This window comes from Capnocytophaga genosp. AHN8471, from assembly GCF_016806945.1.
Taxonomy (GTDB): domain Bacteria; phylum Bacteroidota; class Bacteroidia; order Flavobacteriales; family Flavobacteriaceae; genus Capnocytophaga; species Capnocytophaga periodontitidis.
Genome location: NZ_JAESPJ010000008.1, coordinates 57,672 through 113,240, shown reverse-complemented (window position 1 = coordinate 113,240; position 55,569 = coordinate 57,672). Strand labels below are relative to the sequence as shown.

The 55,569-nt window shown below is 39.1% G+C and carries 44 protein-coding genes (1 of these 44 cut by a window edge); 26 read left to right on the top strand and 18 right to left on the bottom strand.

Features of this window, described 5'->3' with window-relative positions; genetic code table 11:
* The coding region (locus JMN12_RS04440) for a SprB repeat-containing protein (protein ID WP_203137465.1) at positions 1-7,091 on the bottom strand (7,091 nt) is incomplete at its 3' end.
* Positions 7,092-7,498: 407 nt separating this feature from the next.
* On the opposite strand from JMN12_RS04440, the gene JMN12_RS04435 reads away from it, so the two are divergent.
* On the top strand, positions 7,499-7,987 hold the full coding sequence (locus JMN12_RS04435) for a thioredoxin family protein (protein ID WP_088594773.1): 489 nt from the start codon (positions 7,499-7,501) through the stop codon (positions 7,985-7,987).
* A 1-nt stretch (position 7,988) separates the two neighbouring features.
* On the opposite strand, the gene JMN12_RS04430 is transcribed toward JMN12_RS04435, so the two are convergent.
* The 3 genes from JMN12_RS04430 to sprA are packed head-to-tail and all read right to left on the bottom strand — an operon-like array spanning position 7,989 to position 16,743.
* Positions 7,989-8,996, bottom strand: coding sequence for a Gfo/Idh/MocA family oxidoreductase (locus JMN12_RS04430; protein ID WP_203137463.1), 1,008 nt, complete (start codon positions 8,994-8,996; stop codon positions 7,989-7,991).
* A gap of 46 nt (positions 8,997-9,042) precedes the next feature.
* Positions 9,043-9,645 carry an IMPACT family protein gene (locus tag JMN12_RS04425; RefSeq protein WP_203137461.1) on the bottom strand — a complete coding sequence of 201 codons (603 nt, stop codon included), beginning with the start codon at positions 9,643-9,645 and terminating at the stop codon, positions 9,043-9,045.
* Between the two features lie 24 nt (positions 9,646-9,669).
* Positions 9,670-16,743 (bottom strand): cell surface protein SprA, encoded by a 7,074-nt coding sequence (gene sprA / locus JMN12_RS04420; RefSeq protein ID WP_203137459.1) that lies wholly within the window; start codon positions 16,741-16,743, stop codon positions 9,670-9,672.
* A 503-nt stretch (positions 16,744-17,246) separates the two neighbouring features.
* Between sprA and ctlX the strand changes: the two genes are divergently transcribed.
* The 15 genes from ctlX to rpmF all read left to right on the top strand — a co-directional run bounded on the left by ctlX (position 17,247) and on the right by rpmF (position 30,349).
* A complete protein-coding gene (gene ctlX / locus JMN12_RS04415) occupies positions 17,247-18,188 on the top strand; it encodes a citrulline utilization hydrolase CtlX (protein WP_203137457.1) in 942 nt (313 codons plus the stop codon).
* A gap of 8 nt (positions 18,189-18,196) precedes the next feature.
* Positions 18,197-18,715 carry an adenine phosphoribosyltransferase gene (locus tag JMN12_RS04410; RefSeq protein ID WP_203137455.1) on the top strand — a complete coding sequence of 173 codons (519 nt, stop codon included), beginning with the start codon at positions 18,197-18,199 and terminating at the stop codon, positions 18,713-18,715.
* Between the two features lie 145 nt (positions 18,716-18,860).
* On the top strand, positions 18,861-19,928 hold the full coding sequence (gene atpB / locus JMN12_RS04405; RefSeq protein ID WP_088594778.1) for a F0F1 ATP synthase subunit A: 1,068 nt from the start codon (positions 18,861-18,863) through the stop codon (positions 19,926-19,928).
* A gap of 41 nt (positions 19,929-19,969) precedes the next feature.
* The gene (atpE, locus tag JMN12_RS04400; protein ID WP_009413286.1) at positions 19,970-20,173 is read left to right on the top strand and encodes an ATP synthase F0 subunit C; all 204 of its coding nucleotides are present in this window, start codon (positions 19,970-19,972) and stop codon (positions 20,171-20,173) included.
* Positions 20,174-20,254: 81 nt separating this feature from the next.
* Complete coding sequence (locus JMN12_RS04395) at positions 20,255-20,746, top strand: F0F1 ATP synthase subunit B (protein WP_009413287.1); 492 nt, start codon at positions 20,255-20,257, stop codon at positions 20,744-20,746.
* A 7-nt stretch (positions 20,747-20,753) separates the two neighbouring features.
* A complete protein-coding gene (atpH, locus tag JMN12_RS04390; RefSeq protein WP_203137452.1) occupies positions 20,754-21,302 on the top strand; it encodes an ATP synthase F1 subunit delta in 549 nt (182 codons plus the stop codon).
* Positions 21,303-21,382: 80 nt separating this feature from the next.
* Positions 21,383-22,963 carry a F0F1 ATP synthase subunit alpha gene (gene atpA / locus JMN12_RS04385; protein ID WP_203137450.1) on the top strand — a complete coding sequence of 527 codons (1,581 nt, stop codon included), beginning with the start codon at positions 21,383-21,385 and terminating at the stop codon, positions 22,961-22,963.
* 29 nt (positions 22,964-22,992) lie between these two features.
* Positions 22,993-23,706, top strand: a complete 714-nt coding sequence (locus JMN12_RS04380) for a DUF1266 domain-containing protein (RefSeq protein WP_203137448.1) — start codon at positions 22,993-22,995, stop codon at positions 23,704-23,706.
* A gap of 97 nt (positions 23,707-23,803) precedes the next feature.
* Positions 23,804-24,670, top strand: a complete 867-nt coding sequence (gene atpG / locus JMN12_RS04375) for an ATP synthase F1 subunit gamma (RefSeq protein WP_203137446.1) — start codon at positions 23,804-23,806, stop codon at positions 24,668-24,670.
* A 77-nt stretch (positions 24,671-24,747) separates the two neighbouring features.
* On the top strand, positions 24,748-25,938 hold the full coding sequence (locus tag JMN12_RS04370; RefSeq protein ID WP_203137444.1) for a pseudouridine synthase: 1,191 nt from the start codon (positions 24,748-24,750) through the stop codon (positions 25,936-25,938).
* A 24-nt stretch (positions 25,939-25,962) separates the two neighbouring features.
* Positions 25,963-26,988, top strand: coding sequence for a Holliday junction branch migration DNA helicase RuvB (gene ruvB / locus JMN12_RS04365; protein WP_009413295.1), 1,026 nt, complete (start codon positions 25,963-25,965; stop codon positions 26,986-26,988).
* A 183-nt stretch (positions 26,989-27,171) separates the two neighbouring features.
* The gene (locus tag JMN12_RS04360; protein ID WP_203137442.1) at positions 27,172-28,719 is read left to right on the top strand and encodes a sensor histidine kinase; all 1,548 of its coding nucleotides are present in this window, start codon (positions 27,172-27,174) and stop codon (positions 28,717-28,719) included.
* 45 nt (positions 28,720-28,764) lie between these two features.
* Positions 28,765-29,520 (top strand): response regulator transcription factor, encoded by a 756-nt coding sequence (locus tag JMN12_RS04355; protein ID WP_009413297.1) that lies wholly within the window; start codon positions 28,765-28,767, stop codon positions 29,518-29,520.
* Positions 29,521-29,610: 90 nt separating this feature from the next.
* Complete coding sequence (locus tag JMN12_RS04350) at positions 29,611-30,144, top strand: YceD family protein (RefSeq protein ID WP_198475594.1); 534 nt, start codon at positions 29,611-29,613, stop codon at positions 30,142-30,144.
* 10 nt (positions 30,145-30,154) lie between these two features.
* Complete coding sequence (gene rpmF, locus JMN12_RS04345) at positions 30,155-30,349, top strand: 50S ribosomal protein L32 (RefSeq protein ID WP_009413299.1); 195 nt, start codon at positions 30,155-30,157, stop codon at positions 30,347-30,349.
* An 85-nt stretch (positions 30,350-30,434) separates the two neighbouring features.
* Here the strand turns inward: rpmF and JMN12_RS04340 are convergent, their stop codons facing one another.
* Positions 30,435-30,851, bottom strand: coding sequence for a DUF5606 domain-containing protein (locus JMN12_RS04340; RefSeq protein WP_203137440.1), 417 nt, complete (start codon positions 30,849-30,851; stop codon positions 30,435-30,437).
* Positions 30,852-30,875: 24 nt separating this feature from the next.
* Positions 30,876-31,457: a peptide deformylase gene (gene def, locus JMN12_RS04335; RefSeq protein WP_203137438.1), complete on the bottom strand. Its 582-nt coding sequence runs from the start codon at positions 31,455-31,457 to the stop codon at positions 30,876-30,878.
* Positions 31,458-31,595: 138 nt separating this feature from the next.
* Here def and JMN12_RS04330 point away from each other — a divergent pair, with 138 nt between their 5' ends.
* The 3 genes from JMN12_RS04330 (at position 31,596) to JMN12_RS04320 (ending at position 34,563) form a co-directional block, all read left to right on the top strand.
* Complete coding sequence (locus tag JMN12_RS04330) at positions 31,596-32,303, top strand: metal-dependent hydrolase (protein ID WP_203137435.1); 708 nt, start codon at positions 31,596-31,598, stop codon at positions 32,301-32,303.
* Positions 32,304-32,465: 162 nt separating this feature from the next.
* Positions 32,466-34,178: a M23 family metallopeptidase gene (locus JMN12_RS04325; RefSeq protein ID WP_203137434.1), complete on the top strand. Its 1,713-nt coding sequence runs from the start codon at positions 32,466-32,468 to the stop codon at positions 34,176-34,178.
* A 7-nt stretch (positions 34,179-34,185) separates the two neighbouring features.
* Positions 34,186-34,563: a RidA family protein gene (locus JMN12_RS04320; protein ID WP_009413305.1), complete on the top strand. Its 378-nt coding sequence runs from the start codon at positions 34,186-34,188 to the stop codon at positions 34,561-34,563.
* 265 nt (positions 34,564-34,828) lie between these two features.
* Here the strand turns inward: JMN12_RS04320 and JMN12_RS04315 are convergent, their stop codons facing one another.
* Both JMN12_RS04315 and JMN12_RS04310 read right to left on the bottom strand, forming a co-directional pair.
* The gene (locus tag JMN12_RS04315) at positions 34,829-35,056 is read right to left on the bottom strand and encodes a hypothetical protein (protein ID WP_034555649.1); all 228 of its coding nucleotides are present in this window, start codon (positions 35,054-35,056) and stop codon (positions 34,829-34,831) included.
* Positions 35,057-35,122: 66 nt separating this feature from the next.
* Positions 35,123-36,304, bottom strand: a complete 1,182-nt coding sequence (locus tag JMN12_RS04310; RefSeq protein WP_203137426.1) for an aminopeptidase C — start codon at positions 36,302-36,304, stop codon at positions 35,123-35,125.
* Positions 36,305-36,403: 99 nt separating this feature from the next.
* Between JMN12_RS04310 and JMN12_RS04305 the strand changes: the two genes are divergently transcribed.
* The gene (locus JMN12_RS04305; protein WP_203093079.1) at positions 36,404-37,048 is read left to right on the top strand and encodes a hypothetical protein; all 645 of its coding nucleotides are present in this window, start codon (positions 36,404-36,406) and stop codon (positions 37,046-37,048) included.
* Between the two features lie 91 nt (positions 37,049-37,139).
* On the opposite strand, the gene JMN12_RS04300 is transcribed toward JMN12_RS04305, so the two are convergent.
* On the bottom strand, positions 37,140-37,922 hold the full coding sequence (locus tag JMN12_RS04300) for a class I SAM-dependent methyltransferase (RefSeq protein WP_088594793.1): 783 nt from the start codon (positions 37,920-37,922) through the stop codon (positions 37,140-37,142).
* A 78-nt stretch (positions 37,923-38,000) separates the two neighbouring features.
* Positions 38,001-39,017, bottom strand: coding sequence for a tRNA (adenosine(37)-N6)-threonylcarbamoyltransferase complex transferase subunit TsaD (gene tsaD / locus JMN12_RS04295; RefSeq protein WP_095897948.1), 1,017 nt, complete (start codon positions 39,015-39,017; stop codon positions 38,001-38,003).
* Between the two features lie 141 nt (positions 39,018-39,158).
* Between tsaD and sucC the strand changes: the two genes are divergently transcribed.
* From sucC to JMN12_RS04270, 5 genes are all read left to right on the top strand, one after another.
* Positions 39,159-40,352 carry an ADP-forming succinate--CoA ligase subunit beta gene (sucC, locus tag JMN12_RS04290; RefSeq protein WP_198475577.1) on the top strand — a complete coding sequence of 398 codons (1,194 nt, stop codon included), beginning with the start codon at positions 39,159-39,161 and terminating at the stop codon, positions 40,350-40,352.
* A 118-nt stretch (positions 40,353-40,470) separates the two neighbouring features.
* Positions 40,471-42,177, top strand: coding sequence for a gamma-glutamyltransferase (ggt, locus tag JMN12_RS04285; RefSeq protein WP_203137424.1), 1,707 nt, complete (start codon positions 40,471-40,473; stop codon positions 42,175-42,177).
* A 271-nt stretch (positions 42,178-42,448) separates the two neighbouring features.
* Positions 42,449-45,394, top strand: coding sequence for a TonB-dependent receptor (locus JMN12_RS04280; protein WP_203137422.1), 2,946 nt, complete (start codon positions 42,449-42,451; stop codon positions 45,392-45,394).
* A gap of 92 nt (positions 45,395-45,486) precedes the next feature.
* A complete protein-coding gene (metE, locus tag JMN12_RS04275; protein WP_203137420.1) occupies positions 45,487-47,787 on the top strand; it encodes a 5-methyltetrahydropteroyltriglutamate--homocysteine S-methyltransferase in 2,301 nt (766 codons plus the stop codon).
* A 660-nt stretch (positions 47,788-48,447) separates the two neighbouring features.
* Complete coding sequence (locus JMN12_RS04270; protein WP_203137418.1) at positions 48,448-48,921, top strand: lipocalin family protein; 474 nt, start codon at positions 48,448-48,450, stop codon at positions 48,919-48,921.
* Between the two features lie 205 nt (positions 48,922-49,126).
* Here the strand turns inward: JMN12_RS04270 and JMN12_RS04265 are convergent, their stop codons facing one another.
* The 4 genes from JMN12_RS04265 to JMN12_RS04250 all read right to left on the bottom strand — a co-directional run bounded on the left by JMN12_RS04265 (position 49,127) and on the right by JMN12_RS04250 (position 51,249).
* Entirely contained in the window at positions 49,127-49,582 is a 456-nt protein-coding gene (locus JMN12_RS04265) for an SMI1/KNR4 family protein (RefSeq protein ID WP_198475567.1), read from the bottom strand.
* The gene (locus tag JMN12_RS04260) at positions 49,551-50,129 is read right to left on the bottom strand and encodes a hypothetical protein (RefSeq protein ID WP_198475565.1); all 579 of its coding nucleotides are present in this window, start codon (positions 50,127-50,129) and stop codon (positions 49,551-49,553) included. Before JMN12_RS04260 ends, JMN12_RS04265 begins: the two co-directional genes overlap by 32 nt.
* Positions 50,130-50,230: 101 nt before the next feature.
* On the bottom strand, positions 50,231-50,440 hold the full coding sequence (gene yidD / locus JMN12_RS04255; protein ID WP_002680684.1) for a membrane protein insertion efficiency factor YidD: 210 nt from the start codon (positions 50,438-50,440) through the stop codon (positions 50,231-50,233).
* A complete protein-coding gene (locus JMN12_RS04250) occupies positions 50,440-51,249 on the bottom strand; it encodes an enoyl-ACP reductase (protein ID WP_198475563.1) in 810 nt (269 codons plus the stop codon). The genes yidD and JMN12_RS04250 overlap by 1 nt, the downstream gene beginning before the upstream one ends.
* 150 nt (positions 51,250-51,399) lie before the next feature.
* On the opposite strand from JMN12_RS04250, the gene JMN12_RS04245 reads away from it, so the two are divergent.
* Complete coding sequence (locus JMN12_RS04245; RefSeq protein ID WP_009413323.1) at positions 51,400-51,834, top strand: hypothetical protein; 435 nt, start codon at positions 51,400-51,402, stop codon at positions 51,832-51,834.
* Positions 51,835-51,916: 82 nt separating this feature from the next.
* On the opposite strand, the gene rocD is transcribed toward JMN12_RS04245, so the two are convergent.
* The 4 genes from rocD to JMN12_RS04225 all read right to left on the bottom strand — a co-directional run.
* Entirely contained in the window at positions 51,917-53,161 is a 1,245-nt protein-coding gene (rocD, locus tag JMN12_RS04240) for an ornithine--oxo-acid transaminase (RefSeq protein WP_203137416.1), read from the bottom strand.
* Positions 53,162-53,280: 119 nt separating this feature from the next.
* Positions 53,281-53,694, bottom strand: a complete 414-nt coding sequence (locus JMN12_RS04235) for a hypothetical protein (protein WP_009413325.1) — start codon at positions 53,692-53,694, stop codon at positions 53,281-53,283.
* Positions 53,695-54,003: 309 nt separating this feature from the next.
* Positions 54,004-54,414 carry a hypothetical protein gene (locus JMN12_RS04230; RefSeq protein ID WP_198474954.1) on the bottom strand — a complete coding sequence of 137 codons (411 nt, stop codon included), beginning with the start codon at positions 54,412-54,414 and terminating at the stop codon, positions 54,004-54,006.
* A gap of 116 nt (positions 54,415-54,530) precedes the next feature.
* Positions 54,531-55,569, bottom strand: partial view of a sulfate adenylyltransferase subunit 1 gene (locus JMN12_RS04225; protein WP_203137414.1) — the 3' portion only. The gene runs 203 nt beyond the window's last position; the window shows 1,039 of its 1,242 coding nt (coding positions 204-1,242); its start codon lies beyond the right edge, outside the window; it ends in the stop codon at positions 54,531-54,533.

Below are 55,569 nucleotides of genomic sequence, written 5' to 3'. Positions count from 1 at the left end.
TAGATATAAGTATACGGTGGTGTTCCGCCACCTGCTGTAAGCGTTACTCGTGCTTTGTTGTTGTTTGAACACATCGCTGGCTCGCTAATGGTTGCCGTAAGGGTAAGCGCATTGGGCTCGGTGATGGTTACTGTACGGGTAAGCAAACAGTTACCGTTATGACTAAAGGTAATGGTATGAACTCCTGCATTGAGTCCATCGACCTCAAAAGTCGATGCTGTTGTAGGAATTGTATATCCTATTCCTGAACGAGTTGTTCCATCTACTGATACTCGGTAGCTACCTCCGTGTAGGTTCTCCATCTTGAAGGTTACCTTACCGGTACTCAAACCTTTACAAGTTACACCGGTTTGACTTACTACACTCGCCTTAAACTCTTTGCCTGATGGAACTACTACTTGCTTGGTGATCTCTTGCTCGCAAGATTTTGCTTCTTGGTAAACAATTATATCATCGATAGCAAAGTCATTACCTCCGCTTCCTACTGTTAAATTTCTAAATTCTATACGGAAAGAAGTCGCTGTTCCTGGATTGAGCTCTCCTGAGAACTCTTGCCAATCTAAATCGTGTCGGTTATCGCGAAGAATTCCTGAGGTTGTGCTTGCTAATATATTATTGCTGGCATCTACCAAACTCACTTGTATATTAGGTCGTATGATAGGACTGTGGCATTCTTCTTTCTCTAAACTATACAAATATACTTTAAATTTAACTAGCTGATTAGGCACTACATCTTGTACATCTTTATAATAGAAACGCGTACCGCCTGGAGCTACTACTCCATTATTCATTACAAAGAATCTTCCTTGTGCATCAGTTCCATTGCTCGTATGGTCTTTTGGCATTCTCCAACACCAACCTGGACAAGGATATGCGCCTGCTTGATTGGCAATTGCATAAGTTCCTTCCTCTAAACAGCCTGTAAGTTTACAAGTCCAATTTGATGGTACTATTGACGCTAAACAAGTTGTAGGACCTGAACCAAAACTTTCTTCTATCAATATACTTGAAGCTGGAAGATTGGTATCTTTATATTTTATCGTTACAGTATAACTGCCTGGTGCTAAACCTGTAACAGTAGCGGTTGTACCTGTAGCAGTTTTGCCATCTATTTCATAAGTATAATCGTAAGAGGTTGGGGTACCTGTAAAGCGTACCGTAGCCTTACCATTACAATCATAACCTGTAATGGTGTAAGTCGTGCCTGTAGGTTCTGGAATTCTCGCTGTTACTGTTACTGTAAGTCCTAATTCACAACCTTTGGCATCTTTTATATACACTGTATGGGTGCCTGCTGGTAACCAAGCTGTTTTACTGTTGCCATAGTTGCCATCGAACTTATATTGATATGGTGGAGTGCCTCCACTTGGGTTGGTAATGCGTACCTCTGCCTTATCTTTATTGGCTCCCGTGCCACAACCTATAAGTTGTGATACTCCTGCAAAACCTTGTAATGGATTCGCCGGTTGGGTTATTGCAGCATTTTTAATGGTTTCGCAATTGTTGGCATCGACTACTTTTACAATATAGCTCTTAGCTGCTAAATTTGTAAATACTAGCTGACTACCTTTATTCACTCCATCTAAGAAAACTTTATAAGGTGCTTTGCCGCCTGAAATGGTTACTGATATAGTTCCATTGGTGGCTCCATAACAGCCTGCTCCTACAGTGGTTACCGTTACTGTAGGCGCTACAGCAGCTACTAATGTAGCCGTTCCTGTGATGATACAACCTTTGCTATCGGTAACTTCGATTGTATATGCTCCTGCTGTTGCTGTTTCATAAGTGGCCGTATTGCCTACTACATTTTGAAGACTTTGTACTAAAGCTCCGCCTTGTTTCACTACATAACGGTAAGGTGGATTTCCATCTTTTACCTTGAGTTCTATCTTCCCTTTATTGCCCGGAAATACGTTACAAGAGATGTCCTTCGATACTGTCGCTCCTGTTCCTCCATCGATAGAAAGCGGTTTCTTGATTTCGACAGTGTAGGTGGCTTTACAACTGTGTTTATCTATTACCGTAAAGGTGTGTGTGCCAGGGTCTAAATTATTATATATATAGGTAGTCGCATTTTGAGTAGCTACCGTTGTTCCATTGTGCTGGAATACATAAGGCGCTGTGTTTGTGTTGTTGGATGTGCGTACCTGTACCTCTACCTTGCCCTTAACACCGCCTTGCAAACAATAGTTGTTGTTCGCCGTATTAGTCGTAGCGGTCAAGGTGAGTGTTGGGGCATTTATCACGTTGATAGTGTTTGTCTTCTCACAACCATTAGCATCTCGTACGTATACTGTATATGTACCCGTTTGACTCACTGTAAAAACTGGTGTGTTTTGATAACCATACAATACCGTAGTCCCTTTTCTCAACGAGAATTGCTTAGTACCTGTACCACCGGTAGCTGTAGCTGTAATGCTTGTCGTTCCATTACAACCTATGATAACATCATCGGGAGTGATGAGAACTAAATTAGGTGGATTAGTAATGGTGAATGTACGGGTTACCTCGCAAGTAGGGTCATTAGGTAAATAACGGAATTTTACAGTATGAGTTCCCGCTGGAATATTGTTCCACACAATATCAAGTGAGTTAGAAGGCACAAAAGCACTTCCATCTTTACTTGTGTAAGAAACACTTAAATGTGCATTTTTGAGAGAAACTTTATAGGTACCTCCCTCTCCATTACATTTAGGTTGAATAATTTTCTCAGTATTTGGAATTATACCAAATGCTTTGTCGTTATCTATATTTACTGTGAGGGTATGGGTAAAACCACAGGCTTCGGGTTCTTGGTAGAGATAGATATCATCCATAGCCAAGTCGTTACCATTAGTTTCCAAACTATGTGAACGAATGACTGCTATGAGCTCGGTATTGTTACCTGGGTTAAGCGGGCGTTCAAATACAGTCCAATTATTACGATCTTTTGCTCCTCTAATACGAGGATTGATACGTACAGAAACAAGAGGTGTATTGTTATTAATAGCTGCTTGATTAGCATACAATTCTATAGAAAGGTCGGGGGCACCACTTGGATAACGCCAATCGTTGAATCCTAATAGGTTCATCAGTGCTACCGAGAATTTTATCTCTTTGTTAGCAATAATGTCCTTCATAGGTCGCTGATAAAGAATTGCTCCCTCGTGTCCTAATACATTACCGATGTTCACCAAGAACACACGCCCTTGAGGTAACCCTGAGTGATCGGTAGGTGCCCACCAAGCAGGGTTATTAGGATTTAGAGCTTGTGAGACAACATATTCACCATCGGCAAGACCAGTGCCTTCACGGTTGTATCCTGCCCAAGGAGTACCATAACCATTTTTAGGCATAGAACCATCTTGTAACTCTAAATAATAAGCCTTGTTGATATATTCATTACCTCCGTTACGCCCTGTACCAAAGTCTTCTAAGAAGAGTACATTCTTACTAGGAGGATTGGCATCAGCATATTTTATAGTAATGGTATGTGTACCTGGTGTAAGATTTGGAAAGACATTGCTACCCGCAGGATGACCATCTATTTCATAGGTATAGGTATAAGTACTTTTGTTGTTACCCACTGTAACTATTCCTTTTCCTAAGCAATCATAAGTAATAGAAGGAGTGAAAACAGGTTCTGTAATTTTTTTAGGAACAACAACCTTTAAATTAGTACGTGTACAACCTATCTTATCACGTACTGATAGGTTATAAGTCCCCGGTAGCAACCAACGTTGGTGAGTAGTTGTCCATACTCCATCACCAAAGTTATACTCATAAGGTTTTACACCTCCTTGTACATTAGAGAAACGCACCAAGGCTTTATCTTCATTAGCTCCTGTACCGCAACCTATTAATTTTTCTACTCCTGCAGAGGCAATGAGGTTACCACCAATAGCATTACCCATTGTGCGTGTAGAAGATATAGTACAAGAAGCAGTGCTACCATACTTATAACGCAAGGTAGGGGTATAAGTTTTACCTGGCACAAGATTGACAAATTCACGACCTGATTGGAAAGAAGTACCATCTACACTATATTCATAGGTATAGGTTACGGTGCTCTGAGGCTCACTGAAAGTAATTTTAGCTTTCGCTCCACAATCAATAAGGGCATCGGTAACTGTGAAAGTAGGTGCAGGTAAGGTTTGTATAGATTTTGTTGTTTGTGTTGAACAACCATTAGCATCTACTACTGTAAAGTTATAAGTACCTGCTGAAGTTACTTCAAAATCATAATAATCACCTGTGAAATTATTAAAATAAGTTACCCCATCACGTGTAAACTGATAAGTAGCACCTTTAGTACCACCACTTGCTGTTACACGTATTACTCCGGTTCCACACATTATAGGTGATAATACCGTAGCAGTGGCTTTGAGTTCAGGTATTTTTTTAATTTCTACTGTTTGGGTAACTGTACAACCATAAGTATTCTCTAAACTCACCTGATATCTACCATCGTTGAAATAGTTTTGGAAGTCTACTACATTCACAGGATTAGCTGTGGTAGCTGTTACTTTGGTTACTGTACTTCCGTTGTTACTCACTACTATATCATAAGGTGGATAGGGAGCATCGGTAAGTTCTATGCGCATACCCCCTTTGCTATTGGCACACGCCATAGGAGTTACTGTTACTTTGAGTTTAGGTTCGCGTTTTTTTACAAAGATATTATCGATCTCGAACACACAAGGTACTGTAGTAGTTTTAGTAACTGTTTGTTTGATAAGTACTCTATAGGTACCCTGATTATTAATTGGAAAATTAGGGGAGTTTTGATAATTTGTAATGGTACTTGTACCTTGTAGTAAAGCATATTGATAGCCCGTAGCTGGTACATCTTTGATAGTGATAAGTCCTTTAGTAGTACAAATAACATCCTTTACCTCAGCTTTAGGAGCTAAGTTATTTTTAGTAATTTTGAAATAATAGTACACTACACAATTACCACCTCCATTGCTATAAGTTACTACTAAACGATAGTCACCTTCTTGATTAAATGTATATTGGGTGGTAGTGCCGTTGTTAGTATGCACATTTGCCCAAGTACAATTATAGGATTCAAGGCTTGGAGGGCATTCTTTAAAGCGCTGCGCTTCTTTAGCATTACAGTTGCCTTTTTTCTGCCATACAAAGTTTGTAGCATTAGAAACATTTACTTTTAAATTCACAGAAGCATTAGCACCACACAAATACACTTGAGGATAATACTGACCTGTATCTGGACAAATATATAATTCCCCATTGATCTGTTTATTTTCAATCATCTTATGAATGGGGTGATCAGCTTCGGCAGGATTGGGTTTTACCTCGTAGATTTCGTACATAGTAGCACAACCAGCTTTAGTTTTTGTTACTTTATAAGTACCAGCTTCGGAAACGGTAAGGACGCGATTAGTACCTTTTTGACCTATATTACCTCCTGCTGTTTTTTCCCACTTATAGCTATCAAAGCCATCGGCAGCTGTAAGTACAGCATTGGCTTGACAGAGGGTAACGGTTTCTTTATAGGCACAATTGGTAAAATCGGTATTTACAGTGAAAAGGGTTGGAGCTGCTGTTCCTGAGTCGCAAGAACCCGCTTGGGGAAAACTTTTAGTTGTAAAACCATCGGAAGTAGGATTTTCTACTCCATTATAAGTAGCCGAAACACTATTTGCTATTTGATTGGCACAAGGGTCACGCCAATCGTTACAGTTATTAGCTACTTGTACACCAAAGGATATTTCTTGCCAAGTACTATTTCTTTTGACTAAATAATTAGCTACTGTAAATTTTATTTCACGAGTGTTAGTATTGTATGATGTAAATGTAACTCCTGAAGGTACATTGATACTAGTTACTTTGTTTTGTAAACTATTAGGAAGCACCTCTGTAATTACTAAATTTTTAGCATCGTCATTTCCAGTATTTCTGAAGCGGATTTTATAGCGAAGAGAAGCGCCAAAGGCTATATTGGTAGCATTGGTAACATCATTATTAGCTACATCGTATACGCGTTTTTCCATCACAATATGAGGGGCGATTACCTCCACATTGAAAGCGAAGAAGAATGGATAGTATGAATCTTGTACTGTATAAGGGCTGATTGTAGCTGTAGTAGCGTTGTTATGCAGAAGATTATTGCCATTATTAGGCAAATTGAAGATACCTGCATCGAAACCAAGCAGGTTAGTAGATTTAGGATTTCTATCGAGATTGGCTCCTGTTTCATTGGTGATACTACTATTGAAGAAGTTGTTTTGATTACGACCAGGAGCTGATATTTCAGTTCCATTGATGCGAAGTTTATCACCATAAATTCCTATTTCTCCTTCTAAAGCTGCAAAACCAATTCTAGCTTTTACTGGACCTGAAGGTACGGTTTTAAATCCTGATATACTAATATCTGGATAGCGACCGCTTCTCACTACTGAAAAACCGTCAAATAAAGTGATATTACGGCTCTCACGAGCCAAATCTTCGTACACTATTACTAAATTCCAACCTGCGGCATATCCTGCTCCTGAATCTTCAGTACCGAAAGGGGCTTGCATATCGGCAACAGTGTAAGTAGCTCCTATATTTGTAAGTAAATTAGTAACATCAGCACGATATACATACGCTCTCTGACCTTTGTTTTGATCCCAGCCTGTAGAGCTCACGATGTGATTACCATCATAGACTTTATGACCTACAAGATTGTGGTAAGCTCCATTACCTATTTTGAATTTTACCTGACCAAATTTTGATCTTTCCAAACGAGGATTACGCTGGTTGTCTACCCTTTCTTGTGTATAGGCGGCTGCCCAATACAAATAAGCTTTTATTACTCGCTTGTTACAAGTAGACACAGGCTCTTTTACATCAGCTGAACTGGAGTTAAAAGTACTTAAATCATTATCAACATCGGTATATTCCATATTGATACGAGAGTTGTCGTGATCTCCATTATATGGGGCATTGGCAGGGCGCGAATCTCCTTTATTGAGTATAGCATTACCCACTATAATCATATCCCCTTTCACCGTTTGTTGAAAAAGAGGGGTAAATGGTATATCTTGAGCAACCGTTGTAACAATTGTTGCTAAAAAGAAACATTGTAATAGTATAAACTTTTTCATATTGATATGAATGTATTTCTTAAAAATGCTAATTACTGAGAATGAAAATATGTGTAGAAATTGACACACTTAGGGTTTCACGCGCAAAAATACAGTATTATTTTTACATTCCAATGCTTTATCAAGACTTTAACATCATTTTAACACTTATGTAACGAATATTTTTTACCTAACTTACACATATATTGTATAAAAATAAAAATTAGAAAAGTTGTTTTTTTATGTTATATTAACAGTGCTAGATACGATAGCCTCTGATCTTCCGAAGAGTAAAAGCCTATGTAGGGCGTAAAGTGCAAGATTATAATAAGGCTGTAGGGAATGATGATATTTACAAAAAAAGGTAGTTTGTCGTTTCTCAATGGTATGAATTTTGTACTTTTGCTTCATCAAAAAAATATTACTTTATGAAGAAAATCATTTTTATAGCATTACTATGCTGGGCTGGGACTACTTTAAGTGCACAAAGTAGTGAAGAAATACAAAAAGAACGCACGGGCTATGAGCAACCTTATCATCCTGAAGAAGATGGGTATATGCGTATCAACCAGCTATTGCAACAGGCTAAAAAAGAAAACAAGAAAGTACTCGTACAAATTGGTGGTAACTGGTGTGTGTGGTGCTTGCGATTCAATCACTTAGTAACTACCAATCCTGAATTGAAGAAAATTCTCAACAAGAAATATATCTATTACCACTTAAATTTTTCACCTGAAAACGAGAATGAAAAGGCTTTTAAAAAGTATGGTAATCCTGGAGTACAATACGGTTATCCTGCATTCCTTATCCTGAGTTCTAAAGGCGAAGTGCTCTTCACTCAAAAAAGTGAAGATTTAGAAGATGGTAAAGGATACGATCCTAAAAAGGTTAAGAAATTTCTACAAGGAAGGTTATAAATTAGCTAATTTGGCGATTTGCCAATTCATCAATGATATTAATTACTTCTAAAGCCTCACTTGCAGGTACGGGGTTTTCTTTTTTTCCTATGAGAGCTTGATAGAAATCTTCGTAAAACTGTCCATAATTACCGTGTTGAGCTGTGGTGAGTGTGCGACTTTCAAGCGTATGCAAAATGCCATTAGGCTCTTGAATATTTGGTAACCAAGGTGTAGGAGCAGGAATAGTTCCTGCCACTAAAGCAGTTTCTTGTCCGTCAAAACGCTGTTGTAAAAAACTGCCTTTAGTGCCGTGTAACACGTATTCCCATTGGCGTTCTAAGGCAAAAGTAGAAGATTTGAGTCGTACGCGCAACTGATTGTCATAGAAGCATATCACTTCAAAATAATCGTCGGTTTGAGTACCTTTGCGGAGGTAACCCAAATCGGCGTATATTTTTATAGGTTTCCCAAAAAGTTGTAAGGCTTGGTCTATAAGGTGTGCCCCTAAATCATAAAGTGCTCCTCCCCCACTTTTAGCAGTTTCTTTATGGGCTTTGGCACTGATACTATCACGGAAACGATCAAATCGTATTTCTACTTCTTTAAGTTCGCCCAATACACCACTTTTTACTATTTCCTTTACTTTCAGATAATCACCATCATAACGACGATTTTGATAAACGGTGAGTAGCTTCCCTTTTTCTTTGGCTAAAGTATTGAGAGCACGAGCTTCTTCAGCAGTTACCGTAAAAGGTTTTTCAACTAATACGTGTTTTCCTGCTAAAAGAGCTTCTTTGGCGTACTCATAATGAGTTTGCACGGGAGTATTGACCACTACCACTTCTATGGCAGGGTCTTGTAGCATTTCAGCTACTGAACGATACAATTTGCTTTTGGGATATAATTCACGAGATTCCGAGCGATGGCGTTCTACCACCGCATAGAGGTTAAGATGAGGATGTTGAGCGATAAAAGGGGCGTGGAATACACGTCCGCTCATTCCAAAACTACAAAGTGCTATATTCATTTTTCAGGTAATAGGTAATAAGTAACAGGTTATGGGTAACAAAACGTTAATCTTTAACTATTAATACTCCATAGATATTCTCAAAAAGCTCTTGCATTCTTTGATAATCACTTTGCCGAATAGCAAGCTGTAACTCACAGTTCTCAGTGAGGTTTTGTTGGGTGATGGTGAGGTTTTGCTCCTTTACTACCCTCATTACTTTGTTCATCAATGGATAATCAAAACGGATACGCAACTCTTCAGTGATGAATTTTTCTTCAATTTCAGCCTCTTGTAGGGTAAGTTGGGCGGTAGTTTTATAGGCTTGTACTAATCCGCCTACACCTAACTTGATTCCTCCAAAATAACGCACGACAATTACCAATATATTAGTGAGTTCAAAGGACTGAATTTGTCCGTAAATAGGAATACCTGCCGTATTATTAGGCTCACCGTCGTCGTTGGCGCGATAACGTTGGGCAGTTCCATAACCCAATTGCCACGCATAACACCAATGTCGTGCCGAAAAATGAGCTTTTTTCACTTCTTCAAGATGTACCTTTATCTCCTCTTCGGAAGTAACAGGAAAAGCATAGCCGAGAAACTTGCTACTCTTTTCCTTAAAGATTACTTCTTCTATAGGGATTGCTATAGTTTTGTAAGTATCCATTATTCAGGGGTCAAGTTTCAGGGGTTATTGAAAGGTGTATTTCACTGAGAGTCCTGTACGGATTGTGGTCATTGGAAAGGCTGTAGAAATAGCCGATTTAGAGAAATTGTATTGGAAATAGTACGATGCTAAGAGGTTACGACTGAGGGCATACTCGGCGGTAAGATTACCCAACCACGAGGTTTGCCCAGCAGTTACTTGGTTGTTAAATATTTCCATATTGCGTATTACGGTGAACTCATTGAGGTAAGAAAGCGTACCTTTGAGTACTAAATCACTCTTCAGCGTAGTGAGATTACCATTCACACGGGTTACAAAGCTCAAGTTTTTAAAGCGATAACCTAATCCAAATTTGTATTCGCGCTTGAGAATTTCAGTAAGATAATCATTGTCTAAACTGATAGAAATGGTACGATCACGGTTGAACTCTGCCAAGAGACTCATAGAATTTTTAAGTTCCATATCGGCGCGAATAAGCGGATTGAACTGCTCGGCAAGGGTAACCGTAGAATACAATTTTTCATTGAGGAAGTCGCCTGCTACATTCGTTTTATTAGGATTAGCAGGTTCATACTCCAAGTTGGTACGGAACTCACTAAGTGAATAGCTCGCGCGATAGCCGTGGGCTAATGAGAAACGGCGGAAAGTATTCTTGATAAAATCGATACGCATCAAGCCTGTATAACGTATATTCCACTCAGGGATAGGAATATTTTTGAACGCATCAAGTGATACACCACTGGCACTACCGCCAGAATACGCTGCAAAGAACGCCGGTATCATCACCGCCTGACTTTTTTTGCTGTATCCTATAGGATACCCCTCGGCATCTACTGATGAAGGGTTCAACCCGCGAGCATCGGCTAAGCGGCGTGCGACGGTGAGCCGGTTATCTTTAAAGCGTTCAAAGGCAGCCGAGTTGTACTCGTCTATTTTGTTGAAAGCAGTTGCGATGAGGTTGGTAGAAATATTAAAGCTACCTACCTGATTGCCCACTAATTTGTTGTATACAAAATTGCGCACCTCAAAGGTTTCGGTATAATTTTCAGTATATTGTCTATTCCCTTTTAAATTGATTTGTAAATCAGGTATTGGTTGCAAATTAGCGGTGAGCAAGAGTTGTTTTTCTTGTGATTTGATATATTGGTCGTTGAAATCGGCAAATTCGGTAAGCTGACCGCGCTTAGCCATTTCGTAGCGCAAATCGGTTTGGTCGCCAAACATAAAGCCTGCCGAAGGTTTGAACGTACCCAAGAATCCTACTTGCTGGGTGTAGCCAGGGATGGTGCGAGCATTAGTAACTGAATAGTTCACACCAGCGGTTTTAATCATCGTTAAAAGCGTTTTTCCAACACTTGCTTTCTCACCTCTTGGGGTAGCTTTCACGCCTAAGTAGCGATAGAGCTGATCAAAAGTAAGGTTTGCGGTAAAGTTATGAGTGTTACCATTTTGCAAGGTATTCACCTCTTGGCGCGCCAATTGCAAGAGGGTTTGAGACCCACGTTGATAATCAAAATCACCTGAATATGTATAGTTGGCACGTAAGAACTCAAAGTAAGGGAACTTTGCAAATGGCAATTCGTAATTCACTTGGAATTTAGAGAAGAAGTGATCAGGAGTTCCTAAATCCCAGAAGTTATTCCATAACGATACCTCTCTATCTACTCCTGATATATCACCATTGGCATCATACCTATAGTAATTGCGAATGATACTATTGTTAGTTGCATTGAAATTGAGTCGCAATGATTTGGTGAGATTATAGTTGATAGCATATTGGTGATTCATCAAGTAATTGCGTTGTTGCAATTCTGGCAAAGCGCGTTGCTGACTTGCATTCACACCATCGAAATGCACATCGCGGAACAACTGCTTAGTAAACGAACGATTAACATCTGCAGTGAACATAATGCTTGTAGGCAAGATATTCAGATTCATATCAGCCAACCACTGCCAATAACGTTTGCCTACAAACTTGCTACTTTTTTTGAAAGGCTCTACCGTTGTAGGTTTAAACGTATAGTTGTACATAAAGCCTGCACGCACTTGTTGCTCATCTTCATAACTAAGCTCGTAATCGCGGTGGTTTTTCTCGTTATAAGCGTAGTTAAAAGTAAAGTTTTCGATGTTGTAGATATGGTTCTTTTGTCCTTCAGCTAAGTTTTTCTTCACCCCAATAAGGTTGATACCGCGTCGCAAGGTATAATCTTCGGCTTGTCGCTTGATAATTTCACGTTCATTTTCATTTTGGGCAACATCCAAGCGGTCTTGCAATCTGATATCTTGATATACAGGATCATACTCTGGTGTTGAGAGCTTTTGAGAGTGATTCAAACCTACGGGTATTTGCATATTCCACTTAGGAGGCAAGAGTTTCCCTGCATTGATATTCATCATCACGTCGTACTCACGGGTACTTTCGAGCGCACGTTGGTTAGGCGCTTGATCTACAGCTCCAAAGCCGACAGTGTGCATACGTCCTGTAGCCGAAATATTCAGTAATTCAGAAGCATTAGCATCCAATGAACCAACGGCAGCCCAGCCACCGCGATTTTCTAATTCGGCAACACGGAGTTCGTTGAACCAAAACTCACCACTGAGGTCGTGCCCCGATGCATTTTTAATTCCCAACATCACCGCACGCACGCTACCTAAGGATGGATTTCCTTTGATGACATAGCGGTTTTGCCCCGCGATATGAGGAGTAGTGTAAGGACTAGTAATTACATTAAAATTGTGATCGTAATACGTTTCATCACTCAGTCCTCCTACACTTCTAAGCTTGATAGCTTTGAGCTTAGTGAGCACTTCCATTGGGATATTCAGTTCGTTTTCTTTAGGCCATATTAGGTAATCGGCACTTGCTCCTGCAGGAGTTACCTGCAAGGGAACTTCTATTTGATAGTAGTTGTTATTGAAATCTGTACCTATTCGTATAAAAGCCACTGCCTGATTATCGGTTAAAGCATTGTTCTTATAGGCTTCGGCGTGTACAAACATCTTGATATATTTGTATTGTCGCAAGTCAAAACGCAAGGCTTTATACACTGCACGGCTATCCTGATCTCTAAGGTCGCGCACAATGTACGACAAGGCTTGTTCGTTTTGTTCTACCAAAGTATTATTGGTATTGATACGTTCGCGGTGCACCCCCGGTGGCATACGATAAGGAATAGGCTGACGGTTTTCGTTCTCGATAAGGTTAACGGAGTTGATTTCGACGGTAGTAGCTGAAGTAACGCCCAAACTTTCATTGAGTGGATAATTGTAGTAGCGCCAATCACCACGAATAAGGTCGAGTGTACCGAAGCGTAAGAGCATCTCGTTTTGGAAACCAGTGAGATACATACGCATGTGTGTCATCGAATTGATGATGTTAATTTGCTCAGTTTTAGAAACCGTTCCTACAGGGAAGCTATAGCCTTCACGCCATAATGCACCACTAGCAATTGGTATTTTGTACTGTATCCAGCGGGCAGACACCTGTTGTCCATTAGGTGCTTCTATTGAAACTGTACGAATATCGTTCACATAAGGGTCGGAAGTAGTAATATTAGGGTGCATACGCACGCGATATTCAAGGTAGTTATTGGCGGTATTCATCGTATAATCGCCATTGATATCCTCATGATCAGGTATGGTTGTAGAACCTCTATTGCTATCGGTATTATTTACGGGTGAGTTTCCTTGAGTACCATTGTAGTTGTAGTAACGATTAAGAATACTCCCGCTACGTGCCAAGAAATACTCATAGTTATCCATCGCAGGGTCATTAGGCGAGGTAGCGAGGTTGTTCGTATAGATATTTCTTTCATCGGCATCGGTAAGTCCGTCGAGCCCTATATCTTGCAAAGCGCGGTTAGAAGGATTCTCATCGAAAGCATAAACTAAGGATTGAGCGGCAGGCACTTTTCCCCAAGAGGTTTGGTTAGTGCTAGCGGTAGACGAAAGTCCTGGCAAGCCATTTTCATATTGCTTACGACCATCTTTGAGTACATCTTCAGAGATATTTCCTAAGTTGAACACCAACTCCCCATTACCACTGTATTCACCTGAATAGTAAGGATCCATTACCCAGAATTGTAGGAACTCTATATTGCTTTCTTGGAAATCAGAATAGCTCATACCACGCATAATCCCCCCCCATTTATTTTCGGTATTGAAAGAAGGGCTGTTGTTATAAGGGCCTTTTACATTAGGATAGTAAGCCAAATCCAAAGTAGTTTGTACAAGTGATTGTCCTTGCGCTAATTGCTGTTGTGGGAAGATTTCTTCTATAAAAATACGGCGAGTACTATTTTTAGAAATTTCATTACTGTTTATATCCGAAGGTTTTTGAGCTGAATAGAACACAGGATCAATAGTATACCACGCCAATTTAGCACGCCCAAAACCATTGCGCAAGTTATTAGCATCGGTAGGGTTGCTACCGTAAAGCGTACGTGAAGCTGTGCCACTACCTTGTCCAAACTCTAAAGGTGGACTCGCTAATTTCCAAGCCAGAGGTGAACGTATATCAATAGTTGCTTGAGCTGACTCAAAATCATCTAAATATACAGTAGTTTCACCGTTGAAATCATCGGCTTTCGGGGTGCCTGCTCTCAAATAAGCAAACTCACCACGCAGTGAGAGGTTAGAAGGAGCATCGCTTTTAATCGTAGGAATACGATTCACCCAACGAGTAAGGAAGGGCAACTCAGTAGAATAGGTAGCTCCTACCCCAAAGATAGTATTGTTCACACTCTCTTGTCCGTAGCTAGTTTTCTGAGTATAAGGACGTTCACGTAAATTTACAATAGCTCCATTTACGATGAACTTATCGCTGAACTTATGTTCCACATTCACACCCATATAGCGCGTGGTCTGTCCGCCAAAAATCAAGTTGTTTTCTACGGATACTTGTATAGGTAAATTAGAAGCTTCTAAACTTGCGTTGATAATTTCCACTGTACCCGATTGGTAATCCACCAAATAGTCGATACCCTCCACGAGTATACGTCCACCTGCCGTTACGGTTACCGAACCCCGCGGGACGTTGAAAGCCCCTAAGGATATGCCCCGACGTGAGGAAGCTTTGTAGCGACCTTTCATTACGAACTTGTTCTTATCACCGTCCATTTGGGCTTGTGACTTAGTGTTTTTATACAGTGAAGTATATACGTACTTTTTCTGATTGTTGTTATAAGAAAGAGGGTTGCCGTAATCTGTTCCTCCTCCTAAAGTGTTGTAGAGAAAACTACCAAAAGGTTCTACTTTAGTAAAGAAGATTTTGCCGTACTGTTCATCGATAGTAATGCCAGGTAGGTAATCGAAGAAACCATCACCTCCTGGTTGTGGGTCGTTGTATTTATTGAGGCGGTCGAAATTAAAAAGGTTGAGCAAAATACGATCGTCTAAGCTCGCAGGCCAACCTACATTATCCACCTTTTCTATATAGTTGATAGGCGACGGATTAGAATAGAAGATATTCATACGAAAATCTTCAGCTGAAAGTCGCGCTGTACCTACCGAATAAACGTTTTTCATCATCAAATCCCAAATAGGGTCATTCACGTTCAAACGGTTGCTTTTGAGCATCTTCAGTACTAAAAGGTTATTGGTAATAGCATTGTTTCCCCCACCGTAAATCTGGTTAGTAGTTGCCGAAATACCATCATTAGCAAATTCACCTACTTGGTACACTTGGCTACCATAGGTATATTGGTAGGCTACTGCGAGTACTTCATCACTGCTCAATGCTGTAACAAGTGAAATATAACCAAGTTTATTATCTACTTTATAATCAACTCCTTCTTCGAGTTTTCGCGCATTTTCAATGATAGCATAGTCATACCCCTGACTTACATACGAAGCATTTGTACCAAAACCTTGTTGTACTGTTGCCACATCGCGAATTGCCTCAGTAAGCACCGAATTAGGTGTACCTAACTTTGTAGGGTCGTATTTATTAGCACCATTGGCAGGCATATTGTTAGTAGTGGCATTGAAGAAAGCTGCACCTGCTTTATCTCCCAAACGGGTATTCACTTGTTTAGGTTCTCCTAAGTCCTGCAATGCCAAAATATTGCGAATATTACCCATACGGCTATTACGGTTGGTAACCCATACTTCCAATCGGGTGATTTGTACTTTACTATTGATAAAAGGATAGTTCTCTAAAGCGCGGTCATAATTATCGCGAAAGAATTGTGCTAAGAAGAAGTTGCGATTTTCATCGTAGTCTAAAGCCGAAAATTCAAATTCGGTAATGGTACCACCACCTTGTGCGCTCACCGTTTTGCGCTCAGATTTCTGTTCAGAAAATACTCCTGTGATAGTGGTACGCCCAAACTTTAGTTCAGTTTTCACCCCAAACAGACTTTGGGAGCCCGTAATCAGTGAGTTAGACATTGGCATTGAGATATTTCCTAACTCTACTTTCTGTACGATATCATCTTCATCGGGAGCGTACTCTAATTTGAAGACATTTTGAAAATCAAAAGAAGCTTGAGTGTCGTACTGAGCATTGAGTTTCAACCTTGTTCCTATTTTACCAGTAAGTCCTAAACTGATGCGTTGTTCAAAATCTAATCCCCACGAGCTTCGGTAACGCGGACTCACTATAGGGTTATCATTACGTGTGTAACGCACCCCTAAATCTACCCCTACACTCCCTTGCGGTGTGAGCTCTATATTGCGCCCCCCAAAGATACTCTCAAAAAAATCGGAATTTATGTACAACTCAGGCAATAAGTTTCGTTGTGCTTTTTTCTTATCGGTAGTACCTGTTGTCGTATCACCCAAAGTTGCGAGTTTCTCATCGTAATACGCTTTCATACGCTCACGCAGTACCAAGTTTTCGTATTCCTTTACGGTAAGAAACATAGGAGTTCTAAGGTCATACTTGCCGATTTTTTCAGTATACACATAGCGATCAAGGGTAGGGTTATATGTGTACTGCTGCACAATACTCTTAGGTTGCTCTAAGCCCACACGCCCAATGCCATTGCGCACTGTCGTCTCGGTTTGAGAACCTTCTGTAGTAGTGGGAGTTACTTGAGCTTGAGTTGTTAAAACACTGAAAAAAAGTAGTATGAATAGTGTATAAGTATATTTCATAATGGGGTACAGATACATTATAGGGAATATAAATCGGGGCAAAGATAAAAAACTATTGACAATTTGCAATTAATAATTAACATTTTTAACAATCGTTAATTACAGTGCAGAGTATTAGAGTTTTGACACAAAGGCTAAGTTTTAGGAAAATGTTTAGTGATGAATAAGTAATTTTGGCAATAGTTTTTAACTCTACTTTTCTATATCAAATAATATAGTAATCCAATTTATTTATTCTATCTTTGCCCTAAAAAGTTCCTGAATTTTAGTTTTTTCAAACACAAAATCATTTATAGAAAAAATTGACAAGCTCAATAACTTTTTTTAAACACAAATTTACTAAATGAAAGAAAATAACATTGAATTAGAAAAGATCGAGAAGTAATGAAAATCCTTTTTGTATAGATTTGTCATCCCTTTAAAAAAGAATTTATTAGTTGTTAATTGCTAATTGTTATTTTTGTTGTACTTTTGTGCCTTTGATTGCTAACCACTGTTTACTGATGAAAAAGCAAATTACCAATACTGTGTTAATGGTACGCCCTGTGCGCTTCCGTATGAATGAACAAACCGTTGTAAACAACTATTTCCAAGAGGAAATGGATTTGAAGAACGACGAAATAAACCTCAAAGCTCAGCAAGAATTCGACACTCTTGTGGATAAACTATGTGCTGTTGGAGTAAAAGTGATTGTTGTAAACGATGTTTATGAACAAAACACTCCAGATTCAGTATTCCCGAACAATTGGATTACCTTCCACCAAAACGGCGATGTGGCTATCTACCCTATGTTTGCCGAAAACCGCCGACGCGAACGCCGTGAGGATATTTTAGACAAAGTAGAAGCTGAAGGTTTTGATATTGAAAACGTATACGACTATACCGATGCCGAAAAAGAAAATATCTTCTTAGAAGGTACGGGCGCTATGGTACTTGATAGGGTAAACCGCAAAGCCTATTGTGCGCTCTCTCCTCGTGCCGATGAAGAGCTTTTTGTTGAGTTCTGCGAAGATTTTGAATATACTCCAGTGATTTTCAAAGCCTATCAGCAGGTAGGTAATGAGCAATTACCTATTTATCACACTAATGTAATGATGGCATTAGGTGTAGATTTCGCAGTAGTGTGCTTAGACACCATCACCGATAAAAGTGAGCGCAAAAATCTTTTACATCATCTCAAAGAAGACAAAAAAGAAGTAATTAACATTACCCCTAAACAAATGGAACAATACGCTGGCAATATGCTACAAGTACAAGGAAAAGAAAGCAATTACTTAGTAATGAGTGATGCTGCCTATAACAGTCTAACTCCCGAACAACGAAAAACTATAGAAAAGCATACCGCTATTATTCACAGCAATTTAGAAACCATTGAAACTTGTGGGGGTGGTAGTGCTCGTTGTATGCTTGCAGAAGTCTTTAACCCTCTAACATCTAAACACTAATAACTAAAATGGACAAAAAAGAATACATTCAAAGTAAAATACGCGACATTAAAGACTTCCCTAAGGAAGGTATTATATTTAAAGACATTACCCCTCTACTAATGGACGTAAAAGGGGTAGAATACGTAATAGACCTATTGGTAGAAAACCTACACGGTCAGAAAATCGACAAAGTGGTCGGAATGGAAAGCCGTGGATTTTTCTTTGGTATGCTCCTTGCTCAACGCTTAGGAACGGGTTTTGTACCCGTACGCAAAAAAGGAAAATTACCCTATAAAACTCTTTCACAGACTTACAATTTGGAATACGGGCAAGATATGCTCGAAATCCACGAAGATGCCATTGCAAAAGATGAAAAAGTACTAATTCACGACGATATCCTCGCTACAGGAGGTACTGCCGAAGCTGTAGTAAAACTTATAGAACGTCTCGGAGGGGATATCGTGCAGCTTGATTTCCTAATGGAACTACATTTTCTCAAGGGACGTGATAAACTAAAAAATTACAAAGTGTATAGCATTCTGTAAAAATCAGAGAATTGAAAATTACTTATTAGAAATGTTAAGACTTAAATATCAATTATTTAAACATTTCTAATTAAAAAAATATACCAAAAAATTTCGCTACTTAAATAAAAAATCCTACATTTGCGCGAATAAAAACAAACAAGTAATGAAAATAAAGAATTGCATTCTATATATCACTTTATTTGTAATCTCACTGTTACCTCTAAAAGGTTTTGCTACCGAAAATGAAGGAAGTGAGGAGTTTAATATCAATGAGTTAATAGATGAACACATCGGGGATTCTCACGATTTCCACTTATTTGATTACAATGGGCACACTTATTCATTGCCCTTACCTATAATCCTATGGACTGATAACGGATTGGTAACTTTTTTGTCAAGCGCTTTTCATCACGACAACAAAGGAACTGTTGTAGTTGAGAAAAACGGACAGCGGTTTGTTCGCTATAAAGAGGATATCTACTACGCCAATGCCGATACGCCCCTTACGTTTAACGCTCAAGGTGATGTAACCAATGCACGCCCTCTGAACTTTTCTATTACTAAGAATGTCGTTTCATTGATGTTAATATCAATACTATTATTGCTCACTTTCATTGCGGTAGCGCGTTCATATAAAAAGAATCCTAAAGCTCCAAAAGGATTGGCAGGTCTATTGGAACCTATCGTAATCTTTGTGCGCGATGAAATAGCTATTCCTAATATAGGAGAAAAGTATTACAATAGATATATGCCCTATTTGCTTACAGTCTTTTTCCTCATTTGGGTAGGAAACCTCTTCGGACTTATACCTTTCTTCCCTTTTGCAGGTACAGTAACCAACAACATTCTCTTTACGGGTATGTTAGCTCTTTTCACACTTATCCTTACCTTATTTAGTAGCAACAAACACTATTGGCAACACATTTTTGCTCCACCTGGGGTACCCTCGTGGATATTACCTATTATGATACCTATCGAAATATTGAGTGTATTCACTAAACCTTTTGCCTTGATGATACGTTTGTTTGCTAATATGACAGCAGGTCACATCATCGCCCTAAGTTTGATATCACTGATATTCATATTCAAATCAGTAGCGATAGCCCCTGTATCAGTTGCCTTTACAGTGTTTATGCAAATGTTAGAGTTATTAGTAGCCGTATTGCAAGCTTATGTTTTTACACTGCTTTCTGCACTATTCATAGGGCAAGCTGTAGAAGAAACACACTAATCAACCTAATTAACACAAGTAACTAATTAATTTTTATAAATATGACTTTATCTTTAGCAGGAATTGGGGCTGGATTAGCAGCCATCGGAGCCGGAATCGGTATTGGTAAAATCGGTGCTTCAGCCGTAGAAGGTGTAGCACGCCAACCCGAAGTCTCTTCTAAAATCCAAACTATGATGTTGATTGCAGCAGCTCTTATCGAAGGGGCAGCCCTCTTCGGTATCGTTGTAGCTTTCCTCAAATAGTACTAAAAAAAACCGTTGTGTAACGGTTGGTTGCACAACGGTTCTTTACTGACAACACCTAACACCTAATAATTAAATACAATGAATTTATCACATCCTGAAAGTTTATTATTCTGGAATACCATTATCTTTCTCATCTTGCTCTTCCTCTTAGCAAAATATGCTTGGAAGCCAATAATGAATGCCGTAAAACAACGCGAAGACTCTATAAACAAGGCTTTGGAAGCTGCTGAAGAAGCTCAAAAACAAATGGCAAACCTCAAAGCCGACAACGAGCGTCTTTTAGCCGAAGCACGCGCTGAAAGAGATGTTATCTTAAAAGAAGCAAGAGATATCAAAGATAAAATTGTAAGTGAAGCCAAAGAAGAAGCCCATCGTGAAGGTGTAAAACTCATTCAACAAGCACAACAGGCAATTGAAAGTGAGAAGAAAGTAGCTTTAGCACAACTAAAAGACCAAGTTGCAGCACTTTCTATCGAAATGGCGCAAAAAGTGATGATGAGCGAGCTCTCCGACGAGAAAAAACAAACTGCCCTCATCAACGATTATTTAAAAAGTGTTACCCTAAACTAAATAGGTTATGTACGGATTCAGAGTAGCAAACAGATATGCCAAGGCTCTCTTGGAATACGCCCTACAGCAAAATGTCTTAGAGGCGGTTTTCGCTGATATGACCTTGATAGATAAAACTATAAAATCTCATAAAGATTTGGAACGTATGCTCATCTCCCCTATCGTAAAAACAACGGTAAAAAAGAATGTGCTCTCCAAAATCTTTACTACAATAACTCCCGAAACCTTGCGTTTATTTGAATTACTAATTAAAAACGGACGCTTGTCTATTCTCGGGACAGTAGCTGAAAAATTTGTAGTACAATACAACATCTATAAAAATCACAAAGTAGCAGTGGTTACTACAGCTACCCCACTGAATGACTCTACCCAGCGAGAAATGCTACAAAAGGTAAAATTACTTACTAAGAATGAAAATGTTACTCTTGAAAACAAGGTAGATAAAAACATTATAGGAGGCTTTATCCTCCGTGTAGGTGATGTCCAATACAACGCTAGTGTAGCTCACAAACTCAACCGATTGCAACAAGAGTTCCAAGAAAAATTGTTTTTGTAAGTAAGAGATAACGTTTTCTAGTTTGATATTTACAACGAAAAATGATAAAAACTAACAACTAAGAAATAAAACCTGAAAAAATGGCAGAAATAAAAGCCGCTGAAATTTCAGCAATTTTAAAAGAACAATTAGCGCACTTCGATGCCAATGCTTCTTTAGAAGAAGTAGGAACGGTATTACAAGTGGGAGACGGTATTGCGCGTATCTTCGGACTATCAAATGCGCAATATGGTGAATTAGTGAAATTTGACAACGGACTACAAGGGATTGTCCTCAACCTCGAAGAAGACAACGTAGGGATTACCCTCTTAGGACCGTCAACTGATATTAAAGAAGGTGATACTGTAAAACGCACGGGGCTCATCGCTTCTATCAACGTAGGCGAAGGCATCGTAGGTCGTGTCGTAAACACCTTAGGGCAACCTATTGATGGTAAAGGCCCTATTACGGGCAAACTATACGAAATGCCGTTGGAACGCAAAGCCCCTGGAGTTATCTTTCGTCAGCCTGTAAACGAACCTTTGCAAACGGGTATCAAAGCTATCGACGCGATGATTCCTATAGGTCGTGGGCAACGTGAGTTAGTAATTGGCGACCGTCAAACAGGTAAAACTACCGTGTGCATCGATACAATATTGAACCAAAAAGAGTTCTACGATGCAGGTAATCCTGTATATTGTATCTATGTAGCTATTGGTCAGAAAGCTTCAACAGTAGCAGGTATTACAAAAACCTTAGAAGATGCTGGTGCTTTAGCTTATACTACTATCGTGGCGGCTAATGCTTCCGATCCTGCTCCTATGCAGGTATATGCTCCTTTTGCAGGAGCTGCTATTGGCGAGTACTTCCGCGATACAGGTCGCCCTGCGCTTATCATCTACGACGACCTTTCTAAACAAGCGGTGGCTTACCGTGAGGTATCGCTCTTGTTGCGCCGTCCACCCGGACGTGAAGCTTACCCTGGTGACGTCTTCTACTTACACTCTCGTCTGTTAGAGCGCGCTGCCAAAGTGATTGCCGATGATACCATTGCACGCCAAATGAACGACCTCCCCGAAAGCATTGCCTCACTCGTAAAAGGAGGTGGTTCCCTCACTGCTTTACCTATTATTGAAACTCAAGCGGGCGACGTATCAGCTTATATCCCTACTAACGTGATTTCTATTACCGACGGACAAATATTCTTGGAATCTGACTTGTTCAATTCTGGAGTACGTCCTGCTATCAACGTGGGTATTTCCGTATCACGTGTTGGGGGATCAGCTCAGATTAAATCTATGAAAAAAGTAGCAGGAACGCTCAAGTTAGACCAAGCGCAGTACCGCGAACTTGAAGCCTTTGCTAAATTTGGTTCTGACCTCGATGCAGCTACTATGGGGGTTATCGAAAAAGGAAAACGCAATGTGGAAATCTTAAAACAACCACAAAACGACCCTTACCCCGTAGAAAATCAGATCGCGATTATTTATGCAGGTTCTAAAAATTTATTGCGCCAAGTACCTGTAAATAAAGTTAAAGAATTCGAAAAAGAATACTTAGAATTCCTCAATGTATCTCATCGTGACATTTTAGATCAACTCAAAGCTGGCAAACTCACCGATGAGATTACAGCCACTCTTGAAAAAGTAGCCCAAGATTTAAGCGAAAAATACGCAAAATAGTAAATACATCTTTTTAAATATTTATTCTTATGAGTGTTATTATATGGATAATTATTGGAGCTGTCTTTTTGTTTGCGCTACAGATTTATATAAACAAAGCTTACACAAAAAAACATTTGCAAAAACAAATAGGACACATCAATCAAAATCCTTTAACTGAGGAACAGATACGATTGCTCACTTTTGGAGCGATACTAACGTATTACCGTGGCGAAAATCTACTAAACCTAATACCTACTGAAATATTAGAAACATATCAGAAAGGATTACGTCAACAATGGGAAATAATAGATACAGCATCTGCTAAACAAACTATAGGTGACTTATTAGCACAGAAACGTTCATTACAGTTCCGACATCTGCTAACGCAAACCTCACCTGAGCTTAGCAAAATACAGAAACAAATAGCCAATGGTTTGGGAATAGAATTAGCACAAGTAGAGGCAGTAAAATCGGCTTATGCGTGGGATTTGTGTAGAGCAGCTTCTTTGGCTAAATGGTGTTATTGGTGCCAATATATCTCTGAAACTGAAATGTGGAATATATTGCAAAAAGTATCCGATATAGCGAAAGAACAAGGCAAAAATTGGCAAGAATATACCATATCTTTCCTTTTAGGACGTACTATTCAGGGGTTTGATTTGGAAGACCTTATTATTCTAACCTCTCAACTATTTCATAGTAAATCTCCTTCATTAAGGAAAATAGAAGGAATAGATGTTTTTCAAAGGTATTCTTTCTAATTTTGATAGAAACCTTAAAACATATAACTAACAGTTAATGATTAACGGTAAATGGTTAGAGTTTACCTCTTACCTCTTTTACCTCTTACCTAATAAAATGGCAAATTTAAAAGAAATACGAAGCAGAATTTCATCGGTAAGTTCAACAATGCAGATCACAGCAGCGATGAAAATGGTATCGGCAGCCAAACTGAAAAAGGCTCAAGATGCTATTGTAGCGATGAAACCTTATGCTTATAAACTCAAGCAGTTGTTAGAACACCTTAGCGCTGCCTTGGGTGATGAGAATGTTTATAATCCACGCAAAGGAGAAGTAAAAAAAGTACTTTTGGTACCTATCACCTCCAATAGAGGCCTCTGCGGGGCGTTCAATGCCAGCGTGATAAAAAAAGTGTTAGAGTTAGAGCAAACTACCTATAAAGACAAGCAGGTACGACTCTACACCATAGGTAAAAAAGGCAATGATGTGTTGAAAAAATACGATAATATTATAGCTCATAATAGCGAAATTTTCGATAAGCTCACCTTTGCTACAGCTGCTGCTTTGGCTGAAGAACTAATGGAATTGTACACTTCGGGTAAATATGACCAGATAGTATTGGTGTACAACAGTTTTAAAAATGCAGCTACTCAAATTCTTACAGAAGAAACATTTTTGCCTATACAACCCATTACTACTTCTAAAACAAATAACAAAGAACTAAATACCGATTATATTTATGAGCCTTCTAAGCAAGAGATTGTAGAAGAACTCATTCCACGTTCGCTAAAAACACAATTGTTTAAAGCCTTACGCGACTCTGTAGCAGCAGAACACGGCGCACGTATGACGGCTATGCACAAAGCTACCGACAATGCTCAAGACCTCAAAAACGAACTCATCCTCACCTACAACAAAGCTCGTCAGGCTACCATCACTGGTGAGATTATCGAAATCGTTGGAGGGTCTGAAGCCTTAGCTTAAAATCTGTAGGGACGAATAGCAATTCGCCCTTAATAGAATGGCAATTTGCCCTAAATAATAGAGAGATTTAATTTTATATGGAAAACAAAAAATTTAACAACAACTACAAGAAGAATAGCTATTCCTCTAATGGGAATTCAGAGAAAAAGCCTTACAATTCTTCTTACAACAGCGGTAACAATCGCAACAACAGCAATAGTTCATTCAAAAAGAAAACTTACGGACAGAACGAAGGACGTAGTTACAACAATAATAACGGTAACCGCTATAACAATAACAATGGTAACCGTTATGACAATAATGGTGGCAATCGCTATGATAATTATAACAATAACAACGGTTATAATTTCGAAAACAAAAAACCTTACAACCCTAACTTCAAAAAGAACGACGGGTATAGCAAGCCTAACAACTACAACCGTAATGAAAATTATAACCGCAATGAAGGTTACAACCGAAACAACAACTACAAAAAACCTTTCAACAAAAAACCTTATAACAACAACGCTTATAAACCTTATAACCAAGCTCCTATTGATTATCCCGCTGCCGATCCAATCGAAGTGCGCTTGAACAAATTCATCGCTGATGCAGGCATCTGTTCACGTCGCAATGCCGATATGTATATTTCTGCAGGTAATGTAACGGTAAATGGTGAAGTGATGACAACCCTTGGCTACCGCGTAAAACCTACCGATGAAGTTCGTTTTGATGGTAAACTCCTTTCTTCTGAAAAGAAAGAATACATCTTGCTCAACAAACCCAAAGGTTTTATCACCACTACCAACGACGAAAAAGGCCGTAAAACTGTAATGGATTTGGTCGCAAATGCTACTAATGTTCGAATCTTACCTGTAGGCCGTTTAGATAGAGCTACTACAGGTTTGTTATTGCTTACCAATGATGGTGAGCTCACCAAAAAACTCACTCATCCCACTCACGGTGTACGCAAAATATACCACGTAATCCTCGACCGCAAACTCGACTACAAAGATTTTATCAAGATACAAGAAGGCTTGGAGTTAGAAGACGGTTTCATTGAGGTAGACGAAATCAGCTATGTAAACGATAAACCTAAAAATGAAATCGGTATTAAAATCCATAGCGGTCGCAATCGTATTGTACGCCGTATTTTTGAACACTTGGGCTATCAAGTAGAAAAACTCGACCGCGTAGTGTTTGCCGGACTCACTAAAAAAGATTTACCTCGTGGTCATTGGCGTCGCCTCACTCAGCAAGAAGTAATCAATCTTCGCAATATGAAGTGATGCTATCTTCTAAATCCTAAAAGCTTGAATAAAAACTTAGATCCAAATAAAGAAAATTATTCGGCGCAAGAACTCGATATAGAAAGAGCCTTGCGCCCTTTGTCGTTTGATGATTTTGCGGGGCAAGAAGCAGTTTTAGAAAACCTAAAAGTATTCGTAAAAGCTGCTAATATGCGCCACGAAGCTCTCGATCATACCCTTTTTCACGGGCCTCCAGGACTTGGAAAAACTACCCTCGCTCATATTTTGGCTAACGAATTGGGGGTAGGTATCAAAATTACTTCAGGTCCCGTGCTTGATAAACCTGGAGATTTAGCTGGATTACTCACTAATTTGCAAGAGCGCGATGTACTTTTCATCGACGAGATACACCGCTTGAGTCCGGTAGTCGAAGAGTATCTTTACTCAGCTATGGAAGACTACAAGATTGATATAATGATAGAATCAGGCCCCAACGCCCGCACCGTGCAAATCAACCTCAATCCCTTTACACTTATAGGAGCAACCACCCGTTCAGGTTTACTTACAGCTCCTATGCGTGCACGTTTTGGTATTCAAAGCCGATTGCAATATTATTCTACTGAACTTTTAGCTGATATCGTTCAGCGTAGTGCTTCTATTCTCAAAGTCCCAATTTCTATGGAAGCTGCTATCGAATTAGCAAGCAGAAGTAGAGGTACCCCGCGTATTGCTAATGCCCTTTTACGTCGTATTCGCGACTTCGCACAAATAAAAGGCAATGGTAAAATAGATATCGCTATTACCCGCTTCGGGCTCAAAGCCCTCAATGTAGATGCACACGGATTAGACGAGATGGACAACAAAATCCTCTCTACCCTCATCGATAAATTTAAAGGAGGCCCCGTAGGAATCACCACTTTAGCAACTGCCGTGTCCGAAAGCGCCGAAACTATTGAAGAGGTCTATGAACCTTTCCTCATTCAAGAAGGTTTTATTGTACGTACCCCTCGCGGTAGAGAAGTAACCGAGTTAGCTTACAAACACTTAGGAAAAGTTCATCCCGCAAAACAAGGAACACTTTTCGACTGAAAAAACAATATACAATTAACAAAAAATTCCTTAAAGTAACACTGCTCTTTAAGGATTTTTTTTATAGTTATAAAAGGCATTTCCGTTCTATTTACTCAAATTCGAAAAACTATTTTGTTCTATGACAAAAGTTTTTTTAAGACTTATTATTGTTTTTTTAATATTTTGTATTAACTTTGCGCGATGAATAGACGTTTATACATAATAGCTCTAATACTTACAAGCTTATCACTTGTAGGAATTATCTTTATTCAAGGGTATTGGATTAAGATGGCGATCGACAATAAAGAAGAAGCTTTTACTTATTCTATTCAGCAGGTTCTCAATAATGTAGCAAGGCAAATAGAGCAAGATGAAGTAGATAAATACGTAGCTCAAATCATCTTTTTAAGAGAAAACGATAGTACCCTTAAGCTTAAAGCCCCTCTCTTGCATGACTTTGTTTATATACAAAATTACAAAGACAACAAGGAAAATTTTGCTTATAACCACGGCGTTTTAGATGAAGATTATGAACTACCTATAACAACTACTCCTCATTCGTTTAACAATCATTACTTAGACTACAATCCAAAAATACAAAAATTAGACACCAATCCATATTTGGTAAATGCCTATGAAAAATTGAGCAATTTACCTAAAATAGAACGTTTGATGATTGAAGAATCTTTCAAAAACATCATCCGTCAACAATCCATAAGCGAACGCGTATCAATTATTCAAATACAAAAACTCATCCAACAACGATTGGAAAAAAGAGGACTCAAATTGCACTTTGAGTTTGCTATATACAATAAAAACGTACTCTCAAAAGTACATTCTAAATACTTTGAACCCAATGAGACCAGAGAGTACAGAACATTGCTCTTTGGCGCCAATAGCAATGATGATTCTCTCTATGAATTAGCTGTAGTATTCCCTCAACGAGAACGCTTTGTTTTATCGTCAATTATAGGTATAGCAAGCCTCTCCACTGTTTTTATGCTCATTATTATAGCGGTGTTTATCATTACACTAAACCAACTGATTACCCAACGCCGCATTTCAGAAATAAAAACAGACTTTATCAACAATATGACTCACGAGTTCAAAACACCTATCGCTACAATGAACTTAGTACTCGATACGCTCAAGAGCCCTATTGCATTAAACGACCCCGACAAGGTAATGCATTACGTGAAAATCCTCAAACAAGAGAACAAACGAATGCTCGCACAAGTTGAAAATATCTTGCAAATATCCCGCCTCGAAAAAGGCAATTTGCAATTAGAACGTGAACCTTTAGATGTGCACGACCTTATCACAAATGCTATTAGCCACGTACAAGTGATGCTCAACGAACGTAATGGATTGATACGCACTCACTTTTTGGCAGATAATAGCGACATATCAGCTAATGAATCTCACCTTACCAATGTATTTGTAAATGTAATTGAAAACGCTATCAAATATTCACCAGAAGCTCCTGTAATAGATATCTATACAGAAAATATCAAAAATAGAATCCTTATCCGCATTAAGGACAAAGGTCAAGGAATGAGTAAACAAGCCGCTAAATACATTTTCGATAAATTCTATAGAGAACACACTGGCGACTTACACAACGTAAAAGGGCACGGTTTAGGACTTGCTTATGTAAAAAGTATCGTAGAATACCATCAAGGAAGTATTTATGTAGAAAGCGAAAAAGGAAAAGGCTCTACTTTCTTTATTAAGCTACCTGTAATATAAGTGCTTTAAAATAAGCTCAAAAAATAACTAAAAACAAATAAAAAAATGAATATGAACGGAAACTATTACTCTGCCAAACCCTCCTCTGAAGATAAACGTATCCTCTTAGTGGAAGACGACCCTAACTTTGGTACAGTACTCAAAGACTACTTAGTAATGAGCGGTTTCGATGTTACATTAGCCAAAAATGGTATGGAAGGCTTTGAGCTTTTCAAAAAAGAACTCTTTGATATGTGCATCCTCGACGTGATGATGCCTTACAAAGATGGATTTACGCTCGCAAGAGAAATCCGTGAGAAAAATGAAAAAATCCCTATCATTTTCCTTACAGCTCGTACTATGCGCGAAGATGTAATCAAAGGATACAAATCTGGCGGCGACGACTACCTCAACAAACCTTTTGATTCCGAAATTCTCTTGATGAAAATACGCTCAATGTTACAACGTAAAAACATTGAGACTATGGTCGATAACAATAAGTTTGAGTTTGAAATAGGCAATTTCTTCCTCAATACTAAATTGCGTATTCTTAAATACAAGGACGAAGAACCTATGAAACTCTCCCCTAAAGAGAATGAACTATTGCGCCTCCTCGCTCTACATACCGACGATTTTATGTCACGAGAACTCGCCCTTTCTAAAATATGGAAAGACGACAACTATTTTACATCTCGCAGTATGGACGTATATATTGCTAAACTGAGAAAATTACTCAAAAAAGATGAAAAAGTAGAAATTCTAAACATCCACGGTGAAGGTTTTAGATTGGTTGCCAACAAAGATGCTGACGGCTTTATTTAGGAACTTTTTTACTTTTTTTTTGGTAGTTCACCGAAAATTCTTACCTTTGCGCCTCAAAAGGCAGGCAATCAATTGCTGAACTTATAGATAATGAGAAAGTTAAAAGATTACACCATTTCTTTTGCTGGCTTAAAACAAGGAAAACATCAGTTTGTTTATACCATTGATAGAAAGTTTTTAGAACTTTTTAGTTTTGATGAAATAAACGATACTCAACAAACTATCACTGTAGATTTAGAAAAAAAAAGCAACCTTATGGAGTTGCACTTTCACAATAGTGGAACAGTGAATGTAAATTGTGATGTTTCTAATGAACCTTTCAATTTACCTGTATCTGGTGAATTGTTCTTAGTAGTAAAATTCGGTGAAGAATATAATGATGACGACGAAGAGCTGCTGATACTCCCTCACGGCGAACATCAAATAGAGATAGCACAATACCTCTATGAGCTCATCGTATTATCAATTCCAGCAAAACGTGTACACCCCGATGTACTCAATGGTTCAATGCACTCCGAAATTTTAGATAAACTTGAAGCATTAGCCCCAAAAGAAAACCATATAGCCCCCGAAGCTATAGACCCACGATGGGAAAGTTTAAAAAAATTAATAACTGATAAATAAATATTAAGCAATGGCACATCCTAAGCGAAGACAATCAAAAACAAGAAGAGATAAGAGAAGAACTCACGACGTAGCAGTACTTCCACAAATTGCAAAAGACCCTACAACAGGCGAAAACCACTTGTACCACCGTGCTCACTGGCATGAAGGTAAACTTTACTACCGTGGACAAGTGCTTATCGATAACACTGAAAAAGCTGAATAATCAGTAAGTAGAAGATGAACTCTCATACAAAAATGAAGTTTAAATAAAAAATAGGCTGTAAGATTAATCCTCACAGCCTATTTTTTTATGCTTCTTCTTTAGTAGTTGTAGAAGGTTCTTCTTCTAAAAATCCTTTGTTGAGCAGCAAATTATACCATTGTATTACTTTCTTAATATCACTCGCATATACACGGTCGCGATCGTAGTTAGGAAGTACTTTAGCAAAATAAGATTCTAAAGTAGCCCCATCCGATTTTGCTGATATACTTGCTTCTTTGCCTCCTTCTAAAGTTTTTATACTTTCAAACACTTCACTTAAAGGCACTTCCTTTTCCATAGTGTAAATAGCTATTTCCGATAACAAACTCACATTATTGCGAATCCCTACCGAAATGCGTTTATCATCGGCTAAAGAAGTAGCTAAAAATCCTGAACGCGTTTGCGTTTCTAAATGATACAAACCTGGTTTCCCCGATATGGCAAGTATTTTTGTTAAATTCATTTTTATATTTTTAATATTGATTATTTACTTAGCATTAAAAAATTTCATTCTGTAATCTACCTTCACCTTTCCTTTCATAATATTGTTCAGCTTGCTTTTGATAAGCTGTTTTTTAAAAGCCGAAAGTTTATCTGTAAACAATATGCCTTCTATATGGTCGTACTCGTGCTGAACAATACGCGCTGCCAAACCATCAAGAGTCAGTGTTTGAGGCTTGAATTCCTCATCAAGGTATTCAATAGTGATTTGCTTGTGGCGGCTCACGTCTTCACGCACCCCTGGAATACTGAGGCAACCCTCATTGAAATTCCATTTATCACCTGTTTCTTCAGTGATTTTGGCGTTGATAAAAGTCTTTTGGAAGGTTTTCAAAAACGCTTGTTCTTCAGGAGTTAAGTCATCATCCTCAGCAAACGGAGAGGCATCAACTACAAACAAACGTATAGCAAGCCCTACTTGTGGGGCAGCTAAGCCTACACCATAAGCGTGACGCATAGTGTCGTACATATTGGCGATAAGCGCTTTAATCTCGGGGTAATCAGGAGTAATATCCTCCCCTACTTTCCTGAGTACTGGGTCGCCGTATCCTATAATAGGTAAAACCATTGTGATATTTTTTTATTTTGCGGGGGCAAAGATAAGAATAATTTGCTAATTAGCCAATTCGCCAATTATTAAATTATTTTGCACTTTAAAAATAATTCACTACCTTTGCCTTATTGATAACCTATAAAAAAATTCATTATGAAAGTAACTTATTTAGGTCACGCTTGCGTGAATATAAACATTGATGGGATTCACTTTCTTGTAGACCCTTTTATTAGCTCTAACCCTTTGGCTTCACACATTGATATAAACTCTATCAAAGCAGATTACATCCTCATCACTCACGCCCACGGCGACCACATTGCCGATGTAGAAGCTATTGCCAAACGCACAGGTGCTCAACTGATTACCAATCCCGAAATTCTCGCTCACTACGAAAAATTAGGGCTTAGCGGTCACGCTATGAACCTCGGTGGCTCTCACCGATTTGTAGATGGCAAAGTGAAAATCAAGATGATTAAAGCTGAACATTCTTCATCTTTCCCCGATGGTTCTTATGGAGGCAATCCTGCTGGTTTTTTGATTGATTACAACGATGATACTATCTACATTTCAGGAGATACCGCCTTGCACTACGATATGAAAATTATCCCCCACCAATACAAGGTAAATCTGGCAATTTTCCCTATCGGTAACAACTATACTATGGGGGTACGCGATGCCCTTACAGCGGCTCGCTTTGTAGAAGTAGGCAATGTGTTGGGCGTGCATTACGACACCTTCCCTGTAATCAAAATTGATAAAGAAGCTGCTAAACGCAAATTCAAAGACGACCATCGTCGCCTTCACCTCTTAGAAATAGGGGCTTCTTTAGATTTAAAAGATTTAAATATTAGTACCCTGTAAGTGTTAGGTATCAAACAATAACTATTAAACTTTGTTGAAATCTCTAAATTTCAACAAAGTTTTTTTGTACATTTTACAAATTGACGAATCGACAAATTGGCTAATTGACAAATTATTCTTACTTTTGCGCCGTTTTATATGCAAAACTTTTATTAGCAAAGAATGAAAAAACTTATCACTTATCACTTAACTATCCTCTTATCTCTTATTTCCTACTCCTTACCTCTTACCTTAAAAGGTCAAGAATTTAAACCTATCATTCCTCTGAATACTAAACCTTTACTCGCAGGTACTTTTGCCGAATTGCGCCCTAATCACTTCCACGGCGGTATCGATCTAAAAACTGAAGGTCGCGAGGGGTTACAAGTTTTGGCTGCCGATAAAGGCTATATTTCTCGTATCAAAGTAAGTCCGTATGGCTATGGTAAAATGCTGTATATCACCCATCCCAGCGGCTATGTAACCACTTATGGACACTTGCAAAAATACGCTCCCGAAGTAGAAGCTTTCGTAAAACAAAAACAATATGCACAACAAACTTACGACATTGATATTATCCTCGACGAAAAACAATTTCCTGTATCACAAGGTGATTGGGTAGCCCTTAGTGGCAACACAGGGGGTAGCCAAGGACCTCACTTACACTTTGAGGTGCGCGATACCAGCGACAATGGCTGGAATCCACTACTCTTTGGCTTTAAAGACCTCATTGAAGATACTACTCCTCCCGAAATCATACACCTCTATGGTTATTCACTCGGCAAAGATGCTCAAATAGAAAGCACTCAACTCCCCCGACAAATCAATAAAACTTTACAAGCCGATCACACTTACCTCGCCGATAATATCAGTGCTATTGGTACTATTGGGTTTGGCATTCAAGGTTTCGACCGCCAAAATGAAACAATGCACCGAAATGGCATCTACAAAGTAACTCTCCTGCTCAACGGAGAGGTGCAGTTCCAAACTGTTTTAAACAAGGTGAATTACAACGATACTCGCTACCTCAACGCCCTGATCGACTACGAGATGTATACTCAAAAAAGAGGTATGGTACAACGCCTTTACAAGCTGCCTAACAACCGTTTAGACGTCTACCCTATCCCTCCTACCAAAAGCAATTTTGGGTATCTTACCATAGAAGATGGTAAACAATACACTGCTACTATTATAGCCGAAGATTTCAAAGGGAATACTACTACAATAAATATCCCTATAGAGGGCAAACGCGAAATACTAAAAACACCTCGACCAGAACCTAAAGGCAACAAACAGGTGGTAGCTACTCGCGATAACTACTATGAATTAGAACACGGTAGTGTTTATTTACCTGAAAATACCCTTTATGAGGATGTGCAAATGCTCATCACCAGCAAAAAAGATTCTATTACCGTAGGTGATTACCGCATTCCTGCTCAGAAATACTTTACTGTAACCATCAAAGACGATAGTTATACCCCCGAAGAAGCCAGCAAAATGTTCCTTTCGCGTGGCGGTAGTTACGAGCCTACCATTTATAAAGATGGTGTATTTACAGCCCGTGTGCGCAATTTTGGTACTTTCACCTTGCGCAAAGATGTAACTGCTCCTACTCTCAAAGCGGTGAATTTCAAAAATGGTGGTATCGTAAAAGCCGATACTCTCAAAATTTTAGTAAGCGATAATTTCAGTGGCTTTTCCTCTTGTTCAGCGACCCTCAATGGCGAGTGGATACTCTTTGAATACGAACCCAAAAACAAATGCCTTACTTTCCATTTTAGTGATATCGATACTACTAAAACTGATAAATACGAGCTTATCGTAAATGCCAAAGATAAAGTAGGCAACGTAGGAACTCTAAAAGCCAATTTTACCAAAATAACGACTAATAACTAATAGCTATATGAAACATATCATTTTTACAGAAAAAGCGCCAGCGCCCATCGGACCTTATACACAAGCGGTAAAAGCTGGCAACACGCTCTACGTATCAGGACAAATACCTGTGAATCCTGCAACGGGTGAAGTAGTAAAAGGCATAGAAGCTGCTACCGAGCAAGTAATGGAAAACCTCAAAGCTATCCTTACCGAGGCAGGAGCTACTTTTGAGAATGTAGTAAAAACCACTATTTTCTTGGCTGATATGGGGCAATTTGCGCAAGTAAATGGCGTATATGCACGCTATTTCAACGAGGCAACAGCACCTGCACGCGAAACTGTGCAAGTAGCACAATTGCCTAAAGCCGTAGAAGTAGAAATTTCTTGTATTGCTGTATTGTAGTAATACCGTGTAGAGACAAAAAATCCCCGCAAGACTTATTGTAAATCTTGCGGGGATTTATTTCACTTTTACTTTCTCCGTAACATTAAAAAATGGTCGTTTTCTATGACAGGAAATTGTAAAGCGAAACGCTAATTTATGCTCCTATGTAAGTATTTTTTCTGTTTCTTTTAAATAGTGTTTAGATATTTCTTAAAGAAGAAGAGAATAATTATACTCTTCTCAAAATATCTTGGTAGTCCTCTCTTAGATAGAGAGTATTACTTCATATTCTTCCATATTTTTCGTAAGCCAATCTTCTGGCTTCATCTAAAGAGATTCCGGTTTCTGGAGATAATTCCCATTCTCTTAAACGATCGTGCAACTCATTTTTGTAACTATCAGAAATTGTGTACTCCTGATTCTCTACTATTTCAAAGTTGAGTCGTTCAAGAGCTATTCTTGCATCATTTAGAGTAACTCCTTTAGGAGGTTTAATAGTGAGTGTTTCCATAAACATTTCGTATTTAAAGGCAAAAGTATAAAATAATTGCCAATTAGCAAGTTCGCATTATTAATACTACTTTTTCCACCCTTTGAGGATATCGTTAGGCACTCCGCCTTTGTGAAGCATAATGGCAGTTGTTTTGAACTCTACAAAGGCTTTAGTTACATACAAGTAGCCTTCATAGTCGTTGCGCAAGCCCCAAGAGTTTTTCACGATGTAGTACTCACGTCCGTTTTGGTCTTTGGCAAGCCCTACGATGTGCATTGCGTGGTCATCGGTAGTTTGATAGTTGTCAAAATCACGCTGACGCATCTCGGGGGTGATGGTTCTCTCGGTAGTAGGAGGGTTAGAAAAAAGATACAAGGCTTCCTCGTTACTCATCTCACTCACTTCTTTTTCAGGCACAAAAGCCACTCCGTTTTTCCAACTGAAATAACGCTCACTCACATCGGCTGCCCACGCTACAGTATAACCTTTTTTAAGAGCGTTGTCAATGGTTTTTGTAAGGTCGGTCATTGCGATATTGTAAGCATAATCAAAGCTCCAGTTATCGGGTACTGCCATAAATACGTTTTGGTATTTAGGTTGGTCGGCATACGATACCATTTCTATATAGTCGGCAGGATTGATACCTACGCGCTCTTTAGCAAAGCTCTGAGCAGTATATTTTTTGCCTTCATACATAAAACTTTCGGGCACTGCACCTAAATAGGCATCGATGGTCGCTGTGAAAGCAGGTAACCAATTAGGAGTGAGTTTATTCTTTTTCTCTCCGTTCTTTAGCATTCCTTGAAGAAATCCTTTTAAGATAGCGTGCAGTTCACCAAAATCATTACGAGTAGTACCGTAGTTCAAACCTGTATAAATATTTTGAGGTACAGCACCATATTTGGCGTACATATTGATTACATCGTGGAGTTCACCTCCTTGCCCGTAATCTAAATTGCCGTGCATACGCACATATTGTTTAGCTTTTTCGATATAGCAATTGCGAGCAGTGAAGATTTCGGCAAGGTCGATAGGCTTTTTGCCCATACGCTTCATTTCACTTTCTATAAACGAAGCCCCTGCATAGCTCCAGCAAGTGCCGCTGCTACCTTGGTCTTTCACGTCGGTGCGTTCGAGGTTGATAACGGTAGTAAACTTAAAACCAGCGTTTTCTGAGTGGTTACCAGCTACCGATTTGATAAGGTCGTCCTGTGCAGTTCCTATAAAAAAGGAAGATAGTGCTACAAATAATGTAATGTTTTTCATAAAAGAATACTTAATAATGAAGCGCAAAGGTATGAAAGAATTAGCAGAATAGCAAATTTGGCATAGTTATCGCTATAAAAAAGTAAATGCTCAAACATTATGAAATATTTATGCTTGTACATATCACTTTTATTAGGATGCTTAGCTGCTCAGGCTCAACCTTTTGAAATACAAAAGAAAGATAATAAGGTTGTCATTCCGTTAGAGAAATCACCTGAGTTAGAGTATAAGGGAACGCCTATCAATCTGCGGGTAGCTCCTAAAAAAGAGGAGAACCCTTGGATGAAGATGCCCGAAAAAAGCATTGATTTTACGGGAAAGAGCAATTTGGTACAGCGCAAAGTAGAGTTTAAACCTAATTATGAGGTACTCAACGACCATAAGCGAGAAGATTATGAAGCACCTAAAGGCGATCAGTTTTTTGGTGACTTTACCAATAATGGGAAGTTTGTAAATGTATATTGTCGCGACTTCGCTGCTATTGATGGCGATCGAGTGAGTTTATATGTGAATGGAGTAGAAGAAGTTCGCGATATTTTTCTCCTTGGAGAGTTCAGAGGTTTTAAAGTAGAATTAAAACCAGGTTTCAACAAAGTAGAATTTTTAGCGCTCAACCAAGGCGAATCGGGGCCTAATACAGCCGAGTTTATGGTGCTGGACGACAAAGGCAATACCATTATACGCAACCGTTGGGATTTAGCAACAGGCTCAAAAGCACAACTCGTAATTGTAAAAGACCAATGAAAGAGAAGAATTATTTTTATTTGTTACTTTTTTTAGCTCATATTTTTATAGGAGATTTCCTATAAAGATATGAGCTTTTTTGTAAAATCGTTTAAAGGGGTTTTTGAACAACAAGAGCTATAGCATCTAAGTTCTTTTGGTGTTTTCTAAACGTTTTCTTCATATTCATCACGCGTTTGCGCAAATCGGGGTGGGTAAAGAGATTGAAGAAGAATTTAAGCGTGCGGAATATCCCTTCATCTTGCCATACACGCTTGTTCTCAAGTAGGAGCATTGCGTTGTGCTGTTCTTTCACCACCTTAAAACCTTGCTCTTCAAAAAGAGCTTTCCACTCACTGGGGGTCATAGGGCGTGCGTGTACACGTATATTGGCACTTAGTTCTTTAAAAACATCGTTTTTCACCTCGTCGCTCACATTGTCTGGCTGTAAGCCTAATTCGTGAATAGCGTAATAACCTCCTGGTTTGAGTATCCTAAAAGCCTCTGCTATAATAGCTTTTTTGTGTTCAAGAGGTTGCATAGTGAGCATTGCCTCTCCATACACTTTATTAGCAAAAGCATCAGGAAGTGTAGAAGCTGCGGCATCAGCTACAATCACACGTGCATTTTCATAGTGAATATTCTTTTTAGCCAAAGCTGCGGCTGCCTCATTCATATCTACTCCCGTATAGCTGAAAGGCTTGTAAGAACAGGCTATATTAGCCGTGAATCCTAATCCTGGGGCAAACTCTACAATATCATCTTTGGAGGTAATCTCTAAGTTTTTTACTAACCATTCGCTGAGTACTCTTCCTCCCGGGCGCAACACTTTCTTGCCGAGCTTGGCGAGAATCCAGTGCCCTTGTTTTTCATTTAATGATGTTTCTGTCTTCATCGTTTCAATGGTTTTTATAATTTAGGAGACAAAAGTACGAATTTATTTTGAATGTTTCAAAATAAATTAACAAATCTGCTAATTAAAAGAAAGTCGCGCTTGGGCAGTTACTTCTTGTGCTACAAAATTTCCTTCTAAAAACTTGTGATAACCTACGATACCTATCATCGCTGCATTATCGGTACAATACTGAAATTTAGGCACAAAGGTTTGCCAACCGTATTGCTGTCCTAAAGCTGTGAGCGCATTGCGAATACCCGAATTAGCCGATACTCCTCCCCCAATAGCCACTTGCTTGATACCTGTTTCTTTTACAGCTTTTTTGAGTTTGCTCATCAGTATTTCTACAATCGTGTGTTGTACTGAAGCGCAAATATCAGCTAAATGTTCAGTTATGAAATTAGGATTTTCTTCAGTATTTTTCTGTATAAAGTAGAGAATACCTGTTTTAAGTCCTGAAAAACTGAAGTTGAGGCCAGATATTTTAGGTTTAGAAAAACTGAAGGCTTTAGGGTTACCCTCTTGGGCGTATTTATCAATGAGAGGACCTCCTGGGTAAGGAAGTCCTAATATTTTAGCGGTCTTGTCGAACGCCTCCCCTACTGCATCGTCAAGGGTTTCGCCCAACACCTCCATATCAAAAAAGCTGTTTACCTTCACAATTTGGGTATGCCCTCCGCTGATGGTCATTGCGAGAAAAGGGAACTCGGGTTTAGGCTGACCTTCCTCTATAAAATGTGCCAAAATATGTGCCTGCATATGGTTCACTTCAATGAGCGGGATATTTAGCCCCATTGCCAGCGATTTTGCAAATGAAGTTCCCACGAGCAACGACCCCATTAATCCTGGTCCTCTTGTAAAAGCAATAGCCGAAAGTTCTTCTTTGGTTATTCCTGCTTTTTTGAGTGCTTGAGCCACTACGGGTACTATGTTTTGCAAGTGAGCGCGTGAAGCCAATTCGGGCACTACCCCGCCGTATTGTTTATGAACCTCTTGATTTGCCACCTCATTAGAAAGCACTTTATCATTGCAAAGCACTGAAGCTGAAGTATCATCGCAAGAAGATTCTATAGCTAATATATAGGTATTTTTCATTCTTTTTCAGTTTAGAGCGCAAAAGTAAGGATTATTTGTCAATTAACAAATTAGCATTTTTTAGAAGTATTATTAATTATTTTTTTGCTAATTAATAAATTGTTTCGTATCTTTGCCGAATAGTTACCAAATCAATCTCGTATGAACTTACACGAATACCAAGGAAAGGAAATCCTTTCGAGTTTTGGGGTGCGCGTACAACGTGGCATCGTTGCTCACACCCCCACTGAAGCCGTAGAGGCTGCCAAACAACTCACCGAAGCCACTAATACTCAGTGGTATGTGGTAAAAGCACAAGTGCACGCCGGAGGGCGCGGTAAAGGCGGCGGCATTAAGTTAGCCAAAGGTTTAGACCAAGTAGAGCCTATCGCTTCTCAAATTATAGGTATGCAACTCGTTACCCCTCAAACACCACCTTCAGGAAAAAAGGTACATCAAGTACTCATCGCGGAAGATGTATATTACCCTGGTGAAAGCGAGCCTAAAGAGTTCTATATGTCGGTACTATTGAACCGTGCCAAAGGTAAAAATATGATTATGTATTCTACCGAAGGAGGAATGGATATTGAGGCTGTAGCCGAAAAAACACCTCATCTTATCTTCACCGAAGAAATCGACCCTGCTGTAGGGCTCTTGCCTTTCCAAGCTCGCCAGATAGCTTTCAACTTAGGAGTTACCGGTGACGCTCAAAAAGAAATGGTAAAGTTTGTAACAGCACTCTACAATGCTTATGTATCTTCTGATGCCAGCTTGTTTGAAATCAACCCTGTTCTAAAAACTTCTGATAATAAAATAATGGCAGTAGATGCCAAAGTAACTCTTGATGACAATGCTCTTTTCCGTCACCCTGAGTATGCAGCTTATCGCGATACACGTGAAGAAAACCCAATAGAAGTAGAAGCTAAAGCAGTAGGGCTCAACTATGTCGCTCTCGATGGTAACGTGGGCTGTATGGTAAATGGTGCCGGACTCGCAATGGCTACGATGGATTTGATCAAACAAGCGGGTGGTTCACCTGCTAACTTCCTTGATGTAGGAGGTACCGCCGATGCTAAACGCGTAGAAGCTGCTTTCCGCATTATCCTCAAAGACCCTAATGTAAAGGCTATCCTCATCAATATCTTTGGTGGTATTGTGCGTTGTGACCGCGTAGCACAAGGCGTTGTAGATGCCTACCAAAATATGGGCGATGCTATCAAAGTGCCTATCATTGTACGTTTGCAAGGTACGAATGCCGAGCTTGCTAAAGAAATATTAGACAATTCAGGCTTAGCCGTTCACTCAGCAATCCTCTTCCAAGAAGCTGCCGATAAAGTAAAAGCGGTACTTGCTTAGAATTTAGATAACAAGTGTCAGATTTGTATCGAAAACTTTGTCAAAGTCCAAGGACTTTGACAAAGCCTATTATGATAATTCTGACGCTTTTTTTCTCATCTCTAAAAACAGAAAACTTATGCTCAAAAAAATCTTCTCTATACTAACGGCAATTGCTTTATTGGTGAGTTGCCGCAATACTCCTACTGAAAAACAATCTTCTCCCGAAAAAGGAGTGGTAGCTTCACACGCTATGGTAGTGAGTGCCAAAGAAGAAGCCTCTCAAATAGGTCTTGCTATCCTCAAAAAAGGAGGCAATGCTTTCGATGCGATGGTGGCTACCGAACTTGCCTTAGCAGTAGCTTACCCCAATGCAGGTAACATAGGGGGTGGAGGCTTTATGGTATACCGTTTAGCTAATGGTGAAAAAGGAGCTTTAGATTACCGCGAAAAAGCTCCTGCTAAAGCGCATCGCGATATGTATTTAGACAAAGATGGCAACGTAATTGCCAATAAGAGTACTCTGGGTGCTTTGGCTGTAGGTGTACCTGGCACTATTGCAGGGCTCTTTGCTGTACATCAAAAGTTTGGCTCTCTCCCTTTTGCCGAACTCATCCAGCCTGCTATCGACTTAGCGCGCAATGGGGTGATCATCACCAAACTGCAGGCTGATTCTTATATGAACAAAAATGTAGAGCTCATCAAGCAAGCGAATAACTATGTTACTCCTTTTGAAAATGGTTGGAAAGCAGGTGAACGCTTTAAATATGAGGAGTTTGCTAAAACCTTAGAGCGTATACGCGATAATGGTAGAGCTGAATTCTACGAAGGTGAAACTGCCAAACGTATTGTTGCCTACGTGCAAGAACTCGGTGGTATCCTCTCCTTAGACGACCTCAAAAACTACGAACCTCAATGGCGTAAGCCTGTTACTTTTACTTATAAAAATTATACTGTCAACTCTATGCCATTGCCTTCAAGTGGAGGAATTTGCTTGGCACAGATTCTCAAAAGCGTAGAACCTTATAATATAGGTCAGTATCCTCATAACGGCGAGCAATACATTCAGTTATTAGTAGAAGCCGAACGCCGTGCTTATGCCGATAGGGCTTACTATATGGGCGACCCCGACTTTGTGAAAGTCCCTACCGAAACGCTTCTCTCTCCCGATTATCTCAAAGAACGTATGAGTAGTTTTTCGTGGGATAAAGCGAGTAAATCTTCTGAAATAGCACACGGAAAAATTGCAGGTTACGAAAGTGATGAAACGACTCATTACTCCATTGTAGATCGTTTTGGCAATGCCATAGCGGTTACTACTACCCTCAATACCAATTATGGTAGTAAGGTATATGTGAAAGGTGGAGGTTTCTTCCTCAACAACCAAATGGACGATTTTAGCATCAAACCTGGTGAACCAAACACTTATGGTTTAGTAGGTTCTGAAAAGAATGCCATTGCTCCTAATAAACGTATGCTCAGCTCTATGAGCCCTACTATTATAGAAAAAGGAGGCAAGCTCTTTATGGTGATAGGCACCCCTGGGGGTTCAACGATTATCACCTCAGTATTACAGTGTTTTCTCAACGTAGCCGAATACGGTATGACGATGCAAGAATCGGTAAGTAAACCGCGTTTCCACCACCAATGGCTACCCGATGATGTGATGTATGAGCCCAACGGATTTGCTCCCGAGGTCATTGCTAAACTCAAAGCTAAAGGTTATAAACCTCGTGAAGAAAACTTTGTTATTATTGGTAAAGTAGATGCTATTTTAGTACAGCCCGATGGTAGTTTAGAAGGTGGTGCCGACCCTCGTGGTGATGATACTGCCGTAGGGTATTAGTCGTTAACAATTAGTGGTTGTATTAAAAAAAAATACTTAAATTTTTTAGTAGTTCAGAAAAAATCACTAACTTTGCCCCCGAATTTAAAACATAACACATAATATGACTTTCACAAGTAAAAATATGATGATGCTTTGTTCTATGGTTTCCCCATAGGAAGGCATCGTTGTTTCTTTACTTTACCCCATATAAAAAGGAATGCAATGATGTTACATTGCATTCCTTTTTTTATTTCCTCTTAGTAATAACCTTTTTAAAAATAATTTAGTAATGAGAAAGAAAACCCGCTTTTTAGTATTTTTAGCCTTGCTGTTTTCAGCCGTTGCTTCGGCTCAAACCGTTAAAGGTATCGTAACCGACAACCAAAAAGAACCTCTAATAGGGGTGAGCATCGTTGTGAAAAACACCCAAAAAGGTACTAATACTGATGAAAATGGACAGTTTAGTCTGCAAGTCTCCGAAAACGATGTACTTGTATTTTCGTATATAGGTTTTAAAACCAAAGAAGTGAAAGTAGGCAAACACACTACTTTAAACATTCTCTTAGAAAGTGATGCTGAAGCGCTCGACGAAGTGCTCATCGTTGGGTCACGTGCTGGTGGACGCACAAAAGTAGATAGTCCTGTGCCGGTGGATGTGTTCGATGTAGTAAAAACCGTAAAAGCACAGCCTCAGGTAAATATCAATCAGATACTAAACAGTATAGCACCTTCCTTCACCTCTACACCTCAAGTGGTAACCGATGGCACCGACCACTTAGACCCCGCTCAACTACGCGGTTTAGGTCCCGATCAAACCTTAGTGCTTCTCAATGGCAAAAGGCGACACACTTCTGCCTTTATCAATGTAAATGGCGCACCTGGTCGTGGTACCGTTGGCACCGACCTCAATGCAATTCCCTCATTTGCGCTTTCCAAAATTGAAATCTTGCGCGATGGAGCTTCTGCTCAATATGGGTCGGATGCCATTGCTGGGGTACTCAATCTCAACCTCAAAAAAGAAAAAGGTCTCTCTGCCCAAGTGAGTTACGGGGCTAACATAACCCCAAAAGCTAACGATCATCGCGGTGATTACGATGGTGAGCAAGGACAATTAGACCTCAATTATGGTACTGAACTCGGCAAAAAAGGCGGCTTTATCAACCTCACTTTCTCAGCTCAATTCCGCAACCCTACTTTTAGAGCAGGCACTTTTGATGGCAGTATCTTCAACGCCTATAACGCAATTGAACAGCGCGCTTTAGAAGCTGGCGATAATCTGTCTAACTATTTTAGCAATAGCAATGTAAATGCCGACCCTCAACTATTGGGGCTCATCAAAAACTACGCCGGTCAGGTTAGCTATTTCAACAGTCCCTTCCTATCGCAAATCCAAAATGCTACTTCGCTCACCAGTCTGCGCAGTATTCTGAGTAAAGATGTTACTGATGATGAACTTGCTTATCGTCAGCTTACACGTAAGGACTTCAATATGCACGTGGGGCAATCGCGCCTACGCGGTACGCAATTCTTCCTCAATACCGAACTCCCTATTTCCGATAGCTGGAAATTCTATGCTTTTGGCGGACAGAGTTACCGCTATGGCGAGGCTGGTGGTTTCTTTAGGCGACCTAACCAAGCCCGCACCTTCACAGGGCTACATCCTAACGGCTATCTGCCTTGGATAACTACTGATATTCAGGATAGTTCTATCTCAGCAGGTTTTAAAGGCGAAGCAGGAGCGTGGCATATTGATGTCAGCAATACTTTTGGGCGCAATGAGTTTGCCTATACTATCAAGCATACGGGCAATACCAGTTTGCGCTTTGCCTCTCCCTCTTCCTTTGATGCTGGCAAATTGCGCTTCTTGCAAAACACCCTTAACCTCGATTTTTCCAGAGCCCTCAACCTCTTCGAGAAAGCCAACCTCTCATTGGGTGCTGAGCAACGCCACGAAGCTTATAGTATTGTAGCAGGTGATGAAAGTTCTTATGCTACTTATGATCTTTTGGGCAGAGTGCAGGACGGCAATACCCCTAATAACCAAAAACCTACTGACTTTTTTGGGGCTTACCTCCCTGGTGGTGCACAGGTATTCAGCGGTTTGCGTGAGGAGAGTGCCCTCACCAAAACGCGCAATGTATGGGCGGGTTATGCCGAATTTGAAACCGACATCACTCGTTGGCTCTTAGCCAATGCTGCCTTGCGCTATGAAAACTATTCCGATTTTGGCGATACCTTCAACTACAAATTGGCAACTCGCGTGAAGCTCCTACCCAATGTAAATTTGCGTGCTGCTGCCTCTACAGGATTCCGCGCCCCCTCTATCCACCAATTGTATTACACCAACATCGGTACCCTCTACCTCAACGGAAATTTGCAAGAAACAGGTACGTTCAACAACATATCTAAAGCGGCTGAACTCTTTGGCATCGAAAAACTCAAAGAAGAACAATCTAAATCAGTGAGTGCAGGGTTCGCTCTAAACTTGCCAAAAGCGGGTATTTCTCTCAGTGCCGATGCCTATTTCATCCGTGTAGACAATCGCATCATCCTCACCGAAACTTTTAGCAAACCAACAGGCTCTTCACCTGCCGAAAACGAGCTCAAACAAATATTCGATACTGCTAATGTGAACAGCGTACAGTTCTTTGCCAATGGCGTTGATGCTGAAACTAAAGGGATAGATGTTGTAATAGCGCACCATTATCAAGGAGATAAATGGAGTATCAACAACGATTTTGGTCTCAATCTCACCCAAACGCGCAAAGTAGGAGCTATTCACACCCTTGAAGCAATAAAAAATGCAGGCTTAGAGACTAAATTCTTCTCCGAAAGAGCTCGTATTTATTTAGAAGAAGCCGTTCCACGATTCAAAGCAACCCTTTCTCACAACCTCAGTATAGGCAAATGGAACGCTTATTTGCGCAATACCTATTACGGCAAAACCACAGGTCCTGATATCATCAGAACTGCCGACCAAATAGGAGACTTTGAGTTTGATAGCTATGGTCATCAAGTGATACGCGGCAAACTCATTACCGACCTTTCTATAGCCTATAATTTCAGCGAAAAAGCTACCCTCACTCTGGGCGTAAACAACCTTTTCGATCTTTACCCCGAAAAGAACGTAAAAGTGAATAACAACAACGATCAATTTGTGTATTCACGCGCCACTTCTCAATTCGGGCTCAACGGGCGTTATGTGTTTGCAAGAGCGAGCTTTAAACTGTTCTAATAAACTTATAAAAACACCAAAATATTTTTTAATACATTATTTTGGTAGATTGATAAAATATTGTAGTTTTGCACTTTAAATAAGAATTTTATATGAAATCAAACGTATTAGGTTATCCTCGTATTGGTGAAAAACGAGAACTTAAAAAAGCTAATGAGTCCTTCTGGGCTGGTAAAATATCAGAAGAAGAACTCTTAGCAGTAGCTGAAAATATTCGTGTTCACAACTGGACACTACAAAGAGAAGCAGGAGTAGATTTGATTCCTTCTAACGACTTTTCTCTCTATGACCAAATGCTTGACTTTTCGTTTACAGTAAGCGCTATCCCTGAGCGTTTTGCTCCTATCCATCAGTTGAGCAACTTAGAGCGTTATTACGCTTTAGCACGTGGCTATCAAAAAAATGGTATCGATATTACCGCTATGGAAATGACCAAATGGTTTGATACCAATTACCACTATATCGTACCCGAATTTACTAAAGACCAATCTTTCAAAATTCTTGTAAACAAACCTTTGCAAGAATATAACTTGGCTAAAAAACACGGTTTCGACACTAAACCTGTACTTATCGGCTTGGTAACTTATTTGCTTCTCGGTAAAGAAAAAGAACAAGGTTTCCACCGTTTAGACTTGGCTGAGCGTTTGTTGCCTGTGTATGTACAAATCGTACGAAGTTTAGTAGATGCAGGTGCTAAAACTATTCAAATAGATGAGCCTTACTTAGCTCTCGACCTTCCTGAAGGCGCTGCCGATGTATACAAAAAAGTATATACGGAGCTAAGAAGCAAATTTCCTACTACCGAATTTATCCTCACTACCTACTTTGGAGCATTGGATAACAATACCGAATTGGCTGTGTCATTGCCTTTCAATGTATTGCACATCGATTTAGTGCGCGCAGCGGCTCAGCTTGACAAAGTGCTCAAAGCACTTCCTGCCGATAAAAAACTATCGCTTGGAGTAGTAGATGGACGTAATATTTGGAAAAACAACTTCGAACACTCATTAGCATTGATTGAGAAAGCCAAAGAAGCTATCGGGGCTGATCGTCTATTGATAGCTACTTCTTGCTCATTATTGCACTCTCCTTGCAATCTCGAACTCGAAAACAACGAGAAAGTGCTTACCCCTGAAATCAAACAATGGTTGGCTTTTGCTAAACAAAAAGTAAAAGAAGTAACTACTTTGCAAGCCCTTGCTACAGGTCACATAACTCCTGAGGTAAAAGCCGTTTTTGAAGAAAACAAAAAAGCAGCTGAAACACGTAAAACTTCACCGCTTATCCACGACAACAAAGTGAAAGAGCGCGTGAACAACATCACAGCCAAAGACGATGTGCGCCACAGTCCGTTCAACGAGCGTAAAGTAGCACAACACAAAGCGTTAAACTTACCTCTTTTCCCTACAACTACTATTGGGTCATTCCCTCAAACCGACGAGGTACGCAGCTGGCGTGCTCGCTTCAAAAAAGGAGAACTCACTCAAGCCGAATACGACAAGTTATTGGAAAAAGAAATTGAAGAGTCTATCCGTTTTCAAGAAGATACCAATATCGATGTACTCGTACACGGCGAGTTTGAGCGTAATGATATGGTGGAATACTTTGGCGAATTGCTCAAAGGATACACCTTCACCAAATTCGGTTGGGTACAAAGTTATGGTTCACGTTGCGTAAAACCACCGATTATCTTTGGTGATATTTCACGTCCAGAACCAATGACTGTACGTTGGAGTAAATACGCACAATCGCTTACCAAATTGCCCGTAAAAGGTATGCTTACAGGCCCTGTAACTATCTTGCAATGGTCGTTTGTACGCGATGACCAACCGCGTTCTGAAACTTGTTTGCAGATAGCTTTAGCAATCCGCGATGAAGTAGTAGACCTCGAAAAAGCGGGCATCAAAGTTATTCAAATTGACGAACCAGCTATCCGTGAAGGTTTGCCATTGCGCAAGAGCGAGTGGAAAGCCTACTTCGATTGGGCAATCAAAGCGTTCCGCATTTCAGCTTCAGGTGTGAAAGACGAAACTCAAATTCACACCCATATGTGCTATTCTGAGTTCAACGATATGATTGAAGCTATCGCCGATATGGACGCCGATGTGATTACCATAGAGTGCTCACGTTCACAAATGGAACTCCTCGATGTATTTGGTGACTTTAAATATCCTAACGAAATAGGCCCTGGGGTATACGACATTCACTCACCACGCGTACCTTCACAAGAAGAAATGACCAACTTGATGAAGAAAGCCATTTCGGTAGTGCCAAAAGAGCAACTTTGGGTAAACCCCGACTGCGGACTCAAAACGCGTCACTGGCCAGAAACCAAAGCAGCTCTCCACGCAATGGTTGATACCGCCAAAGAACTTCGCAATCTTTACAAATAAGAAATAAGAAGTAATAAATAAAAAAAGCAATGTGCAGAAGATGTACATTGCTTTTTTGTTGCTTCAGATAGAGACTGTCTGAAAAGTCTCAAAATCGTATTTGTGTCGCTACACTTTGCCAAAGTTTCAGACTTTGGCAAAGTTGATTACTCTGATTATCAATAGCTTTTGCAGTATTTTATGTAGGAAAGCCTGCGATAGCTGGGTATATGCTGCAAACGCCTATATAAATAAAACTTTTTAGACAGCGCCTTGATAACGCAATATTTTTGTCAAGAATATTCCTTTATTTTGTAGGAATGATATTTTTTTGTACATTTGCCTCATTAAACCAAAATAACTATTATAAGAAGTACTAACTCGTATAGTTTTTAAAATAGTATTATAAAATAACATATAGCGTTTCGCTTTACAGTTTCCTAATTTCTGAAAACGACCAATTTTTCAATGTTACAAGGAAAGTGAAAGTGGAAATGCCTGCGGTTACGTGGGCATTCCTTTTGCTTTGTAACATAGCCTTTGGTCGGGCTTCAGAAATTGAGCAATAAGGAATGTTCCCACGTTTTTTTATTGCTCTGTTATAGTGAAACCTACCTAAAAGGCGGTAACCGAAAAGCCTGAACAGAGTAGGTATAAACTTAATTTTATGTAACAATAGCAATGAAAAACAAAAACAAAAACGTAGCGTGGGCGACTTTTCGCACTGCTACACAGTTAGTAGCCATTATGGCAGTAATTTTAGTAACCCTTATCGCTTGTGGTAAAAGCGACAGTGGGGGAAGTGCAGACAACAAGAACTTAATTGGCACTTGGAAGTTAGAAAGTATGACTATTGATGGAAAGAATGCTTGTGAAGTATATCCTGAGTATTTATTCTGTGGAAAATGTAAGAAGCTTCCTTATCTTGTCTTTTCTGACAAAGAATATGTGTCCTATTCTTATGATGGTTCTTGTGAACTCAAGAAAACAATTGGAAAATACACTGTTTCAAAAAATACAATAGTACTTATTGATAATCAAGAAGGTGGTTCTTCAAATTTTACCATATTAGGGAATAAACTAACTTTTAGTTCTCCAATAGAAGATGATAAAGGAAATAAACATACTTCTATTATGACTTTTGTCAAACAATAAATCTCCCATATCATTACCCTTAGAAACTTATTTAAGGAATAAAAAGAGCAAAGCGCTTTAACGCGCTTTGCTCTTTTTTATAAAGTATTTCATTATTTTGGAAAGAAAAATAGTAAAAATAAACATAGTAACAATAGCTTATTTTTACATTTTTGTAGAAATAAGCAATTTTACAACATTTTAAAGGTTTATTTTTACATAGTAATTAGTCTGCTAATTCTAAGAAATCCTCAAAATATTCATCAAAAGAATTGAATAGAAGTGTAGGTTTGTTCATTTCAAAATTACCGTCTTTATTACAATGTATTTCAGCACCATATACTTTTGAATCGTTGAGGCGATCTGTTTTTGAGACTTTGTACAGAATAAGATACTCGTCAATTTCGTAATTGAGTACAATAAAATCATCGGGGAGGTTGAGTTCTTCTCTCAACTGTTTGGTGAGTTCTACCACAGGATATGATAATGTTCCATCCTCTTTGTAAACTCCATTGATATAAGTATCCCCAAAGTTACAAGAGCCACATTCGCTCAAAAACTTTACATACGCTTTAGGGAGTAATACCCCTAAAGATGTTTCTACAATTTGAATTTCTTCGGCAGTAGCACCTTCACAGTATTCAAATTCATCACTTTGTTGTAGTTTCTTTAGATAATTCATTAGATATAGGTTTTTGAGTTTGTTCTTCTCTTTTAAATACGAAAGTATCGTAATAAGTGTTGAAAAATTGTATTAAAAATACAGCGCCTTGTAGGTCTCTATACACTTCTACTAATAAATTACCGTCTTTATCAGGAGCTATACGTATTCTATCGATATCCACTCCTAAATAAATAGGAATAAACGGATAGATTCTAAACCTATTATAACGCTGCCAAAAGTTCTTTTTCTGTTTGCCTTTGAAGCCAGCCCTCATCGTAACAGTAGTTGTGCTATCCTTCACCTTTTGGTAACTCACGTACAGCGAATCGGCTTTTACTTGCAGTTTAAACCTACTTAAAGGTAGCGCTGTTTCTTGGTATTCTTTAGGCAGTAGCGGAAAGAACAAGGGTGCTTGCTTTTCCATAGGCTCAGAATACACATAATAAGTTCCTTCATTAAGAGTCTTAATAGCAGCTTCATCCATAAAAGCTGTCATTTTAGGGCGCTGTACTGTTTTACACGAAAACAACAGTAAGGATAATACAATAAAAGCAATGGTTCTCATAAAGTTTAGATATTTAATGATGCTAATTACAAGTACAAAAGTACAAAATAATCACTTACAAAAAAAGCAAAGTGAAAATTTAATTTCACTTTGCTTTTTTGTTAAGGTACAGGGTCATAGCCACTACCTCCCCAAGGGTGGCAACTACATATACGTTTGATAGCTAACCAACCTCCTTTGAAAAAGCCATATTTTTGCAGAGCTTCCAAAGTGTATTGAGAGCAGGTGGGGGTATACCTACAAGTAGGCGGTTTCAGAGGTGAAATAGCTACCTGATAAAAGCGTACTAAATAAATGAAAAGGTATTTCATTACTTAGCAAATCGTTCAATTACCTCTTGGCTTACACCTGTATTAGAGAAACCTCCGTCGTGGAAGAGATTTTGCATCGTTACTTTGCGAGTAAGGTCGGAGAAGAGAGATACCGTATAATCGGCACAATCTTGAGCGGTGGCATTGCCTAATGGCGACATTGCATCGGCGTAAGCAATAAAACCATCAAAGCCTTTTACACCTTGTCCTGCAGTGGTGGCAGTAGGTGATTGTGAAATGGTATTCACACGCACTTTTTTATCTTTACCAAAGAAATAGCCAAAACTACGCGCAATAGACTCTAAGTATGCTTTGTTATCAGCCATATCGTTGTAATCGGGGAAGGTGCGTTGTGCTGCCATATAAGTAAGGGCAACGATGCTACCCCACTCGTTCATTGCATCATTCTTGTAAAGCACTTGACATACTTTGTGAAAAGAAAGTGCTGAAACGTCCCAACCTTTTTCAGTGTTCATATAGTTAGACTCGGTATAAGGGATATTTTTGCGCACATTCACCGACATACCGATGGAATGTAGTACAAAATCCAACTTGCCTCCTAAAATTTCCATTGCTTTAGTCACCAAGTTTTGGAGGTCGTCCATATTGGTAGCGTCGGCAGGAATGATTTCAGAGCCAGTTTTTTCGGCTAAATTTTTTATTTGTCCCATACGCATTGCCACGGGAGCATTGGTAAGCACGAACTTACCGCCTTCTTCGTGTACGCGTTCTGCTGTTTTCCAAGCGATAGAATTTTCGTCTAAGGCACCAAAGATGATGCCTCTTTTTCCTTTTAATAAATTGTACATAATTCTTTCTTTTATAAAGTAAAATTTGTTTCTGTGGTGCAAATGTACAAAAAAATATTTTTTAAGAAAAAATTTTTTCTATCTAAAAAATTAGGATTATTAATTTTTATTTTCTACTTTTGCTCTACAAAAACTTAAAAAAACCAAATTATGACAAGTACAAATGAAAAACTAACAGCTTCTCAGCTACAATTGATGCTTGATGCTCATTGTCAAGATATGAAAGCTAATATGCCAGGGTTCCTATTTTATGGAATTTTAAGCTGTGCTGATGGTTACATTCTAAGCAGAGCCTCGGCTAATGCTGAAGCTTCGAGAATTATTGAACAGGGTTCTGCTTTTCACCTCACTATTGTCAATCAAGTAAAAATGGTAGTTGAAAGCAATAAAGAATTAGGTAATTTAGAGCTTGATTACATTCTTATTGAAACGAGTAAAATCACTTTTATGCTGATGATTTCTGCTCTTGGTAAATTCTTTTCTATTACTGCTTTAGATAGAGCTAAGGCGAATATGGGTATTTCGAGAGCCTTACTCTACAAATGTAAAGCTGAGTTTGGGACAATGTTAGATGATTTTTTTTAGTATTCTCTTCTATATCAACAAAAGAAAGTCTGAAAAAATGCGTTATAAGAACAGTAATTTTTCAGACTTTTTTATTATACTTTTATGGTTCGTAATGTTTTAATGCCTCTGTAATGATAGCAATACATTCTTTCAATTCGGTTTCATTCATCACCAATGGTGGGGCAAACCTAATGATATTACCGTGTGTAGGTTTGGCGAGCAAGCCATTATCGCGCATCTTTAAGCAGATATTCCACGCTGTATTGCTCTCTTCGGTATCGTTGATAACCACAGCATTTAAGAGTCCTTTACCACGTACTAAGGTAGCTACTTTTGAGGTTTTGATATAATCACCTAGTTCTTTGCGGAAAATTTCACCCAATCGAGCGGCATTTTCAGCCAGATGCTCGTCTTTTACTACTTGTAAGGCTTCAATTGCTACGGCAGCAGCCAAAGGGTTACCGCCAAAGGTACTACCGTGTTGCCCTGCTTTGATTACGTGCATTATACGGTCATCGGCAAGAACAGCACTCACAGGATATACCCCCCCGCTAAGGGCTTTGCCTAATACCAATATATCGGGTTTTACATTTTCGTGATCTACTGCCAAACGCTTCCCAGTACGCGCTACTCCTGTTTGTACCTCATCGGCGATAAAGAGGGCGTTATACTTTTCGCATAGAGCTTTAGCTCCACTCAAGTAGCCATCGGAGGGGACATATACGCCTGCTTCACCCTGTATAGGTTCTACTAAAAAGCCTGCTACTGTAGCCTTATTATCGGCGAGCACTTTTTCTAAAGCTACCAAATCGTTGTAAGGAACAGAAACAAAACCAGGTGTATAGGGGCCGAAATTTTTACGTGCATTTTTATCGGATGAGAAAGAAACTACTGTAGTAGTGCGCCCGTGGAAGTTTTGATGGCACACAATGATGATTGCGGCGCTTTCGGGTACTCCTTTTTGTTCATACGCCCATTTGCGACATATTTTAATGGCTGTTTCTACAGCTTCAGCACCTGTGTTCATTGGTAGAACTTTCTCGAAGCCAAAATACTCGGTGATGTACTTTTCGTACACTCCAAGTTTATCGTTGTAGAAAGCTCGAGAAGTGAGGGTAAGGGTTTGAGCTTGCTCAGTAAGTGCTTTGATGATGCGTGGGTGGCAATGCCCTTGGTTTACAGCAGAGTAAGAAGAGAGAAAATCGTAGTAACGTTTGCCTTCTACGTCCCACACATACACGCCTTGTCCTTTGCAGAGTACGACGGGTAGTGGGTGATAATTATGGGCACCATACTGGTTTTCGAGTGCCATTGCTTGTTCTGAGGTTAATTTTGGTAATGTCATATATCTTTCGTTTTATTTTCAGACGACAAATATACGACATATTTTCGTAAAAACAAAAAAACACAAATTTGGGATATTCCAAATTTGTGTTATAAAGTTCTTTACTTTAGTGCTCGTTTCTAAAAGAAGTCGTCTAACATTGTTCCAAATTCTGCTTTACATTTATATAGTAAAGCTCTTGAAATACCTACATTAGATTTTGGTCTATCTAAGGCAGTAATCGAGAAAAACTTCCCTAAAGCTGAAATCATTAGCATATAGGTTATTTTATTAGCCTCAATAAGAATGTAATCTAACGCTAAATCTTCCATAGTTTTGTTAGTGTTTATTACTTTTTTCACTTGATCCACAATTGTTAAGTGAAAGGCAGAACCTTGTTCTACAATTCTTGAAGATTCTTCATTAGCTGAAGCTTTAGATAAAATAGTTCCATCCTTACAGCTAAGGATTCCATAAAATAGAAAACCAGGCATATTGGCTTTCATATCTAAACAGTGAGCATCGAGTAATCGTTGTAATTCTGTTCCTGTCATAAAAAATATATATAGTGTTTGGTTTTTATGGCGCAAAGCTATATATTATTTTGATAACCTCCAAGCGTTTTTAACATATTTTTTAGACTTCTTTTACACTGTGTTAAAACAATCTAATCATCTTACTCAAAATCAAACTTTTATAAAAAATATTTTATGTTGAATAGTTTTATAGTCAAGCAAAAATAAATTGCAAATAAACAAACCTACCTTATACATACCCACCCAGCGATTGCAGATTTCTATACAAAAAAAGCACAAATTTAGAGTTTCTAAATTTGTGCTGTAAAAATACTATTAGCTATTTTTCTAAAGTTGTTCGTCTAATATCACTGCGATAGGTCTACTTTTTTCAATCAAAGTTCTCGCTATTCCTATATTAGCTTTGTTTCGTTCTAAGGCTAAGAGGATAAAAAATTTCCCTGAATTTGAAACTCCAATAACATTAGTAATCTTATCAGTTTCAATAAGAATACTGTGAGTTTCTTTAACTCCTAAGGATTCACTTGAAGCAACTACTTTTTTCACTTGTTCTACAATAGTTGAGAAAAAGGGTGCTACTTCTTTTGCAATTTCTGAAATTCCTGTATTGGCTACTGATGATCCTATAATAGTTGCATCAGCACATCTAAGGATTCCACAAAAGATAAATCCTGACAAATTGGCTTTCATATCTAAGCATAGCTTGTCGACCATTTCTTGTAATTCTGTACCTGTCATACGCTTTATTTTTTATATGTTATTCAAGTGCAAATATAAACATAATACATATACCCTTTTCTTTTTTAACGTTATTTAACATTCCTGTATCTATTGAGGAACTATTGAAAAAATTATCAATGTTCAATCATCACAGCTCCTACGGTAGCATTGCTAGTCTCATCAATGAGGATGGCGCTACCCATAGGGGGATTGCTTTGGAATGCATCATATACTAAAGGGGCAGCTGTTTTGAGTCGGATTTTTGCTATTTCGTTGAGTTTTACGCTTTCTACTCCTTCAGTTTGGTCAAGGGTATTGACATCAATTTTGTATTCAATTTCCTTTACAATGGCTTTTACGAGCCTACTGCGTTGTTGTAACAAGTACTTATTACCCTCGCACAATTCACGTTTATCCATCCAGCACACAAGGGCTTCTATATCCTGACCTTGCTGAGGTTCAGCTCCTTGTTTAGCAAAATAGTCACCACGAGAAATATCGATATCATCTTCGATATGTAACACTACAGGGTCACCTGCTTTGGCTTCAGCCACTTCTTCGCCATTGTGCTCTATCTTGCTGATTTTAGTGTTGATACCTTCAGGGAGTACCACTATAGCATCGCCTTTGCGATAAACACCCGATATGATTTGTCCTGCGTAACCGCGATAGTCGTGTAAGGCTTCGGTTTGAGGGCGTATTACATACTGTACCTGAAAACGAGGTTGATCGTAATTATCTTTATTAATTTCTATAGTTTCTAAGAAGTCTAATAATGAATTTCCTTTATACCAAGGCATTGCATTGGTGGTATTCACAATGTTATCACCTACAAAAGCAGAAATTGGGAAATAGTGTACACTTTTCAAACCTAAACGTTTGGCGATACCTTCATATTCTTGTTGGATATTTTTGAATACCTCTTCACTATAGCCTACCAAATCCATTTTGTTTACAGCTACAACTACCTCTGGAATATTGAGCAGAGAGGCTATGATAGAATGGCGGCGAGTTTGTTCGGTTACACCATTACGAGCATCTACTAAAATGATAATGAGCTCGGAATTAGAAGCGCCAGTAATCATATTGCGGGTGTACTGTGTATGACCAGGGGCATCGGCGATGATAAATTTGCGTTTAGGGGTTGCGAAATAGCGATAAGCCACATCGATA

Coding starts and splice junctions, on each gene's coding strand:
- JMN12_RS04435 (WP_088594773.1), top strand. CDS start 7,499: ATGAAGAAAATCATTTTTATAGCATTACTATGCTGGGCTGGGACTACT.
- JMN12_RS04430 (WP_203137463.1), bottom strand. CDS start 8,996: ATGAATATAGCACTTTGTAGTTTTGGAATGAGCGGACGTGTATTCCAC.
- JMN12_RS04425 (WP_203137461.1), bottom strand. CDS start 9,645: ATGGATACTTACAAAACTATAGCAATCCCTATAGAAGAAGTAATCTTT.
- sprA (WP_203137459.1), bottom strand. CDS start 16,743: ATGAAATATACTTATACACTATTCATACTACTTTTTTTCAGTGTTTTA.
- ctlX (WP_203137457.1), top strand. CDS start 17,247: ATGAAAAAGCAAATTACCAATACTGTGTTAATGGTACGCCCTGTGCGC.
- JMN12_RS04410 (WP_203137455.1), top strand. CDS start 18,197: ATGGACAAAAAAGAATACATTCAAAGTAAAATACGCGACATTAAAGAC.
- atpB (WP_088594778.1), top strand. CDS start 18,861: ATGAAAATAAAGAATTGCATTCTATATATCACTTTATTTGTAATCTCA.
- atpE (WP_009413286.1), top strand. CDS start 19,970: ATGACTTTATCTTTAGCAGGAATTGGGGCTGGATTAGCAGCCATCGGA.
- JMN12_RS04395 (WP_009413287.1), top strand. CDS start 20,255: ATGAATTTATCACATCCTGAAAGTTTATTATTCTGGAATACCATTATC.
- atpH (WP_203137452.1), top strand. CDS start 20,754: ATGTACGGATTCAGAGTAGCAAACAGATATGCCAAGGCTCTCTTGGAA.
- atpA (WP_203137450.1), top strand. CDS start 21,383: ATGGCAGAAATAAAAGCCGCTGAAATTTCAGCAATTTTAAAAGAACAA.
- JMN12_RS04380 (WP_203137448.1), top strand. CDS start 22,993: ATGAGTGTTATTATATGGATAATTATTGGAGCTGTCTTTTTGTTTGCG.
- atpG (WP_203137446.1), top strand. CDS start 23,804: ATGGCAAATTTAAAAGAAATACGAAGCAGAATTTCATCGGTAAGTTCA.
- JMN12_RS04370 (WP_203137444.1), top strand. CDS start 24,748: ATGGAAAACAAAAAATTTAACAACAACTACAAGAAGAATAGCTATTCC.
- JMN12_RS04360 (WP_203137442.1), top strand. CDS start 27,172: ATGAATAGACGTTTATACATAATAGCTCTAATACTTACAAGCTTATCA.
- JMN12_RS04355 (WP_009413297.1), top strand. CDS start 28,765: ATGAATATGAACGGAAACTATTACTCTGCCAAACCCTCCTCTGAAGAT.
- JMN12_RS04350 (WP_198475594.1), top strand. CDS start 29,611: ATGAGAAAGTTAAAAGATTACACCATTTCTTTTGCTGGCTTAAAACAA.
- rpmF (WP_009413299.1), top strand. CDS start 30,155: ATGGCACATCCTAAGCGAAGACAATCAAAAACAAGAAGAGATAAGAGA.
- JMN12_RS04340 (WP_203137440.1), bottom strand. CDS start 30,851: ATGAATTTAACAAAAATACTTGCCATATCGGGGAAACCAGGTTTGTAT.
- def (WP_203137438.1), bottom strand. CDS start 31,457: ATGGTTTTACCTATTATAGGATACGGCGACCCAGTACTCAGGAAAGTA.
- JMN12_RS04330 (WP_203137435.1), top strand. CDS start 31,596: ATGAAAGTAACTTATTTAGGTCACGCTTGCGTGAATATAAACATTGAT.
- JMN12_RS04325 (WP_203137434.1), top strand. CDS start 32,466: ATGAAAAAACTTATCACTTATCACTTAACTATCCTCTTATCTCTTATT.
- JMN12_RS04320 (WP_009413305.1), top strand. CDS start 34,186: ATGAAACATATCATTTTTACAGAAAAAGCGCCAGCGCCCATCGGACCT.
- JMN12_RS04315 (WP_034555649.1), bottom strand. CDS start 35,056: ATGGAAACACTCACTATTAAACCTCCTAAAGGAGTTACTCTAAATGAT.
- JMN12_RS04310 (WP_203137426.1), bottom strand. CDS start 36,304: ATGAAAAACATTACATTATTTGTAGCACTATCTTCCTTTTTTATAGGA.
- JMN12_RS04305 (WP_203093079.1), top strand. CDS start 36,404: ATGAAATATTTATGCTTGTACATATCACTTTTATTAGGATGCTTAGCT.
- JMN12_RS04300 (WP_088594793.1), bottom strand. CDS start 37,922: ATGAAGACAGAAACATCATTAAATGAAAAACAAGGGCACTGGATTCTC.
- tsaD (WP_095897948.1), bottom strand. CDS start 39,017: ATGAAAAATACCTATATATTAGCTATAGAATCTTCTTGCGATGATACT.
- sucC (WP_198475577.1), top strand. CDS start 39,159: ATGAACTTACACGAATACCAAGGAAAGGAAATCCTTTCGAGTTTTGGG.
- ggt (WP_203137424.1), top strand. CDS start 40,471: ATGCTCAAAAAAATCTTCTCTATACTAACGGCAATTGCTTTATTGGTG.
- JMN12_RS04280 (WP_203137422.1), top strand. CDS start 42,449: ATGAGAAAGAAAACCCGCTTTTTAGTATTTTTAGCCTTGCTGTTTTCA.
- metE (WP_203137420.1), top strand. CDS start 45,487: ATGAAATCAAACGTATTAGGTTATCCTCGTATTGGTGAAAAACGAGAA.
- JMN12_RS04270 (WP_203137418.1), top strand. CDS start 48,448: ATGAAAAACAAAAACAAAAACGTAGCGTGGGCGACTTTTCGCACTGCT.
- JMN12_RS04265 (WP_198475567.1), bottom strand. CDS start 49,582: ATGAATTATCTAAAGAAACTACAACAAAGTGATGAATTTGAATACTGT.
- JMN12_RS04260 (WP_198475565.1), bottom strand. CDS start 50,129: ATGAGAACCATTGCTTTTATTGTATTATCCTTACTGTTGTTTTCGTGT.
- yidD (WP_002680684.1), bottom strand. CDS start 50,440: ATGAAATACCTTTTCATTTATTTAGTACGCTTTTATCAGGTAGCTATT.
- JMN12_RS04250 (WP_198475563.1), bottom strand. CDS start 51,249: ATGTACAATTTATTAAAAGGAAAAAGAGGCATCATCTTTGGTGCCTTA.
- JMN12_RS04245 (WP_009413323.1), top strand. CDS start 51,400: ATGACAAGTACAAATGAAAAACTAACAGCTTCTCAGCTACAATTGATG.
- rocD (WP_203137416.1), bottom strand. CDS start 53,161: ATGACATTACCAAAATTAACCTCAGAACAAGCAATGGCACTCGAAAAC.
- JMN12_RS04235 (WP_009413325.1), bottom strand. CDS start 53,694: ATGACAGGAACAGAATTACAACGATTACTCGATGCTCACTGTTTAGAT.
- JMN12_RS04230 (WP_198474954.1), bottom strand. CDS start 54,414: ATGACAGGTACAGAATTACAAGAAATGGTCGACAAGCTATGCTTAGAT.